Annotated in this window: 63 protein-coding genes (1 of these 63 only partly in view); 25 read left to right on the top strand and 38 right to left on the bottom strand. The window is 62.4% G+C overall.

What is annotated here, in order from left to right; translation table 11 throughout:
- The 7 genes from mdh to sdhC all read right to left on the bottom strand — a co-directional run.
- Positions 1-193, bottom strand: partial view of a malate dehydrogenase gene (gene mdh / locus C5J26_RS27085; protein WP_007757753.1) — the 5' end (the start) only. Its footprint begins 770 nt before the window's first position; only the first 193 of its 963 coding nucleotides appear in the window; it begins with the start codon at positions 191-193; the stop codon falls past the left edge of the window.
- 176 nt (positions 194-369) lie between these two features.
- The gene (gene zapE, locus C5J26_RS27080) at positions 370-1,533 is read right to left on the bottom strand and encodes a cell division protein ZapE (protein WP_105404583.1); all 1,164 of its coding nucleotides are present in this window, start codon (positions 1,531-1,533) and stop codon (positions 370-372) included.
- Between the two features lie 30 nt (positions 1,534-1,563).
- Positions 1,564-2,103 carry a protease inhibitor Inh/omp19 family protein gene (locus C5J26_RS27075; protein ID WP_046637470.1) on the bottom strand — a complete coding sequence of 180 codons (540 nt, stop codon included), beginning with the start codon at positions 2,101-2,103 and terminating at the stop codon, positions 1,564-1,566.
- 187 nt (positions 2,104-2,290) lie between these two features.
- Positions 2,291-3,070, bottom strand: a complete 780-nt coding sequence (locus tag C5J26_RS27070; RefSeq protein ID WP_007757759.1) for a succinate dehydrogenase iron-sulfur subunit — start codon at positions 3,068-3,070, stop codon at positions 2,291-2,293.
- A 17-nt stretch (positions 3,071-3,087) separates the two neighbouring features.
- A complete protein-coding gene (sdhA, locus tag C5J26_RS27065; protein ID WP_105404582.1) occupies positions 3,088-4,929 on the bottom strand; it encodes a succinate dehydrogenase flavoprotein subunit in 1,842 nt (613 codons plus the stop codon).
- Positions 4,930-4,936: 7 nt separating this feature from the next.
- A complete protein-coding gene (gene sdhD, locus C5J26_RS27060; protein WP_105404581.1) occupies positions 4,937-5,317 on the bottom strand; it encodes a succinate dehydrogenase, hydrophobic membrane anchor protein in 381 nt (126 codons plus the stop codon).
- A gap of 11 nt (positions 5,318-5,328) precedes the next feature.
- Positions 5,329-5,721, bottom strand: a complete 393-nt coding sequence (gene sdhC, locus C5J26_RS27055) for a succinate dehydrogenase, cytochrome b556 subunit (RefSeq protein ID WP_105404580.1) — start codon at positions 5,719-5,721, stop codon at positions 5,329-5,331.
- 288 nt (positions 5,722-6,009) lie between these two features.
- Here sdhC and C5J26_RS27050 point away from each other — a divergent pair, with 288 nt between their 5' ends.
- Positions 6,010-6,435: a hypothetical protein gene (locus C5J26_RS27050; RefSeq protein ID WP_105404579.1), complete on the top strand. Its 426-nt coding sequence runs from the start codon at positions 6,010-6,012 to the stop codon at positions 6,433-6,435.
- 54 nt (positions 6,436-6,489) lie between these two features.
- On the opposite strand, the gene C5J26_RS27045 is transcribed toward C5J26_RS27050, so the two are convergent.
- Entirely contained in the window at positions 6,490-6,858 is a 369-nt protein-coding gene (locus C5J26_RS27045) for a helix-turn-helix domain-containing protein (protein ID WP_105404578.1), read from the bottom strand.
- Positions 6,859-6,983: 125 nt separating this feature from the next.
- Between C5J26_RS27045 and C5J26_RS27040 the strand changes: the two genes are divergently transcribed.
- Positions 6,984-7,568, top strand: coding sequence for a glutathione S-transferase N-terminal domain-containing protein (locus C5J26_RS27040; protein WP_105404577.1), 585 nt, complete (start codon positions 6,984-6,986; stop codon positions 7,566-7,568).
- A gap of 44 nt (positions 7,569-7,612) precedes the next feature.
- On the opposite strand, the gene C5J26_RS27035 is transcribed toward C5J26_RS27040, so the two are convergent.
- The 5 genes from C5J26_RS27035 to tsaD are packed head-to-tail and all read right to left on the bottom strand — an operon-like array spanning position 7,613 to position 11,121.
- Positions 7,613-8,257 (bottom strand): methyltransferase, encoded by a 645-nt coding sequence (locus C5J26_RS27035; protein WP_105404576.1) that lies wholly within the window; start codon positions 8,255-8,257, stop codon positions 7,613-7,615.
- Positions 8,258-8,264: 7 nt separating this feature from the next.
- Complete coding sequence (locus C5J26_RS27030) at positions 8,265-8,705, bottom strand: EVE domain-containing protein (RefSeq protein ID WP_105404575.1); 441 nt, start codon at positions 8,703-8,705, stop codon at positions 8,265-8,267.
- Between the two features lie 8 nt (positions 8,706-8,713).
- Positions 8,714-9,004: a YciI-like protein gene (locus tag C5J26_RS27025; protein ID WP_105404574.1), complete on the bottom strand. Its 291-nt coding sequence runs from the start codon at positions 9,002-9,004 to the stop codon at positions 8,714-8,716.
- Between the two features lie 36 nt (positions 9,005-9,040).
- Positions 9,041-10,027, bottom strand: a complete 987-nt coding sequence (locus tag C5J26_RS27020; protein WP_105404573.1) for an NAD(P)H-dependent glycerol-3-phosphate dehydrogenase — start codon at positions 10,025-10,027, stop codon at positions 9,041-9,043.
- A complete protein-coding gene (tsaD, locus tag C5J26_RS27015; RefSeq protein ID WP_105404572.1) occupies positions 10,024-11,121 on the bottom strand; it encodes a tRNA (adenosine(37)-N6)-threonylcarbamoyltransferase complex transferase subunit TsaD in 1,098 nt (365 codons plus the stop codon). The genes C5J26_RS27020 and tsaD overlap by 4 nt, the downstream gene beginning before the upstream one ends.
- A 71-nt stretch (positions 11,122-11,192) precedes the next feature.
- Between tsaD and hemC the strand changes: the two genes are divergently transcribed.
- From hemC to C5J26_RS26985, 6 genes are all read left to right on the top strand, one after another.
- Complete coding sequence (gene hemC / locus C5J26_RS27010; protein ID WP_105404624.1) at positions 11,193-12,122, top strand: hydroxymethylbilane synthase; 930 nt, start codon at positions 11,193-11,195, stop codon at positions 12,120-12,122.
- 4 nt (positions 12,123-12,126) lie between these two features.
- Positions 12,127-12,837: a uroporphyrinogen-III synthase gene (locus tag C5J26_RS27005; protein WP_172746105.1), complete on the top strand. Its 711-nt coding sequence runs from the start codon at positions 12,127-12,129 to the stop codon at positions 12,835-12,837.
- 90 nt (positions 12,838-12,927) lie between these two features.
- The gene (locus C5J26_RS27000) at positions 12,928-14,178 is read left to right on the top strand and encodes a mitofilin family membrane protein (protein WP_105404570.1); all 1,251 of its coding nucleotides are present in this window, start codon (positions 12,928-12,930) and stop codon (positions 14,176-14,178) included.
- 15 nt (positions 14,179-14,193) lie between these two features.
- A complete protein-coding gene (locus C5J26_RS26995; RefSeq protein WP_105404569.1) occupies positions 14,194-15,819 on the top strand; it encodes a heme biosynthesis protein HemY in 1,626 nt (541 codons plus the stop codon).
- A 22-nt stretch (positions 15,820-15,841) separates the two neighbouring features.
- The gene (locus tag C5J26_RS26990; RefSeq protein ID WP_105404568.1) at positions 15,842-16,321 is read left to right on the top strand and encodes a TerB family tellurite resistance protein; all 480 of its coding nucleotides are present in this window, start codon (positions 15,842-15,844) and stop codon (positions 16,319-16,321) included.
- A gap of 13 nt (positions 16,322-16,334) precedes the next feature.
- Positions 16,335-17,117, top strand: a complete 783-nt coding sequence (locus C5J26_RS26985; protein ID WP_371681955.1) for a glutamine amidotransferase — start codon at positions 16,335-16,337, stop codon at positions 17,115-17,117.
- Here the strand turns inward: C5J26_RS26985 and C5J26_RS26980 are convergent.
- A complete protein-coding gene (locus C5J26_RS26980) occupies positions 17,105-18,364 on the bottom strand; it encodes an MFS transporter (protein WP_105404567.1) in 1,260 nt (419 codons plus the stop codon). The genes C5J26_RS26985 and C5J26_RS26980 overlap by 13 nt on opposite strands.
- A gap of 141 nt (positions 18,365-18,505) precedes the next feature.
- Between C5J26_RS26980 and C5J26_RS26975 the strand changes: the two genes are divergently transcribed.
- Together C5J26_RS26975 and C5J26_RS26970 are read left to right on the top strand one after the other, a co-directional pair.
- Positions 18,506-18,796, top strand: a complete 291-nt coding sequence (locus C5J26_RS26975) for a YggT family protein (RefSeq protein ID WP_037081547.1) — start codon at positions 18,506-18,508, stop codon at positions 18,794-18,796.
- Positions 18,793-19,107, top strand: coding sequence for a DUF167 domain-containing protein (locus C5J26_RS26970; RefSeq protein ID WP_105404566.1), 315 nt, complete (start codon positions 18,793-18,795; stop codon positions 19,105-19,107). Before C5J26_RS26975 ends, C5J26_RS26970 begins: the two co-directional genes overlap by 4 nt.
- Positions 19,108-19,111: 4 nt before the next feature.
- Here the strand turns inward: C5J26_RS26970 and ppa are convergent, their stop codons facing one another.
- The 5 genes from ppa to C5J26_RS26945 form a co-directional block, all read right to left on the bottom strand.
- A complete protein-coding gene (gene ppa / locus C5J26_RS26965; protein ID WP_037081533.1) occupies positions 19,112-19,645 on the bottom strand; it encodes an inorganic diphosphatase in 534 nt (177 codons plus the stop codon).
- A gap of 147 nt (positions 19,646-19,792) precedes the next feature.
- Positions 19,793-20,299, bottom strand: a complete 507-nt coding sequence (locus C5J26_RS26960) for a GNAT family N-acetyltransferase (RefSeq protein ID WP_105404565.1) — start codon at positions 20,297-20,299, stop codon at positions 19,793-19,795.
- 203 nt (positions 20,300-20,502) lie between these two features.
- Positions 20,503-22,326 (bottom strand): translational GTPase TypA, encoded by a 1,824-nt coding sequence (gene typA, locus C5J26_RS26955; RefSeq protein ID WP_105404622.1) that lies wholly within the window; start codon positions 22,324-22,326, stop codon positions 20,503-20,505.
- Between the two features lie 62 nt (positions 22,327-22,388).
- Positions 22,389-22,634, bottom strand: coding sequence for a hypothetical protein (locus C5J26_RS26950; protein WP_245441292.1), 246 nt, complete (start codon positions 22,632-22,634; stop codon positions 22,389-22,391).
- Between the two features lie 46 nt (positions 22,635-22,680).
- Positions 22,681-24,771, bottom strand: a complete 2,091-nt coding sequence (locus tag C5J26_RS26945) for a M3 family metallopeptidase (RefSeq protein ID WP_105404621.1) — start codon at positions 24,769-24,771, stop codon at positions 22,681-22,683.
- Positions 24,772-24,960: 189 nt separating this feature from the next.
- On the opposite strand from C5J26_RS26945, the gene C5J26_RS26940 reads away from it, so the two are divergent.
- A complete protein-coding gene (locus C5J26_RS26940; RefSeq protein ID WP_105404564.1) occupies positions 24,961-25,383 on the top strand; it encodes a hypothetical protein in 423 nt (140 codons plus the stop codon).
- A gap of 27 nt (positions 25,384-25,410) precedes the next feature.
- Here the strand turns inward: C5J26_RS26940 and C5J26_RS26935 are convergent, their stop codons facing one another.
- Complete coding sequence (locus C5J26_RS26935) at positions 25,411-26,052, bottom strand: LysE family translocator (protein ID WP_105404563.1); 642 nt, start codon at positions 26,050-26,052, stop codon at positions 25,411-25,413.
- Between the two features lie 114 nt (positions 26,053-26,166).
- On the opposite strand from C5J26_RS26935, the gene C5J26_RS26930 reads away from it, so the two are divergent.
- Together C5J26_RS26930 and C5J26_RS26925 are read left to right on the top strand one after the other, a co-directional pair.
- Positions 26,167-26,670 (top strand): MarR family winged helix-turn-helix transcriptional regulator, encoded by a 504-nt coding sequence (locus tag C5J26_RS26930; protein WP_371681954.1) that lies wholly within the window; start codon positions 26,167-26,169, stop codon positions 26,668-26,670.
- 22 nt (positions 26,671-26,692) lie between these two features.
- The gene (locus C5J26_RS26925) at positions 26,693-27,868 is read left to right on the top strand and encodes a multidrug effflux MFS transporter (protein ID WP_105404562.1); all 1,176 of its coding nucleotides are present in this window, start codon (positions 26,693-26,695) and stop codon (positions 27,866-27,868) included.
- 55 nt (positions 27,869-27,923) lie between these two features.
- On the opposite strand, the gene C5J26_RS26920 is transcribed toward C5J26_RS26925, so the two are convergent.
- The 3 genes from C5J26_RS26920 to C5J26_RS26910 all read right to left on the bottom strand — a co-directional run bounded on the left by C5J26_RS26920 (position 27,924) and on the right by C5J26_RS26910 (position 29,797).
- The gene (locus C5J26_RS26920) at positions 27,924-29,147 is read right to left on the bottom strand and encodes an argininosuccinate synthase (protein ID WP_105404561.1); all 1,224 of its coding nucleotides are present in this window, start codon (positions 29,145-29,147) and stop codon (positions 27,924-27,926) included.
- A gap of 112 nt (positions 29,148-29,259) precedes the next feature.
- Complete coding sequence (locus C5J26_RS33725; protein ID WP_105404560.1) at positions 29,260-29,562, bottom strand: type II toxin-antitoxin system RelE/ParE family toxin; 303 nt, start codon at positions 29,560-29,562, stop codon at positions 29,260-29,262.
- On the bottom strand, positions 29,552-29,797 hold the full coding sequence (locus C5J26_RS26910; protein WP_105404559.1) for a type II toxin-antitoxin system ParD family antitoxin: 246 nt from the start codon (positions 29,795-29,797) through the stop codon (positions 29,552-29,554). The genes C5J26_RS33725 and C5J26_RS26910 overlap by 11 nt, the downstream gene beginning before the upstream one ends.
- 117 nt (positions 29,798-29,914) lie before the next feature.
- On the opposite strand from C5J26_RS26910, the gene C5J26_RS26905 reads away from it, so the two are divergent.
- Positions 29,915-30,775 carry an SDR family NAD(P)-dependent oxidoreductase gene (locus tag C5J26_RS26905; protein ID WP_105404558.1) on the top strand — a complete coding sequence of 287 codons (861 nt, stop codon included), beginning with the start codon at positions 29,915-29,917 and terminating at the stop codon, positions 30,773-30,775.
- Between the two features lie 70 nt (positions 30,776-30,845).
- On the top strand, positions 30,846-31,487 hold the full coding sequence (locus C5J26_RS26900; RefSeq protein ID WP_046665101.1) for a LysE family translocator: 642 nt from the start codon (positions 30,846-30,848) through the stop codon (positions 31,485-31,487).
- Here C5J26_RS26900 and C5J26_RS26895 read toward each other — a convergent pair.
- The 4 genes from C5J26_RS26895 to C5J26_RS26880 all read right to left on the bottom strand — a co-directional run bounded on the left by C5J26_RS26895 (position 31,471) and on the right by C5J26_RS26880 (position 35,224).
- Positions 31,471-32,742, bottom strand: coding sequence for an RNA polymerase sigma factor (locus tag C5J26_RS26895; RefSeq protein ID WP_105404557.1), 1,272 nt, complete (start codon positions 32,740-32,742; stop codon positions 31,471-31,473). The two genes, C5J26_RS26900 and C5J26_RS26895, sit on opposite strands and share 17 nt — an antisense overlap.
- Positions 32,742-33,095, bottom strand: coding sequence for a YciI family protein (locus tag C5J26_RS26890; protein WP_046605228.1), 354 nt, complete (start codon positions 33,093-33,095; stop codon positions 32,742-32,744). Before C5J26_RS26890 ends, C5J26_RS26895 begins: the two co-directional genes overlap by 1 nt.
- A gap of 102 nt (positions 33,096-33,197) precedes the next feature.
- Positions 33,198-34,436, bottom strand: coding sequence for a 23S rRNA (adenine(2503)-C(2))-methyltransferase RlmN (gene rlmN / locus C5J26_RS26885; protein WP_105404556.1), 1,239 nt, complete (start codon positions 34,434-34,436; stop codon positions 33,198-33,200).
- Between the two features lie 221 nt (positions 34,437-34,657).
- A complete protein-coding gene (locus tag C5J26_RS26880) occupies positions 34,658-35,224 on the bottom strand; it encodes an invasion associated locus B family protein (RefSeq protein WP_080955221.1) in 567 nt (188 codons plus the stop codon).
- Between the two features lie 328 nt (positions 35,225-35,552).
- Here C5J26_RS26880 and C5J26_RS26875 point away from each other — a divergent pair, with 328 nt between their 5' ends.
- Complete coding sequence (locus tag C5J26_RS26875) at positions 35,553-36,116, top strand: sigma-70 family RNA polymerase sigma factor (protein WP_105404555.1); 564 nt, start codon at positions 35,553-35,555, stop codon at positions 36,114-36,116.
- Between the two features lie 12 nt (positions 36,117-36,128).
- Here C5J26_RS26875 and C5J26_RS26870 read toward each other — a convergent pair whose 3' ends face one another.
- From C5J26_RS26870 to C5J26_RS26855, 4 genes are all read right to left on the bottom strand, one after another.
- A complete protein-coding gene (locus tag C5J26_RS26870; RefSeq protein WP_046665105.1) occupies positions 36,129-36,527 on the bottom strand; it encodes a YkvA family protein in 399 nt (132 codons plus the stop codon).
- Positions 36,528-36,584: 57 nt separating this feature from the next.
- Positions 36,585-36,887, bottom strand: coding sequence for a 4a-hydroxytetrahydrobiopterin dehydratase (locus C5J26_RS26865; protein WP_046631864.1), 303 nt, complete (start codon positions 36,885-36,887; stop codon positions 36,585-36,587).
- A gap of 37 nt (positions 36,888-36,924) precedes the next feature.
- On the bottom strand, positions 36,925-37,515 hold the full coding sequence (gene thpR / locus C5J26_RS26860) for an RNA 2',3'-cyclic phosphodiesterase (RefSeq protein ID WP_105404554.1): 591 nt from the start codon (positions 37,513-37,515) through the stop codon (positions 36,925-36,927).
- A 66-nt stretch (positions 37,516-37,581) separates the two neighbouring features.
- The gene (locus C5J26_RS26855; RefSeq protein WP_105404553.1) at positions 37,582-38,232 is read right to left on the bottom strand and encodes an arylesterase; all 651 of its coding nucleotides are present in this window, start codon (positions 38,230-38,232) and stop codon (positions 37,582-37,584) included.
- Positions 38,233-38,309: 77 nt separating this feature from the next.
- Here C5J26_RS26855 and C5J26_RS26850 point away from each other — a divergent pair, with 77 nt between their 5' ends.
- The 4 genes from C5J26_RS26850 (at position 38,310) to C5J26_RS26835 (ending at position 43,247) form a co-directional block, all read left to right on the top strand.
- Positions 38,310-39,023 carry an ABC transporter ATP-binding protein gene (locus C5J26_RS26850; RefSeq protein ID WP_105404552.1) on the top strand — a complete coding sequence of 238 codons (714 nt, stop codon included), beginning with the start codon at positions 38,310-38,312 and terminating at the stop codon, positions 39,021-39,023.
- The gene (locus C5J26_RS26845; protein WP_105404551.1) at positions 39,020-41,563 is read left to right on the top strand and encodes an ABC transporter permease; all 2,544 of its coding nucleotides are present in this window, start codon (positions 39,020-39,022) and stop codon (positions 41,561-41,563) included. Before C5J26_RS26850 ends, C5J26_RS26845 begins: the two co-directional genes overlap by 4 nt.
- Before the next feature lie 234 nt (positions 41,564-41,797).
- Positions 41,798-42,580: a Bax inhibitor-1/YccA family protein gene (locus tag C5J26_RS26840; RefSeq protein WP_105404550.1), complete on the top strand. Its 783-nt coding sequence runs from the start codon at positions 41,798-41,800 to the stop codon at positions 42,578-42,580.
- A gap of 109 nt (positions 42,581-42,689) precedes the next feature.
- Complete coding sequence (locus tag C5J26_RS26835) at positions 42,690-43,247, top strand: GNAT family N-acetyltransferase (protein WP_105404549.1); 558 nt, start codon at positions 42,690-42,692, stop codon at positions 43,245-43,247.
- A 9-nt stretch (positions 43,248-43,256) separates the two neighbouring features.
- Here C5J26_RS26835 and C5J26_RS26830 read toward each other — a convergent pair whose 3' ends face one another.
- From C5J26_RS26830 to acnA, 4 genes are all read right to left on the bottom strand, one after another.
- The gene (locus C5J26_RS26830) at positions 43,257-43,646 is read right to left on the bottom strand and encodes a DUF2794 domain-containing protein (protein WP_046631850.1); all 390 of its coding nucleotides are present in this window, start codon (positions 43,644-43,646) and stop codon (positions 43,257-43,259) included.
- Between the two features lie 294 nt (positions 43,647-43,940).
- Positions 43,941-44,690, bottom strand: coding sequence for a thioredoxin family protein (locus C5J26_RS26825; RefSeq protein ID WP_105404548.1), 750 nt, complete (start codon positions 44,688-44,690; stop codon positions 43,941-43,943).
- Between the two features lie 195 nt (positions 44,691-44,885).
- A complete protein-coding gene (locus C5J26_RS26820; RefSeq protein WP_245441288.1) occupies positions 44,886-45,629 on the bottom strand; it encodes a sulfite exporter TauE/SafE family protein in 744 nt (247 codons plus the stop codon).
- A gap of 108 nt (positions 45,630-45,737) precedes the next feature.
- Positions 45,738-48,431, bottom strand: a complete 2,694-nt coding sequence (acnA, locus tag C5J26_RS26815) for an aconitate hydratase AcnA (RefSeq protein ID WP_105404546.1) — start codon at positions 48,429-48,431, stop codon at positions 45,738-45,740.
- Positions 48,432-48,701: 270 nt separating this feature from the next.
- Here acnA and ccmA point away from each other — a divergent pair, with 270 nt between their 5' ends.
- The 5 genes from ccmA (at position 48,702) to C5J26_RS26785 (ending at position 51,878) form a co-directional block, all read left to right on the top strand.
- The gene (gene ccmA, locus C5J26_RS26810; RefSeq protein WP_105404619.1) at positions 48,702-49,346 is read left to right on the top strand and encodes a heme ABC exporter ATP-binding protein CcmA; all 645 of its coding nucleotides are present in this window, start codon (positions 48,702-48,704) and stop codon (positions 49,344-49,346) included.
- A 250-nt stretch (positions 49,347-49,596) separates the two neighbouring features.
- A complete protein-coding gene (gene ccmB / locus C5J26_RS26800) occupies positions 49,597-50,256 on the top strand; it encodes a heme exporter protein CcmB (protein WP_105404544.1) in 660 nt (219 codons plus the stop codon).
- A gap of 89 nt (positions 50,257-50,345) precedes the next feature.
- Entirely contained in the window at positions 50,346-51,104 is a 759-nt protein-coding gene (locus C5J26_RS26795; RefSeq protein ID WP_105404543.1) for a heme ABC transporter permease, read from the top strand.
- Between the two features lie 4 nt (positions 51,105-51,108).
- Positions 51,109-51,279, top strand: coding sequence for a heme exporter protein CcmD (ccmD, locus tag C5J26_RS26790; protein ID WP_105404542.1), 171 nt, complete (start codon positions 51,109-51,111; stop codon positions 51,277-51,279).
- On the top strand, positions 51,276-51,878 hold the full coding sequence (locus tag C5J26_RS26785) for a DsbE family thiol:disulfide interchange protein (protein ID WP_105404541.1): 603 nt from the start codon (positions 51,276-51,278) through the stop codon (positions 51,876-51,878). Before ccmD ends, C5J26_RS26785 begins: the two co-directional genes overlap by 4 nt.
- A gap of 400 nt (positions 51,879-52,278) precedes the next feature.
- Here C5J26_RS26785 and C5J26_RS26780 read toward each other — a convergent pair whose 3' ends face one another.
- The 3 genes from C5J26_RS26780 to ftsY form a co-directional block, all read right to left on the bottom strand.
- Positions 52,279-52,866, bottom strand: coding sequence for a DUF2585 domain-containing protein (locus C5J26_RS26780; RefSeq protein ID WP_105404540.1), 588 nt, complete (start codon positions 52,864-52,866; stop codon positions 52,279-52,281).
- On the bottom strand, positions 52,863-53,546 hold the full coding sequence (locus tag C5J26_RS26775) for a septation protein A (RefSeq protein WP_105404539.1): 684 nt from the start codon (positions 53,544-53,546) through the stop codon (positions 52,863-52,865). Before C5J26_RS26775 ends, C5J26_RS26780 begins: the two co-directional genes overlap by 4 nt.
- A 64-nt stretch (positions 53,547-53,610) precedes the next feature.
- The coding region (gene ftsY / locus C5J26_RS26770) for a signal recognition particle-docking protein FtsY (RefSeq protein ID WP_105404538.1) at positions 53,611-54,597 on the bottom strand (987 nt) is incomplete at its 5' end.

Here is a 54,597-nt window from a genome sequence, read left to right as displayed (position 1 = left end):
CGCTGGCGCCGGAAAGCTTGGCATTGAAGCCCTCTACCGGGCCGGACTGGGCGATATCGAGCCCCTTGCCCTGTGGGATGCCGTCAGCGATGTCGAAGAGGACGATGTCGCCCAGCTCCTTCAGGCTGGCGAGATGCGCCAGCGTTCCACCGATCATGCCAGAACCAATAAGTGCGATCTTCTTGCGCGCCATCGAAAAGCTTCCTTTCGAGATCCGAATCCATGGCAGACTACGGCTCGCCTACCAACGTGCCAGACCGCATACCGCCATCCGCCCGAAATGGCAATCGATTATTTCCGGCCCAACTTTTTCAATCGGTTAGATGTTAAAACTCTTACGTAAACGTAAGAGTTTCTGTCACCAAACCGTTAAAGTCGGCGGCGCTTTTCCTGGTGCAGTGCAAGATAGTCCGGGCTGCGCATCTCAAAAAGACGCGAGACGGTGCGGTCGAACTCGAAGCCTTCTGTGCCTTTTCGCTCCAGGAGGATATGTTCCGGCGCAGTCGCCGCGGAAATATAGAGCCGGACCGCGTGGTCGTAGAGCGCATCGACGAGGTTGATCAGCCGCTTGGTTTCGTTGCGCTTCTCCGGCCCGAGCTGCGGAACGCGCTCGACGAAGATCGCGTCGAAGCGATTGGCGAGCGCCAGATAATCCGACGCCCCGAGCGGCTTGCCGCAGATGTCCTTGAAATCGAAGCGCGCCGCCCGCCCGGCGGCGGAGGGCACGTGGATGCTGCGGCCCTTCATGGGGATCTCGGCAGGCGCCGCCTTCTTGCCTTCGGTCACCTGGTGCCAGGCGGATTCCATCGCGGCGTCGGCGCGCGCATCGAGCGGCGTCACGTAGACCGGCAGGCTTGCTTGTTTCTGCATGCGGTAGTCGTTGGGCGAGTCGAGGGTGACCACGTCCACGTAGCGGTTGAGAAGCGCGATGAACGGCAGGAACAGCCCGCGGTTCAGCCCGTCCCTGTAAAGATCGCCGGGGCCTACGTTGGAGGTCGCGACCAGCACGCAGCCGAGCCCGAACAGCTCCGTGAACAGCCGCGCCAGGATCATCGCATCGGTGATGTCGGTGACCGAGAATTCGTCGAAGCAGAGGAGTTCGGCTTCCGCAAAAAGGGCGGCAGCGACCGGCGGCACGGGATCGGCCTGCTTGGTCTCGCCGCGCTTCAGCTTCTGGCGATGGTCGTGAATGCGGTTGTGCACATCCGCCATGAATTCGTGGAAATGCGCACGACGCTTCTTTGTCGTCGGCGCCTTCTTGAAAAACATGTCCATCAGCATGGTCTTGCCACGCCCGACGCTGCCATGCACGTAGAGTCCGCGGATTTCGCGCGGCCGACCGCCGCCCTTGGCGAAAAGCCAGCCGAGCGCGCTCTTCTTCTTGGCAGGTCCCGTCTCGCGAAGGCAGGTCAGCAGATGGTCGAGCTTGACGGCCACCGCCAGCTGGGCTGCGTCGGCAGTCAGCACACCCGACACAGTCAAAGCCTTCAGCTCTTCGCCGACGCTCGTCGTGTATTCGGGAATGGGTTCCAACCGGACGCCCTCGATACTGCGGGGAACCGCTTAGCGGCTGAGGCTGACCGGCTGGCCGGAGTTCATCGTACCGTCGAAGCGGTTCTCGGCGCTCTTGTAGACGCGTCCGATCACGTCGCCGGCCCGGTTCTTGAACTGAACCATCTTGCCCGACACGTCCCAGGAACCCATCGCCGTCAGTTCGCCGGCACAGCCGCGGGTACCGCCGCGCGAACCGCCGCCGAGATTGGTGAGCGTCAGGAACATGTCGCAGGACGAACCGGAATTGGACACACGCCAGTTGCCGACCATCGCTTCCTTCTTGATGTCGAGCGCAGTCGCAGGCGGTGCGGCATTGGCCGACGCCATGGCAGGATTTGCGCCGGGCGCGCTCGGGAACTGGGAGGAACCGGCAGTGCCGGGAGGCGGCGGCAGCTGCCCGCCCTGAACGGACGGCACGGGCTGCGCCTGAAGCGGCGCCGGCTGAGAGGGTTGGGCGGGCAGATCGCTATAAGGGCTATAGGATGTGCGCTGGCAACCGGCCAGTGCCAAGGCAAGAACAAGTCCCGTCGCCACGTATCTGAACTGCATCATCTAACTCCTGCTTTCAGCTTGACCCGCCACCGATGCCACTGAATTGAGACCGAATTATCGTAAACCACCTTGGTTAATCAAGTCGTATTGGAACAATTCGGCATGGCTGATCAAGAAGAATGCTGCAATGCATCCGGTCCCGCCGACGCGGGGACCGGATGAGGCATCAAATGTCGAGAACGCCTCAGACGCGACGCTCGACCATCATCTTCTTGATTTCGGCGATCGCCTTGGCCGGGTTCAAGCCCTTGGGGCAGGTCTGGGCGCAGTTCATGATCGTGTGGCAGCGATAGAGCCGGAACGGATCCTCAAGATTGTCGAGGCGCTCGCCCTTGGCTTCGTCGCGGCTATCGATCAGCCAGCGATAGGCCTGCAGCAGGGTGGCCGGGCCGAGATAACGGTCGCCGTTCCACCAGTAGCTCGGACAGGAGGTCGAGCAGCAGGCGCACAGGATGCACTCGTAGAGGCCGTCGAGCTTCTGGCGGTCTTCGTGGCTCTGCTTCCATTCCTTGGCCGGCGGCGGCGAAACCGTCTTCAGCCAGGGCTCGATCGAGCGGTGCTGGGCGTAGAAGTTGGTGAGGTCCGGAACCAGGTCCTTGACCACAGGCATATGCGGCAGCGGATAGACCTTCACGGTGCCCTTCACGTCGTCCATGCCCTTGGTGCAGGCGAGCGTGTTGGTGCCGTCGATGTTCATGGCGCAGGAGCCGCAGATGCCCTCGCGACAGGAGCGGCGCAGCGTCAGCGTCGGGTCGATATTGTTCTTGATGTAGAGCAGACCGTCGAGAACCATCGGGCCGCAATCGTCGACATCGATGTAATAGGTGTCGATGCGCGGGTTCTGGCCGTCATCCGGGTTCCAGCGGTAGATGCGGAATTCCCGGACGTTCTTGGCGCCGGCCGGCTTCGGCCAGGTCTTGCCTTCGGTCATCTGAGAGTTCTTGGGAAGAGCGAGTTCAACCATGGTCCAGTTCCCTCAGATCAGTAAACGCGTGCCTTCGGCTCGATCTTGTACGGATCGATGCCTTCGGCGATGAGCTCGGTGTGAACCGGGCGATAGTCGAGCTTGACGTCGCCGTTGTCGCTGACCCAGGCAAGCGTGTGCTTGCGCCAGTTCTCGTCGTCGCGGCCGCCGAACGGGCCGGACGTGTAGTCCTCGCGGGCGTGGGAGCCGCGGCTTTCCTTACGGGCTTCCGCGCCGACCACCGTGGCGATCGCGTTCGCCATCAGGTTTTCGAGTTCCAGCGTCTCGACCAGGTCCGAGTTCCAGATCATCGAACGGTCGGTGACCTTGATGTCCTTCAGCTCGCCCCAGATCGCCGACATGCGCTTGCAGCCCGACTCCAGCGATTCCTGCGTACGGAACACGGCGGCGTCGTCCTGCATGGTGCGCTGCATCTTGTCGCGCAGCACCGCGGTCGGCGTGCCGCCATTGGCGTTCCGCAGGCGGTCGAAACGCTCCATGAGCTTATCGCAGGCGGCGATGTTGAGGGCCGGGATCGGCTCGGCCTTGTTGATCACCTCGCCGGCGCGGATCGCGGCGGCGCGGCCGAAGACCACGAGGTCGATCAGCGAGTTGGAGCCGAGGCGGTTGGCGCCGTGAACCGAGGCGCAGCCCGCTTCGCCGACGGCCATCAGGCCCGGCAGCAGACGTTCCGGATTGTTGCTGTCGGCGTTGAGCACTTCACCCCAGAAATTGGTCGGGATGCCGCCCATGTTGTAATGCACGGTCGGCAGGACCGGGATCGGCTCCCGTGTCACGTCGACACCCGCAAAGATCTTGGCGCTCTCGGAAATGCCCGGCAGACGCTCGTGCAAAACGGCCGGATCGAGATGGTCGAGATGCAGGAAGATGTGGTCCTTGTTCTTGCCGACGCCGCGGCCTTCGCGGATTTCCAGCGTCATGCAGCGCGAGACGACGTCGCGGGAAGCGAGGTCCTTCGCCGACGGCGCATATCGTTCCATGAAGCGTTCGCCCTCGGAATTGACGAGGTAACCGCCTTCGCCGCGCGCGCCTTCGGTGATCAGACAGCCGGAGCCGTAGATGCCGGTCGGGTGGAACTGCACGAATTCCATGTCCTGCAAGGGCAGGCCGGCACGAGCCACCATGCCGCCGCCGTCGCCGGTGCAGGTATGGGCAGACGTTGCCGAGAAATAGGCGCGGCCGTAACCGCCGGTCGCCAGCACCACCATCTTGGCGGCGAAGCGATGGATCGTGCCGTCGTCGAGGTTCCAGGCGACGACGCCGGTGCAGCGCCCGTCGTCAGACATGATCAGGTCGAGCGCGAAATATTCGATGAAGAATTCGGCGTTGTTCTTGAGCGACTGGCCGTAAAGCGTGTGCAGGATGGCGTGGCCGGTGCGGTCTGCCGCGGCGCAGGTGCGCTGCACCGGCGGGCCGGCGCCAAAGTTCTGCATGTGGCCGCCGAACGGGCGCTGGTAGATTTTGCCTTCTTCGTTGCGGGAGAAGGGCACGCCGTAGTGCTCAAGTTCGTAGACGGCCTTCGGCGCTTCCATGACCATGTACTGCATGGCATCGACGTCACCGAGCCAGTCGGAACCCTTGACGGTGTCGTAGAGGTGCCACTGCCAGCTATCCGGCGTCATGTTCTGCAGCGAGGCGGCAATGCCGCCCTGGGCTGCCACGGTGTGCGAGCGGGTCGGGAAGACCTTGGTGATGCAGGCGGTCTTGAAACCCTGTTCGGCCATGCCGAGCGTGGCGCGCAGGCCAGCGCCGCCGGCGCCGACGACGATCACGTCATAGGAATGGTCGACATAGGTATAGGCCTTGCCGTTCTGGGCGATGGGGGTGACGGATGCCATGACGGGGTTATCCTGCAAATGCGATTTTCAGGACGGCGAAAAGACAGAGGCCGCCCACCGCGAGGGAAAAGAAGGCGTTGAGGATCAGAAGAACGATCTTCGTGATTTCGGAATGGATATAGTCCTGGATGATCTCTTCCATGCCAAGACGCATGTGGATGATGCTGGCGATGACCGTCAGCCCGTTGATCGTCGCGACAAAGGGATTGGCGAGCGCGCCGACCACTTCGGCATAAGGCCTGCCGCCGTAGGCGATCAGGAAGACGACATAGAAGAGGAGAAGCGGGACGAGGGCGAGCGACGTGGTCCGAACACGCCAGAAATGCTCCGTGCCGCTCTTGGCCGAGCCGAGGCCGCGAACTTTTCCGAGAGGAGTGCGCATATCCATGATCGATCCCCTCAGCGAGCGATGAGCACGATCGCCCAGACCAGAACGGTCAGCGCGATGGAAGCCACGAGATTGGCCTTGGCGAGCATGGTCGAGAATTCCTTCTCGAACCCGTAGCCGATATCCCACATGATGTGGCGCAGGCCGCCGAGCAGATGGTGAAGAAGGGCCCAGGTATAACCGAACAGAACGATCTGGCCGATGATCGAGCCGAACAGCCAGTTGACCTGGTTGAAATATTCCTCGCCGGACGCGGCCGCGATCAGCCAGGCGGCGACCAACAGCGTGCCGAAGTAGAGCGCTGCACCGGTAATGCGGTGAACGATCGACATCGCCATGGTGGGGATAAATTTGTAGATTTGAAGATGCGGCGACAGGGGCCGGTTATTTGTCACATTCGCCATCAGAACCTCGCGGCGTCGTATGCGGTATCAAGAGCGGGTGCCCGGCAATGCACGCGATGCCGAAGAAATGTGCATTGCATCATTGGCGTGGTTTAATCGTACGAATGTCGGACGACAAGAACAATTCAAACGGATTTCCAATTTAATCGATTGTGGCTTTCTCGGGGCTGGCGCGGTGCAAACCCGGCTGTCACATTAACCAGGATTTCGAAAGATTTCGTTGCCGCCGGGACGGGAGGAGCCGTTTTATGATAACGTTTCGTTAATCATATCCTCCGGAGTTTCGCCATGATCGCGAATCGCATCAAGCCTGTCCTGGTCACTGCCGGCCTTTTGGCGTCGCTCGCATCCGCCACGAACGCCCGCGACGGCCGGAGCGATGCCGACAGCAGCGTCTACCGGCTGGCAGGCAATCGCTGGACGGAACGGGAGGACCGCGCGCCGGAGGTGGAAAGCTTCCGCGTCTTCTATACCGGCACGGCATCCTTCGTCCGCCGGCTCGGCATTTTCAGCGGACCGCTGCAGGCTCCCCCGATCCCCGACTTCGGCATCCATTTCGCGCGCTATTTTTCGGAAGACTACTGGTGGGCGGAGCAAGGCCGCGTGGTGCTCGCGCCCAAGGCCAAGATCATCGATGTCGGCACAGGCCTGCGGGGCTTCGGAAACGCCTGCTCCTACGAAGCCGGCGTCTGCGTCATCCGCGGCGGGAATTGAGGGGCTGAGGCGAGTTCAGCGGCGTCATCGCAGCATGAGCCACCGCAAATCGTTTCACGATGCACGGACGTCATATTGAAGGCGATTGCCTTCGATTTCCAGCTGATGGGCTGCCGCCCAATGGGCAAGCTGATGCGCGGTCTCCGCCAGCGAGTGCCCGAGCGGCGTCAAAGTGTATTCGACCTGCGGCGGGGTGCTGTGGTGAACGGTCCGTTCGACCATACCGTCGCGCTCGAGCGTCTTGAGTGTCCGCGTCAGCATCTGCTGTGAAATACCGCTGACATACCGCTTGATCGCGTTGAAACGTCGTGAACCCGACATCAATGCAACGACGACCTGGATCGTCCATTTGTCACCCACCCGGCTTAAAATCTCGCCGACAGCTTTGCAGTCGGCTCCTGCCGGCTTGGTGGTCACATCCATCTGACCAGCTCCTAAAAATATGCTTTTGACGGGTATTATTTGGTCCCATAAATGGCCGTGGTCAACATTGTAGACCTTCCCCCGCTAAATCATTGCTGAGGCAGGCCTATCGCAAGGAGACCACCATGAACCTTTTCTACTACCCTGCGGCCTGCAGCCTGGCCGATCATATCGCCCTCATCGAGACCGGAATTGCCTACAAGCTCCTCAGCATAAATCGTGAAAAGAAGACCGAGGACGGTCGAGATTTCTTGTCGATCAACCCGAAGGGCTACATCCCGACCCTTGAGCTCGATGACGGAACGATCCTGACGGAAAACCAGGTCATCCTGAACTATATTGCCGAACAGAGCGGCAAGCTTCTGCCAGAAGGCGGCATTGCCCGGTGGCGGACGCTGGAGGCACTCGCCTTCATGTCGTCCGAAATCCATGCGAACTATGTCCCCTTCTTCAAGGACTTCCCGGAACCGGAGAAGGTGCGCGCCCGCGAAAAGCTTGCGAAAGCCTTCACCATCCTTGCCGACCAGATGGGCGACAGGAAATTCCTGATCAGCGACGAGATGACGATTGCCGACTGCTATTTGTTCTGGGTTCTGATGGTTGCGCCCAGGAGCGGCGTCGAACTGCCGGCTCGCCTGCGCAACTGCTTCGCGCATATGAAGATGCGCCCCTCCGTGATCCAGGCGTTCGCCGAGGAGGGATTGGCCTGATCACCCGGCGATAAAGCAAATCGGCAGCACAAGCTCCGCACCAACTACCCAAACCGCCAGACGGTCGTCATCTTCACCTCGCTGTCTTCCAGCGCCCGGGTGACCGGCACCTGATAGACCGCCAGCGACTTGAGCCTGTCCTTCGGAAGGTAGCTGCGGCCGGGATCGCCGACCAGGACCAGCTTTCCCTCGCCCGCAAGCCGCGTCAACCAGGGGATCAAGGCGGCCGCAAAATCGCGGTCGTAGAAGACATCGCCGGCCAGGATGACATTCGCCTCGACAGCCTTGCCGATCTGGTCGTCGGCGGTGGTGCGCATCGCCACCCCGTTCTCAGCGGCATTCAGCGCCATGGCGCTCGCAGCCCAGGGATCGATATCCGCGGCCAGCACGTCGGCGGCGCCGGCGAGCCGGGCGGCAATCGCCACCAGGCCGGAGCCGCTGGCGAAATCCAGCACCTCTTTGCCCGCGACCGTTTCCGGATGATCGAGGATATAACGCGCAAGCCCCTGTCCGCCGGCCCAGGCAAAAGCCCAGAACGGCGGCGGCAGACCGATCTTCTCCAGATCTTCTTCCGTCTTCAGCCACAGGTCATGCGCCTCGCTCGCCAGATGCAGCCGGATTTCCGGCACATGCGGCGGGCTCATGAGAACCGTGTTCTCGAGGATGAAGGTCCGTGGATCGGTCTTCAAGGTCGCTTCAGGCCGGCGATTTCGGCGGATTGTCGAGACCGCCGAGCTTGCAGATCTCGAAATATTCCTCGTCGGTCACCGGCTGCACCGAAAGCCGCATCGACGTCACCAGCGACATCTTCTCGAACTTCGGGTTCGCCTTGATATCCTTCAGCGTCACCGGCGTCGGTATGTCGGTCACCGCGCGGATGTCGACGCAATCCCACTTCGGGTCGCCCTTGGCGCTCGAATCGGGATGCGACAGCGCGCAGACCTCGACGATGCCGACGATCTCCAGTCCGTCATTCGAGTGGTAGAAAAAACCCTTGTCGCCGATCTTCATGGCCCGCATGTTGTTGCGCGCCAGGTAGTTTCGCACGCCGGTCCATTCGGTGCCCTTTTCGCCCGCCGCCTTCTGCTGTTCCCAGGACCAGGCCGACGGTTCGGATTTGTAAAGCCAATATGCCATCTGTCGCCTCACTCCGGCTTGTTGAAGACCCAGTTCCAAGCCTTCACTTCGACCTTCTCGAACAGGCCGGCCAGGTAATAGGGATCGGCTTCGGCGATCAGGCGGGCGGCGGCCATGTCGGCGGCTTCGACGACCACGAGGCTGCCGTTCGGCTTGCCGTCCTCATCGAGGAACGGGCCTGCGAACTTCAGCACACCCTCTGCATTGAGCTTGTTCAGATGCTCCAGATGGGTGGGGCGGGTTTCCATCCGGACGTTCAGATGGCCGGGCTTGTCGGTGCACAGAAACGCAAACAGCATCAGTCTCTCCTTGCATGATCCTTTTGGGGGAATGTCTTATTCGGTGGTGATCGGCCGGGTCATCAGCTGTTCCATGGCCGTCATGATATCGAGCTTGCCGTCGATGATATCGGCCACCGCGTGGGTGACCGGCAGTTCGACCGAGAATTTCTCGCCAAGACGCGCCGCGACGGATGCCGCGAACGCCCCCTCGACCAGCGGTCCGCCGGCCTGAGTGCCCTCGCCTCTGCCGAGCGCGATGCCGAAGCGCAGGTTGCGCGATTGATGACTGGTGCCGGTCAGCACCAGGTCGCCGAGGCCCGACAGGCCCCGCACCGTATCCGCCTTGCCACCCATCGCCTCGACCAGCCGCGACATTTCCGCAAGACCGCGCGAGATCAGTGCTGCACGCGCCGATTCGCCGAGCCCGGCGCCTTCGATGATTCCGCAGGCGATAGCCAGCACGTTCTTCAGCGCGCCGCCGAGCTGAACACCGATCCGGTCGGTGGAAGCATAGAGGCGGAAGGTACGGCTGGAGAGCGCGTTGGCGAGCCGTTCCGCCAATGCCTCATCCCCCGCCGCAATCGCCATCGCCGTCGGCAGGCCGCGGGCGATATCGGCCGCAAAACCCGGCCCGGAAAGCACCGCGACCGGATGATGCGGCAATTCCGCCTCCAGCAGCTCGGTCAGCAACCGGCCTGAAGATCTGTCGATGCCCTTGGCGCAGGTGACGACCACCGCGCCGTCGGCAAGATAAGGACCGTAATGCCGTGCCGCATCCGCCTGCGCCTGCGAGGGCATGGCAAAAAGCACGAGGCTCGCCTCGCCGATCGCATCCGGCTCGGCGGAAAACTCCAGCGCATCCGGCAGGGGCACGCCGGGAAGTGCGGCATCATGCACCCGGTCGTCGCGCAGATCGCTCATCAGCGAAGGATCGCGGCCGATCAGGGTCACCGGATGCCGGCCTTCCAGCGAAATCACGGCGGCAAGCGCGGTCCCGAAGGCGCCGGCGCCGATGACGACGATTTTCTCCGCACCGCTCATGCCTTGGCTCCTCGCTTGCCGGACCCAAGCAGGGTCTTGGCGTCCTTGTCGAGCGGCCAGCGCGAGCGCGGGGCCACGTCGAAACCGTCCGTTGGCAGATCCTCCGCCATCCGCTCGAGCCCCGCCCAGGCGATCATCGCCGCATTGTCGGTGCAGAGGCGCAGCGGCGGCGCGATGAAGCGGAAGCCATTCTCGATGCAGAGCGCCTGTAGCGTCCGGCGAATTTCCTGGTTGGCGGCAACCCCACCGGCGACGACCAGCGCCCGATCGACATCGAGATGCGCGAATTCCTGTTTGAAGCGCGCCAGCCCGCGGCCAATGCGGTCGCGCAGCGTGCGGGAAATCGCCTTCTGGAACGAGGCGCAGATATCGGCGACATCCTGCTCGCTCAAGGGGGCGATCTCGGTCGCCGCCTGGCGCACCGCCGTCTTGAGGCCCGAGAAGGAAAAGTCGAGCCGCGCTTCGCCGACCAGCGGCCGCGGCAGCGAGAACCGGTCCGGATTGCCTTTCAGCGCCGCCTTCTCGACAGCCGGCCCGCCGGGATAGGGCAGGCCGAGCAACTTTGCCGTCTTGTCGAACGCCTCGCCAAGCGCATCGTCGATCGTCGTGCCCCAGCGCTCGTATTCGCCGACGCCGCGCACCAGGACGAGCTGGGTATGGCCGCCGGACACGAGCAGCATCAGGTAGGGAAAGGAAAGCCCGTCGGTCAGCCGCGCCGTCAGCGCATGACCTTCGAGGTGATTGATCGCCATCAGCGGCTTGCCGGCGGCCCGCGCGATCGCCTTGGCGGTCATCAGTCCGACAATCAGCCCGCCGATCAGACCGGGACCGGAGGTTGCGGCGACCGCATCGATCTCGTCGAGCGACACATTGGCGCGCGCCAGCGCCTCCTCGATCAGTCCGTCCAGCGCCTCGACATGTGCACGCGCCGCAATCTCCGGCACGACGCCGCCATAGGCGCTGTGTTCGTCAAGCTGCGACAGCACGACGTCGGAGAGGATTTCGCCCCGACCGTCCTCATGGCGCGCGACGACGGAAGCCGCCGTCTCGTCGCAGCTAGTTTCAATGCCGAGGATGCGAAGAAAGGTCGCCATACGCCTATCGATAATTGCGATGCCGGATAAACCGGTCTACGAAAGCCTCCGGTAACAATGGAATGACGCGGATGCAAACAAAACCTTTCCGGATCGGCACGCGCGGCAGCCCGCTGGCGCTCGCACAGGCTTCCGAAACGCGTGCACGGCTGATGACGGCGCATGGCCTGCCGGAGGACATGTTCGAGATCGTCGTGCTGTCGACCACCGGCGACCGGATCACCGACCGGGCGCTGACCGAGCTCGGCGGCAAGGGCCTGTTCACCCAGGAACTGGAGGAAGGGCTGATCTCCGGCGATCTCGATTTCGCCGTCCATTCCTCGAAAGACATGCCGACCAAGCTGCCCGACGGCCTGCGTCTCGCCGCCTACCTGCCCCGCGAGGATTTTCGCGATGCGTTTATCGGCCGCACCGCCCATACGCTTGCCGCCCTTCCCGATGGCGCCACCGTCGGCTCCTCGTCGCTACGCCGCCAGGCGCTGATCCGCCGCATCCGCCCGGACATCGAGGTCATCACCTTCCGCGGCCTCGTCGAAACGCGGCTGCGCAAGCTGAGCGAAGGCCAGGTGGATGCGACCCTGCTCGCCTATGCCGGCCTCAAGCGCCTCGCCAAGCAGGATGTGGTCACCGAACTGCTCGACCCGCAGGACTTTCCCCCTGCACCGGCGCAGGGCGCGATCTGCGTCGAAAGCCGTGTCAGTGACGCCCGCATCGAAGCGCTTCTCGACCCGATCAACGACCGCCCGACCTATGACGCGGTCTCCTGCGAACGCGCCTTCCTGGCAGCGCTCGACGGCTCCTGCCGCACACCGATCGGCGGTTACGCCATCTGCGAGGGCGACCATCTGAAATTCTCAGGCCTCATCCTGACACCGGATGGCCGCAAGGAACATTCGATCGAGACCGAAGGCAAACGCGTCAACGCGGAAAAACTCGGTCGCCAGGCCGGCGAAGCCGTCCGTGCGGCGGCCGGCGCCGATTTTTTCGAAGGCTGGTCGTAAAGCGATGCGGGTCGTCGTTACCCGCCCCGAAAGCTCTGCCCACCGGACCGCCGAACGGCTGCAGAACCTTGGCCATCAGCCGGTCCTGCTGCCGCTGACCAGGGCGATCCATCATCCGAAGATCGCCGAGGCCGTGCTCGCCAACCCCCATTCCGCGCTGGCCGTCACCAGCGCCGAAGCCTTGCGCGTGCTGTCCGCGTTGGGCAAGCGTCTCATCCCATTTCTCGGCCGAACCCTCTACGCCGTCGGCGAAACAACGGCAAAGGCTGCCGAAGATGCCGGCTTCCGGAATATTCGCCGCGGGCCTGGCACAGGCGCCGGACTCGCAAAGATCATCGCAAGCGATGCACCTTCGTTCGACGCTCCGCTGCTCTATCTTGCCGGCAAGCCGCGTTCGCCAAAATTCGAAGATGGCCTGCACGTGGCGGCGGTGCCGTTCGTCACCGCCGAAATCTATGAAATGACACCCATAGCCTACGATGAAGCTCTTATCCGCGGCACTCTTCTCGATCCGCCGGCGGATGCCGTGCTTCTCTATTCGCGGGAAAATGCCCGGCTTTTCTGTGATTTCGCTGCGCCGCACCTTCAGGAACTCGTGTCCCTGCAGTTCCTCTGCCTCAGCGACAATGTCGCCGAAATCATTCCGCGGGAATTTCATAGAAATATCAAGATCGCCAGCCACCCTGACGAGGATGGGGTATTGGCACTCCTTTAGTCGAGGTGTGGCGCCAAAATCCCGCCCGCCCCTTTCTTTCCTAAGACCCACCCACTAGTTTCCTGTGAGCGCATGCAAAAAGAGGTCGAGATGGTACCGGAACAACCACCCCGCCGATCCAAGACGGACAAGGAGCCGGTCACGATCGACTTGACCGCCGAGCAGTCCGATGTCGTCACCGAACCCGTCCGCAGCAACGACACCGACGAAACGGTGAGTGCCGCGGAGCCCGCCGAAGACGTTTCCGCAACAGCCGAAGAGCCGGCCAAGCCCGAGCCCACGGAAGAACCGGCTACCAACTCCTCGGCCACAGACGAGCCGCGTTATGACGACCCCTGGTCTGCCGCCGCCCAGAGCGAACCGCAGCCCGCGACCGTGGCCCCAGAACCAGAATCGACATCCGCCACGCCTCTACGTCCGAGCCCTGCCACGTCGACGCTGATCGCGGCCGGCATTTTCGGCGGCATCGTCGCGCTGCTGCTGGCCGGCAGCATGCAATATGCCGGTTATCTTCCAGGCACCACGCCCGCTCCCGCCGCCTCGAACACGGCCGGCCTTACCTCTGAACTCGCCGAACTGCGCCAGGAAATCGCAGCACTCAGAAACCGGCCTGCCGCAGCGGCTGCCCCCGATGCCTCGCTCGCCAGCCGGGTTGCTGCGCTTGAAACAGCGCCTCGCACGTCGAGCGGTGCCAGCGAACAGGCGCTTGGCGCCCTGAAGGCCGATCTCGACCGGCTCCGCGCCACCGTCCAGTCGGCGGCGAGCGCTGATTCCGGTCTCGCCCAGCGCCTGGACCAGGCCGAGGCCAAGCTGAACGACCGCGGCCCGGAACAGCAGGTCGCACGCGCTGTCGCAGCCGCCGCCCTCAAGGCCGGCATCGATCGCGGCGGCCCGTTCGAAACCGAACTGCAGACCTTCGTGACCGTCGCCGGTGACGATCCCGCCGTCGCCGACCTGCAAAAGTTCGCGTCCGCCGGCGTGCCCGCGCGCGCCGAGCTGCAGCGCGATTTCCCCCGCATTGCCGATGCCATGCTGGAGGCGACCGTCCAGTCGGACCCGAACGAGGGCATTGCCAGCCGGCTGCTTTCCTCCGCCATGTCGGTGGTCAAGGTTCGCCGGGTCGGCGACGTCCAGGGCGAAACGCCGGATGCGGTCGTCGCCCGGATGGAAAATGCGCTGCGCAACGGCGATCTCCAGGCCTCCGCCCGCGAATGGGACGCGCTGCCGGAACCGGCAAAGGCGGTTTCGCGCGATTTCAAGCAGAAGCTCGATGCCCGCATTCAGGTGGAAAATCTCGTGGGCGGAACGCTGACGCGCGCCGTCGCCGGCACCCAAGGCTGAGGACGGAAGAACCGGATGGTCAGACTTTTCATTTTTCTCGTTGTGGTGCTGGCTCTCGGCTGGGGTTTCTCATGGCTTGCGGATCGCCCCGGCCTGATTTCCATCACCTGGCAGGACCACCTGATCGAAACGAGCCTGATGGTGGCCGCGACCGCCATGGTCGCGCTGATCGGCCTTGCGATGCTCCTCTGGTGGATCGTCGGGGTGATCTGGACCTCGCCCTATTCCGTCCGCCGTTATTTTCGCGCCCGCAAGCGCGACCGCGGTTACCAGGCGCTGTCGACCGGCTTGATCGCCGCCGGTGCCGGCAATGCGCTGCTCGCCCGCAAGATGAGCCTTCGCACCCGCGGGCTGATCAGTGCAGACCAGGAGCCATTGATACATCTCCTCGAAGCCCAGGCAGCCTTGATCGAAGGCAAGCACGACGAAGCGCGCAAAAAGTTCGAGCAGATGGCCGAGGATCCGGAAACCCGCGAACTGGGCCTGCGTGGCCTCTACATGGAAGCCCGCCGGCTCGGCGCCAACGAGGCCGCCCGCCAATATGCGGAAAAAGCCGTCGAGCATGCGCCCTACCTGCCCTGGGCTGCCCAGGCGACGCTCGAATCCCGCAGCCAGGCCGGCCGCTGGGACGATGCGATCCGCCTGCTCGACCAGCAGCGCATGGCCAATATCCTCGAAAAGCCGCAGGCCGAGCGCTGGAAGGCCGTGCTTCTGACGGCCAAGGCGAACGATCGGCTGGAGGGCGATCCGAAGGGCGCCCGCGACGATGCCATGGCGGCCTTGAAGCTCGCCAAGGATCTAGTGCCCGCCGCAGTCATCGCCGCCAAGGCCTGGCTGCGCGAGGACAATGTCCGCAAGGCGGCATCCACCCTCGAAGGTGTCTGGAAGCTCGGGCCGCATCCGGAAATCGCCGGCGCCTATATCCGCGCCCGCAGCGGCGACAGCACCGTGGATCGGCTGAAACGCGCCGAAAAGCTCGAGGCGATGCGCCCGAACAATGTCGAATCGCTGCTGGCCGTGGCCCAGGCCGCGCTCGATGCCCAGCAATTCAAGAAGGCGCGTGCCAAGGCGGAAGCCGCCGCCCGCATGCAGCCGCGGGAGGCCGTCTACCTGTTGCTCGCCGATATCGAGGAAGCCGAAACCGGCGACCAGGGCCGCGTTCGCCACTGGATGGCGCAAGCGTTGCGCGCACCGCGGGACCCCGCCTGGGTCGCCGATGGTTTCGTCTCGGAAAAATGGCTGCCGCTCTCTCCGGTGACCGGCCGGCTCGATGCTTTCGAGTGGAAGGCGCCGTTCGACCAGCTCGAAGGCCCGGTCGAGGAAGGTTCGCTCGCGGCCGATACCGCGATCGCCAGCCTGCCGCCTGTCACGGTCAGCGAGGCGAAGGCCGACACCGCGACAGAAGAGACCCCGAAGCCCATTCTCGTCGAGGTCAAGCCAGCCCCGCAGGAGGCAAAGCCGGCTCAGAAGGAGTTAGCTGTTGCAGCAAAAACACCAGCCCCGGCGAATGTGACGCCGAAGGACGGAAAATCCCCTGAAAATGAGGAGGAGCCCGTTCCCTTTTTCGGCCGCCCGCCGGATGATCCGGGTGTGAAAGATCCCGATGCCGCGCAGCCCGCAACGAGGCTCCGGCTGTTCTAGAATGGCGAGGGCCTGGAGATAGATGTTAGATCGCATTCAGGCCTTCCTCCAAACTCTGACAGGGTCCCACCATACGCAGGAATTCGCCTCCGATGACCCCCGGGTGGCGTTTGTCGCGCTCTGTTTCCAGGTGATGGAGGCGGATGGCAACGTCTCGCCCCGGGAACAGCAGAAGTTTCGCGACCTGCTGCGCGAACGTTACGACTTGAGCGAGGATCGCCTGAAGGCGTTGATCGAGATCGGCCATCAGGCCGGCAGCGAGGCGGTTGACTATTACCGCTTCACTTCCGATCTTAGAAAACATCTCGTCGACGAAGAGGACCGCGTCGAGCTTCTCGGCATCCTCTGGGATATCGTTTATGCCGACGGCCAGCGCAGCGAGATCGAAGATCACGTGATCTGGAGGATCGCCGATCTTCTGGGCGTTTCGGCGCGCGACAGGGTTCTGGAGCGTCAGCAGGCCGCCGCCCGTGCAACCGGAGGAGTTGAGGGAGGAGACTGAGGACGTTGTTGAAATGCTGATGTTTCCCTCCCGTCATACCCGAAAACTTCCCGTGCTCATCGTGCTGCACCAGGAGCGCTCGTCGCCCGGGCGCGTCGGCCAGATGCTTTCCGACAAGGGTTTCCCTCTCGATATCCGCCGCCCCGTGCTCGGCGATCCCCTGCCGGACACCATGGCCGATCACTCCGGCGCGGTGATCTTCGGCGGGCCGATGAGCGCCAACGACCCGGATCCGTTCGTCAGGACGGAGATCGACTGGATCGGCGTTCCACTCAGGGAGAACAAGCCCTATCTCGGCATCTGCCTCGGCGCCCAGATGATGGTGCGCCATCTCGGCGGCACGGTCGCCGCGGAGAAAAACGGCCTAACCGAAATCGGTTGGTATCCGCTACGCGCTACCGAACACGGCCGGCTGCTGATGAAATGGCCGAAAATGGTCTATCACTTCCACCGCGAAGGCTTCGACATCCCGCGCGGCGTGCAGCTGCTTGCCGAAGGCGACGCTTATCCCAACCAGGCGATCCGCTACGGCGACAACGCCTGGGGCCTGCAGTTCCACGCGGAACTGACACGGGCCATGATGCAGCGCTGGGTCGTGCATGGCGCCGAGCGTTTCACCATGCCGAATGCACAGGCGGGCCGCGACCACCTAGAGGGCCGGATGATCTTCGACGCGCCGCTCAAGGAATGGCTCTGGAATTTCCTCGATCTCGTCTTCGACCCGCAGGCCCACGGCACGCAGGCCGACGGCGAACAGATCGGACACGGTCGACAGCCGGCGCTTCAGGCCGGCTGAACCGATCTCTCTTCCCGGTCCGGCGCATCGAGACTGTCGATCCTGCGCAGCTTCGGGAAGCCCATGGCCCAGATGATCGCGACGCCCAGCGTGCCGACACCGCCGATGACCACGGCCGGTACGGCGCCGAAGATCGAGGCCATCGTACCCGCGCGGAACTCCCCGAGCTCGTTGGACGCACCGACGAACACCATGTTGACCGCGTTGACCCGGCCGCGCACCTCGTCCGGCGTCCAGAGCGCGATCAGCGTCTCGCGCACATAGACCGAGATCATGTCGGACGCTCCCATCAGCATCAGCGCCGAGATCGACAGCCAGGGCGTCGCTGAGAGACCGAAGATCAGCGTGCCGAGGCCGAACAGCCCGACGCCGATGAACATCGCCAGACCGGCATGGTGGCGGATCGGATAGAAGGCGAGGTAGATCGCGACGACGATCGCCCCGACGCCCGGTGCTGCCCGCAGCATGCCGAGGCCCCAGGGGCCGAGTTCGAGAATGTCACGCGCAAAGATCGGCATCAGCGCCACCGCGCCGCCAAGCAGGACCGCGAAGAGATCCAGCGAGATCGCTCCGAGCACGATCTTTTCCCGCGAGATGAAGTGGAAGCCGGCCAGGATCTGGCCCCAGCTCACCTTTTCCGCAGCGTTGCGCTGCGGAGGCTTCGGGATCATGAACACCAGGGCGGCGGCGAGGACGAGGAAGACCAGTGCGACCGAATAGGCAGAAACCGCGCTGATGCCGTAGAGCAGGCCGCCGGCAACCGGGCCGAGGATCGCCGCCGTCTGCCAGGACGAGGAATTCCAGGCGACTGCGTTCGGCAGGTCCTGTTCCGGCACCAGGTTGGGACCGAGCGACTGGACCGCCGGCCCCATGAAGGCCCGTTCGATCCCGAACACGATCAGGATGCCGAAAACCGGCCAGGGCGAAAACGAATGGGTGACGGTGAGAGCCAGAAGGGCGCCGGCGCAGAGCGCCCCGACCACCATGCAGATCGCCATGATCGCGCGTCGGTTATAACGGTCAGCGACCGAACCGGTGACGAGGATCAGGAGCAGCGACGGCAGGAACTGGAAAAGGCCGATCAGGCCGAGATAGAGCGGATTGCTCGTCTCGTCGTACATCTGCCAGCCGACCGCGACGCTGATGATCTGGATCGCAAAAGCCGAGAAAAGTCGGGAAAAGAAGAAGCGAGTATAAGATGAGTGCCGGAAGGCGGCGAAACGATCGCCCGAGGCAGAAATGGACATGAGGCAACACTTTCAGCGGAGCCGGAAGCCGGCAGCGTGCCCGCCGCCCGTTAAACATGAATCGGATGAGGCGCGGGCGCGGCACTTGCCCGTTAGTTCGCCAATGTCTACATGTCTGTCAACAAAGAAATGGAGACGTTAATGCTCGCCCTGTTTCAGACCATCGATTTGGCCTTGAACCTCTATACCTGGGTGCTGATCGCCAGCGCCATCTTCTCGTGGCTCTATGCCTTCAACGTCATCAATTCGAGAAACCAGTTCGTCGATGCGATCGGCCGTTTCCTCTTCGCCGTCACCGAGCCGGCGCTGCGTCCCATCCGTCGCATCATGCCGGACCTCGGCGGCATCGATATCTCGCCCGTCATCCTGCTCCTGATCATCTTCTTCATTCGCTCGCTGATGTGGACGTCGATCTATCCGCTGGTTGCGTGAGCGGCGCCTACAGCAAGCATTCCGACCATCTGCGGCTCGCAATCCGGCTTACGCCGAATTCGGGCCGCAATGCCGTCGAGGGCATCGAGACCGCTGCCGATGGCGAGGTGTTCCTGAAGGCACGCGTCACCGCCGTGCCGGAGGACGGCAAGGCCAACAAGGCGCTGATCTTGCTGCTGGCCGATACGTTCCGCCTTCCCAAATCCTCCATTTCGATCCTGTCGGGCGAAACCGCGCGCAAAAAAATCCTCCGGATCGATGGCGACCCGGAGGATTTGGAGGAGAAATTCAAAAAGGTCCTGAAGGCCTGACGGCTTATTTCTGGGCCTTGTAGCGCTCGATGGCTTCGATGATCAGCGTCTTTGCCACGTCGACATTCTGCCAGCCGCCGATCTTCACCCATTTGCCGGGCTCCAGATCCTTGTAGTGCTCGAAGAAATGCTCGATCTGCTTCAGCGTGATCTCGGGCATGTCGGTGTAGTTCTTGATCTTGTCGTAGCGCTGGGTCAGCTTCGGAACCGGCACGGCGATGATCTTCTCGTCCTTGCCGCCGTCGTCTTCCATGATCATCACGCCGATCGGGCGCACGTTGATGACGCAGCCCGGAACCAGCGGGCGGGTGTTGCAGATGAGGACGTCGATCGGGTCGCCGTCTTCCGAAAGCGTATGCGGTACGAAGCCGTAATTGCCCGGATAGGTCATCGGCGTGTAGAGGAAGCGGTCGACGACGAGAGCGCCGGCTTCCTTGTCCATTTCGTACTTGATCGGCTGGCCGCCGACCGGCACTTCAACGATGACGTTGACGTCTTCAGGCGGATTCTTGCCAACGGAAATTGCATCGATACGCATTCTGGTCCCCGATGAGGTTCAACAAAGTTAAGCGTCGATAGCGGGAATCATGCTGCAAGGCAACAAGGCTTTGACGCCAATGTTGAACCGCAATACGCGCCGCAACACTAGAAATCTTTCAAATTCAGGGAGTTGGAGGCGGACCGTTCAGGACCAGACGAAACCGATCTTGCGAAGCTGAGTGCCGCCAAAATCCTCCATGCCTTCGGCAAGGTCCACGCCGCCGTGCCGGCGGAAGAAACGCGCCGCGTGCTCGCTGTCCTCCAGGCACCAGACGACGAGACCTTCGCAGCCGAGCGACTTCAGGAGCCGGCGGCTTTCGCCGAACAGACGGCGGCCAAGGCCGATGCCCTGAAATTCCGGACGCAGATAGATTTCGTAGACCTCGCCGTCATAAGGCAGGGCACGGGCCCGGTTGAGGCCGATCGTGGCGTAACCGGCGACCTGGTCGGCGACATCGAGCACCAGCAGGGTCGCGGGTCCGCGGGTCGCCTTGCGCCACCATGCCTCGCCCCGGCGCTCCAGCATCTGGGTCAGCGGCTTGTGGGGAATGAGGCCTGCATAGGCCTGGGTCCATGCCTGGCGGTGCGCCTCGGAAATGGCGCGAGCGTCTTGCGGGTCGGCCCGCCGGACATCGATCGATAACGTTTTCATAACGTTTACTCTAGGCCCTGATGCTGGCAATCCGCCATTCCACCAATGTGTGTAGAGCGGATTGCCCACAGACTTCTCATGTGGACGACGCGGCAACGTTAACGTGTTTTTAACCTTTGCGACAAGGGCGGCCGGGTCTCAGGCACAGAAAAAAACCCGGCATTTCTGCCGGGTTTTGAAAGGCTCAGAGCATGCTGTCGAAATCAGGCGATTTTCGCCTTGCCGAAGCGCTTGCGGTCGTTGGCGTCGAGATAGGTCTTGCGCAGCCGGATGTTCTTCGGCGTCACTTCCATCAGCTCGTCGTCCTGGATCCAGGACAGCGCACGGTCGAGCGTCATGCGGATCGGCGGGGTCAGCCTGACGGCTTCGTCCTTGCCGGCAGAACGGATGTTGGTCAGCTGCTTGCCCTTGAGGACATTGACCTCAAGGTCGTTGTCTCTGCTGTGAATGCCGATGATCATGCCCATATAGACCTTTTCGCCCGGCTCGATGATCATCGGGCCACGGTCTTCCAGATTGAACATCGCATAGGCAACGGCTTCGCCGGACTGGTTGGACAGGAGCACGCCGTTGGTGCGGCCACCGATCTCGCCCTTGTAGGGCTGATAGTCGTGGAACAGGCGGTTCATGATCGCCGTGCCGCGGGTATCGGTCAGCAGTTCCGACTGATAGCCGATCAGGCCGCGGGTCGGCGCGAAGAATACCAGGCGAACGCGGCTGCCGCCGGACGGACGCAGCTCGGCCATTTCGGCCTTGCGCTCGGACATCTTCTGCACGACGACGCCGGAATGCTCCTCATCGACGTCGATGACGACTTCCTCGATCGGCTCCATCAGCGTGCCGTCCTCGGACTTGTGCATGACGACGCGCGGACGCGACACGGCAAGCTCAAAACCTTCGCGGCGCATGGTTTCGATCAGGACGGCGAGCTGCAATTCGCCACGACCGGAAACGTAGAACGAATCCTTGCCCTCGGCTTCCTCGATCTTCAGCGCGACATTGCCTTCGGCTTCCTTGAACAGGCGGTCGCGGATGACGCGGCTCGTCACCTTGTCGCCTTCGGTGCCGGCAAGCGGGCTGTCGTTGACGAGGAAGGACATGGTAACGGTCGGCGGGTCGATCGGCTGTGCATGCAGCGCCTCGGTGACCGAGGGATCGCAGAACGTGTCGGCGACGGTGCCCTTTGAGAGGCCGGCAATGGCGACGATATCGCCCGCATGCGCTTCGTCGATCGGCGTACGCTCGATGCCGCGGAAGGCGAGGATCTTGGAGATACGGCCGGTTTCGACCGTCTTGCCGTCCTGGGACAGCACCTTGACGGGCTGGTTCGGCTTGATCGAGCCGGAATGGATACGGCCGGTGATGATGCGGCCGAGGAAGGGGTTGGCTTCGAGCAGCGTGCCGATCATGCGGAACGCGCCGTCTTCTTCACCGACGCTCGGCTCGGGAACGTGCTTCAGCACCAGGTCGAGAAGCGGGGCGAGCCCCTCATCCTTCGGGCCTTCCGGATTGACGTTCATCCAGCCATCGCGACCGGAACCGTAGAGGATCGGGAAATCGAGCTGTTCGTCGGTGGCGTCGAGATTGGCGAAGAGGTCGAAGACTTCGTTGATGACTTCCTCGTGGCGGCCGTCCGGACGGTCGATCTTGTTGATCGCGACGATCGGGCGAAGGCCGACCTTCAGCGCCTTGCCGACCACGAACTTGGTCTGCGGCATCGGGCCTTCCGAGGAGTCGACGAGAACGATCGCGCCGTCCACCATTGAGAGAATGCGCTCGACTTCGCCGCCGAAGTCGGCGTGGCCGGGGGTGTCGACGATGTTGACGCGAACGCCCTTCCACTCGATCGAGGTCGCCTTGGCAAGAATGGTGATGCCACGTTCTTTTTCGAGATCGTTGCTGTCCATCATGCGCTCGGTGGTGCGCTGGTTGTCACGGAACGAGCCGGACTGCTTCAGGAGTTCGTCGACAAGAGTGGTCTTCCCATGGTCGACGTGTGCGATGATCGCGATATTTCGCATTTTCATGTTTTGAATCTCTGAGCTCTTGGCGCGGCAACGGGAGGCGGCACCCAATTCGTTTTGCGGCCTCATACCCTGTTTTTCGCATTTGCGAAAGGGGTGAGCGCGATGATGGTTGATAGCTGTTTCGCCACCAGCCCGCTGCGCCTCAAGACGGTGGCCAAGAGGAGCGGCAGGAGGGTGGTCGCCACGATTGCAATGAAGGCCATGGCGACACCGAGCCAGATCGACCCCCGCGCGACTGCCGCCAGATCGATGTTGCGATCTGGCGCTACGGTATTACGGCCGCCGCATGACAGGCCGATGATCGGCAAATCTTCGGCCCTATTCTATCCCGGAAGACTCGGAATCGCAACGCGCTCAGGCGTCGCTGCCGGAAAGCTCCTCGACCATCGCGAGGCCCTTTTTCTTCAGCATCGCCTTCGGGTCCGGCAACTTTCCGCGGAACGCCTTGTAGGTCTCTTCCGGATCTATCGAGCCCCCGACGGAGTAGATGTTGTTCTTGAGCTTGCGCGCCATGACCGGATCGAAGGCGTTGCCGGTTTCCTCGAAGGCGGAGAAGGCGTCCGCATCGAGCACTTCCGACCACATGTAGGAATAGTAGCCCGCCGAATAACCGTCACCCGAAAACACGTGCTGGAAATGCGGCGTCGCGTGGCGCATGACGATCGAGGCCGGCATGCCGATCTCGTCGAGCACTTCCTTCTGCACCGCCATCGGATCTTCGACCGCTCCGCGGGTATGAAACGCCATGTCCACCAGCGCCGAGGAGGTGAATTCCACCGTCGCGAAACCGGCGTTGAAGGTGCGGGCCGCCAGCACCTTGTCGAGCAGCGCCTTCGGCATCGGCTTGCCGGTTTCGTAATGCACGGCATATTTTTCCAGGATTTCCGGCACGGTCAGCCAATGCTCGTAAAGCTGCGACGGCAGTTCGACGAAATCGCGCGACACGCCGGTGCCGGAGACCGACGGATAGGTGACATCCGACAGCATGCCGTGCAGCGCGTGGCCGAATTCGTGGAACAGGGTGCGGGCGTCGTCGATCGACAGCAAGGCCGGCTTGCCTTCGGCGGGCTTGGCAAAATTGCAGACGTTGTAAATGATCGGCAGCTCGCCTGTCGCGCCGTTCTTCAGCGGCAGCTTATGCTGCGACTGGAGGGAATTCATCCAGGCGCCGGAGCGCTTCGAGGACCGGGCGAAATAATCGCCGAGGAACAGCGCCTTCAGAAAACCGTCCCGGTCGCGGACCTCGAACACCCGCACATCCGGATGGTAGGCCGAAACACCCTTCACCTCGACCGCCTTGATGCCGAACAGGCGATCGGCGACATCGAAGCAGGCCTCGATGATCTTTTCGAGCTGCAGATAGGGCTTCAGTTCGGTTTCGGAGAAATCGAAGGTCCGCTGCCGCAGCTTCTCGGCATAATAACGCCAGTCCCACGGCATGACCTCGTGGTTCTTGCCCTCCTCGGCGATCAGGCCGCCAAGGCTCGCCTCTTCCTCCAGCGCCTTGGAGCGCGCCTTGTCCCAGACCTGGCGGAGCAGCGTATTCACCGCATCGGACGTCTTCGCCATTGTGTTGTCGAGCTTGTAGGCCGCGAAATTTTCGTATCCGAGCAGTTTTGCCTTTTCCGCCCGCAGCGCCAGCGTTTCGCGCACGATCCCGAGATTGTCGGTCTCGCCGCCGTTTTGTCCGCGCGCCGCCCAGGCCCTGAAAGCCTGTTCGCGCAGGTCCCGGCGGGTCGAGAAGGTGAGGAACGGTTCGATGATCGAGCGCGACAGCGTCACCATATAGCCGTCCGCCTCGCCGCGTTCGCGGGCCGCGGATGCCATGGCATCGCGCAGGAACGCCGGCAGGCCGTCGAGCTCGGCCTCGTCGGACAATTTCAGCGACCAGCTTTTCTCGTCGCCCAGAACGTTCTGGCCGAACTTGGCGCCGAGCCCGGCAAGTTTCTCGTTGATATCGGCAAGCCGCTCCTGCTCGGCCTTGGCAAGCTTGGCGCCGGCCTTGACGAAACCCTTCCAGTGACGTTCCAGCACCCGCTCTTCCTCGAGCGTCAGGCCCAGTTCCTTGCGATTGTCCCAGAGCGTATCGATGCGGGCAAACAGCGCCGCATTCATGCCGATCTTCGAATAATGGCGGGACATTTTTGGCGCGATCTCGCGCTCGAGTGCCTGGATATTCTCGTTGGTATGGGCACCGGCCTTGCCCCAGAACAGCGCCGAAACGCGCGACAGGGCATCGCCTGCGGTCTCCAGGGCAACGACCGTGTTGGTAAAGGTCGGCTCTTCCGGATTGTTGGCGATCGCATCGATCTCCGCTTCGTGGGCGGCAAGCGCTGCGTCGAAGCCGGGAGCGAAGTCCTCGTCCTTCACCTGATCGAAGCGCGGCAGGCCGTGATGACCGTTCCAGTCCACCAGAGCGGGGTTCACCAGAAGATTAGAAGACATGAATATATATCCTTCATAACGATGCTTCGCCATTCATATAGGAGAAGGCGGCGGGAATGGGTATGCGCCCGTCCATTTTCGTTTTTCAGCAAGAAATCATACACAACAATTAACGGTTATTAACCATTTGACGCAGTGCAGTAATCAAAGGTACTTTTGGCCCAGTATCCGATGAAACAGGATATAGCCATGGAAATCAGTTCCTTGCGCTGGTCTACCAACTTACTGCAAAGAGACCATTCTCGAAACAACAAGGTCGAGAAATCTTCCGAGCATGGAAGTCGGCAGAGCCAGATCACCTTTCAGGTGCCCGACGCGGATGAATCGCCGATTGATTTTTCGGCGATCACCCCGCGCGATCTGCGCGCGCTCGCGCTTGAAAACTATCAGGCCGGCAAGATCGACCAGGACACATACATAACGCTGTCCGAAGAACTTCCAACACACGCCGTCGATGCTCAAGGACAGTTGATGGACCTGTCGCAGGTCACCGACGAAACCGGCTTCAACTTCCACGACTATTACCGCAACCAGCTTGAAATCGCCATGTCGCTCGGCGATACGTCCCGCGCCAACGTCCTTCGCGCAGTCATGGCCTTCATCGAAGTCTGATCGGCAAAGCTTAGCCGCATCCCACCTTCAGGCCCGCCGATAGCCGAACAGGCCCGGTGCCGAGTGCCAGAGCGCCTGCACCGCAAAGCCGATGAACAGCAGTCCGGAAAGCCGGACGATCACCCTCTCGTGTTTCCGATAGAAACGCCGCACCACGCCGGCGCCGATAATCCCGATCAGCACCAGATCGGCGGTCAGGAACCCGATCAGCGACACGGCGAGAAGAAGCGGCAGCGCGCTGAAATCCAGTGCATCGGCAGAACTTGCGAGCAGCGCGGTGAACGTCGCCAGCGCCACCGGATATCCCTTGGGGTTCGTCAGGCCGAAGATCAGCCCGCGCCGCAGCGGTTTTTCGACCGTCACCAGAGCGCCGCCGTCCTCCTTCGGTTTCGCCCGCAATGCGCTCCAGCCGATCCAGCCGAGATAGAGCCCGCAGAAAACCCCGAGTATGTCGAAGAGGGTGGTGCCGACCGTCTTGGCGCCGATGATCGCCACCAGCGCCAGTCCGGACCACAGGATGTCCCCCGCCAGATGGCCGCCCATGAAGAAGGCCCCGGCCTGCCTTCCCTGCCCGGCACCGATGCCGAGCAGCGCCAGGAATGCCGGCCCGGGAATGAGCGTATAGGCAAGCGCCGCGAAAAAGGCGCCGGCAAGCAGCGATGATGACATCATGGTCTCCGTCGGAAGGCTGCGACAATCTCGCCTCCGGTTTTACCGGTGTCAATGCAACCAGCGTCCCCCTTTTCCGTTTGCCTCGCACCCGAAAGATAGTAAGCGTGCCTTATGAAATTCGACGACGAGGCAAAGGATGCCGAAAAGCATATGGATATTCTGGGGTTCCTGATCGTCGACAGTGCCCGACTGCTGCGTGCCGCCTTCGAGCGCCGCATCGCCCAGGCAGGCCTGGGGTTGACACCCGGCGAAGCTCGCGCCCTGATCAACATCGCGGCTCTCGACGGCAGCCGCCAGCTCGACATCGCCGCCCGCATGGGCGTCGAGCCGATGACGCTCTGCGCCTATCTCGACAAGCTGGAGGCACTCGGGTTGGTCGAAAGGCAGCAATGCTCCGCTGACCGGCGCGCCAAGCGGATCAATCTCACCGAGACTTCCAGCGAGATGATCGGTTCGATCCGCAACGAATTGAACGCCATCCTTGGCCAGGCGACCGAAGGCCTCAGCGAGGAAGACAACCGGATCCTGCGCGAGGCGCTGACCCTGTTCAACGCCAACCTGCAAGCCGCCGTCCCCTCCGCCGCACTGCAGACTGCACCTGATGAAAGCCGATAACATGCCGCCTATCCCCGCTCGGATGAGCGAACGCCGAACCACGATCATCGGCGCCCTCCTGACGGCGATCGGGCCGATTTCCATGGCGATCTATACGCCGGCGATGCCGGAACTGGTGCGCGCCTTCGACACCACGGAAGCGGCGATCAAGATGTCGCTGTCGCTCTATTTCGCGGGCTTTGCGCTGGCGCAGCTGGTCGCCGGGCCCGTCTCCGATGCCTTCGGCCGCAAGTCTGCCTCGCTGAGCTTCCTGCTCATCTATCTTGCCGGTTCTCTGCTTGCGGCCTTTGCTCCGACGGTCGAATGGGTGCTCGCCGGCCGCCTGATCCAGGGTATCGGCGCTTCGGTCGGCATCACCGTGTCGCGTGCCATCGTGCGGGACCAGTTCAACGGCGGCGACGCGGCGCGGATCATCAACACCATGGGCATCATCCTGGCGATCGGGCCGTCCCTCGGTCCGACGATCGGCGGCCTTGCACTCGCCGCCTTCGGCTGGCGATCGGTATTCCTGCTGATGGTCGGCTTCGGCGCCCTGCTCGTTTTTCTCTCCACCGTCTGCCTCAAGGAGACGACCGTGCCGGATCGCAGCCGGCTGAAGCCGCTGCGGCTCGTCCAGGCCTATGCGGAAATCGTCGCCTTGCCCCGCTTCCTGTTCACCGCGGTCGTTCTGGCCGGCGCGGTGGGCTCGATGTATGCCCAGGCGGCCGTGCTGCCGTTCATCCTGATCGAGAAGGTCGGGCTGACGCCAACCCAGTTCGGCCTGAGCATGCTGATGCAATCCGGCTTCTTCCTGATGGGTTCGGTCTGCCTCCGGGTCATATCGAGGTGGTTGCCCGCCGAACGCGCTCCCCTGGTCGGGCTGATCTTCAGCGGCTGCGGCGGCCTCGTCATGGCCCTTTCGGTCCACTACCTGCCGCCGTCGTTTCTGTCGGTCATGGTGCCGGTTGCGATGTGCGCCTTCGGGATCGCCTTCGTGTCGCCCTACATGACCGCCGCGGGCCTCATTCCCTTCCCGCATATTGCCGGGTCGGCATCGGCAATGATGGGCTTCATCCAGATGGGCGCCGGCTTCGTGGGCGGCGTCGCCGCCGCCTCGATCGGCTCGCCGCTGCCGGCCTTCGGCATCGTCATTCCCACCATGCACCTGATCGCCGTGCTCGGTTACATCGGTTTCCGGATGGCCAGCCGCCGGGCATGAAAAAACCCGCCTCCCCTTTCGGGCAGGCGGGCTTCGCTGATCGGGTTTTGGGGAATTACTTGCCGAGATTGCGCTTGGCGAGGGTGCGCAGGCGCAGCGCATTGAGCTTGATGAAGCCCGCTGCATCCTTCTGGTCGTAGGCGCCCTGGTCGTCCTCGAAGGTGACCAGCTTGTCGGAATAAAGCGACTTTTCGCTCTCGCGGCCGATGACCATGACATTGCCCTTGTAGAGCTTCAGCGTCACTTCGCCTTCCACGTGCTCCTGGCTCTTGTCGATCAGTGCCTGCAGCATTTCGCGCTCCGGCGAGAACCAGAAGCCGTAATAGATGAGCTCCGCGTAACGCGGCATGATGTCATCCTTGAGATGGGCTGCACCACGGTCGAGCGTGATGCTCTCGATCGCCCGGTGGGCGGCCAGCAGGATCGTACCGCCGGGGGTCTCGTAGACGCCGCGAGACTTCATGCCGACATAGCGGTTCTCGACGAGGTCGAGACGGCCGATGCCGTTGTCGCGGCCGTAATTGTTGAGCGCGGCAAGCAAGGTCGCCGGCGACATGGCGACACCGTTGATGGAAACAGCATCGCCTTGTCTGAAGCCGACCTTGATGACGGTCGCCTTGTCCGGAGCAGCTTCCGGCGAGATCGTGCGCATATGCACGTATTCGGGAGCCTCGATGGCCGGATCTTCCAGAACCTTGCCTTCGGACGACGAATGCAGAAGGTTGGCGTCGACGGAGAACGGCGCCTCGCCCATCTTGTCCTTGGCGACCGGAATCTGGTTTTCCTCGGCGAATTTCAGAAGATCGGTGCGGCTCTTGAAAGCCCAGTCGCGCCAGGGCGCGATGACCTTGATATCCGGGTTCAGCGCATAGGCCGAAAGTTCGAAACGGACCTGGTCGTTGCCCTTGCCGGTGGCGCCGTGGGCGATCGCATCGGCGCCGGTCTTCCTAGCGATCTCGATCAGGTGCTTGGAGATCAGCGGACGGGCGATCGAGGTGCCGAGCAGGTAGACGCCTTCATAGACGGCATTGGCGCGGAACATCGGGAAGACGAAATCGCGCACAAATTCCTCGCGCACGTCCTCGATATAGATCTCCTTGATGCCGAGCATCTCGGCCTTCTTGCGGGCCGGCTCCAGCTCCTCGCCCTGGCCGAGATCGGCGGTGAAGGTCACTACCTCGGCGTTAAGTTCGGTTTGCAGCCATTTCAGGATGATCGAGGTGTCGAGACCGCCGGAATAGGCGAGAACGACCTTCTTTACGTCTTTCGGGAGTGCCATGTCGATTTACGTCCGTCTGCGGGTGGAAGCGGTTGTTGAAACTGCCAAGTCAGGAATTGCGGCACTTTTAGCGAGTTTCCTGAGGCGCGCAAGAAAAACCCGGCAAAGCCGATCAGAGATGGCCGCCGATATTCATTCGCTGGTGAAGGACGCGGATGATGGAAATCCGCGTTCTGCCAAATTTGAAAATGATGAGGTGGGAGCCACACGAAAGGCTGAAATAGCCTGATCGAATATGATCAATCGGCTTGCCACGCTTCAACTCGCCCGCCAGATCGGACATGGCATCTACGAGTTCGCGATAATATTCATCCGCCTGGGAGCGAGACCAAGTTTGAAATGAATAGCGCCATATTTTCTCGAGATCACTTCTGGCTCTGGGCGAAAGTGTGTATCCTTGGAGCTTACGCGCCATATTTGCGGTGCATTTCTTCAAGGAAACTATCTGGATCGAAAGGCTGCGGCTCGCCCGAGGCCTCGCCTTCTTCGATCGCCGCGCGAATGGCCTCGATACCGCCCTCGCTGTCACGCAGAAGCCGTAAGGCGGCCTCCACCACTTCGCTTGGCGAACTGTAGTTGCCGCCGCTCACCTGCCTGTCGATGAACGCAGTCAGTTCCTCATCCACTGTGATCGATGTCATCTTGCCCATGAAGCGGCTCCGGTGTGACGCCCTCTCTTGTGACGCCCTTGTCATGTTGACAGGTTTTGATGAGGGTACCATATCCCGCCCGACCTTTGAACAGCAGCGCCCTAGAGGAGATCTGCCATGACCATCACTCATCCCGCTCTGAAAAAGGACAACGTCGCCGTGATTACCGGGGCGGCATCCGGCATCGGTCTCGCCGCCGCGAAGGAATTTGCCCGGATGGGCCTTTCCGTCGTCCTTGCCGATCTGGAGGGCGACAAGCTCGCGGAAGCCTGCCGCGAGGTCGCGGCTCTTGCCGAAGACGGCGAGGCGGATGTCGCCGCCATCGGCACCGACGTCTCGAAGCCGGACGAGATCGAGGCTCTGGAACGCGCCGTCATCCAGCGTTTCGGCCGGGTGCATGTGCTGATGAACAATGCCGGCATCAGCCCGGGGAGCTCGATATTCGGGCCGCAGGTCAACTGGGACAGCATTTTCGCCGTCAACCTTTTGGGCGTCATCAACGGCACGCGGACGTTCGGCCCAGCCATGATCGCCCATGGCGAACCGTCGCTGATCGTCAACACAGGCTCGAAACAGGGGATCACGACACCGCCGGGCAACCCCGCCTACAATGTCGCCAAGGCCGGTGTGAAGGCGTTCACCGAAGCGCTCCAGCACGAGCTTCGCAACACGCCCGACTGCCAGGTATCGGCGCATCTGCTCATCCCCGGCTTCGTGTTTACCGGCCTGACCAAGGGCGAACGCATCGAAAAGCCTGCCGACGCCTGGACGCCGGAACAGACGGTCGAGTTCATGCTCGCCAGCCTCGCGCGCGGCGACTTCTACATCCTGTGCCCCGACAACGACGTGGACCGGGCAACCGACGAACGTCGCATGGCCTGGGCGATCGGCGACATCATCGAGAACCGCCCGCCGCTGTCGCGCTGGCATCCGGATTTCGCGGATGCATCAAAGGAATTCATCAACGGACGTCGATAGATTGATTTGGCAAGGCTTCGAAAGCCGGGTAAATGGAGCATTCCTTTATCCGGCTATTCGAGCGTGACCCATGGAATTCCTGCCGAGCCTTGCCGCCCTGCTTGCCTTCACCGCCGCCGGCCTGCTTCTGGCCCTGACGCCCGGGCCTGACATGACGCTGTCGATCAGCCGCGCGCTGGGCGAAGGCCGCCGCCCGGCTCTGTTCGTGGTGCTCGGCACCAGCCTCGGCGTCGTCTGCCATACGCTGCTCGTCGCCTTCGGCATCTCGGCGCTCATCACCGCATCGCCGACCGCCTTCTTCATCCTCAAGACCGGCGGCGCCGCCTATCTCCTGTGGCTGGCGATCCAGGCGATCCGCTTCGGCTCGAACTTTTCCGTCGAGCAGGTTGAAAAGACCGCGAGCAGTCCGCTCGCCAACATCTCGACGGGCTTCTGGGTCAATATCCTCAATCCGAAGGTCATCATCTTCTTCATGACCTTCCTGCCGCAGTTCGTGACGGCCGGTGATCCGCATGTCACCGGCAAGCTCATCTTTTTCGGCTTCTATTTCATCGTCATCGGCATGCCGGTAAACCTGATCGTCGTTCTAGCCGCCGACTGGCTTTCGGGCTGGCTGCAGGCCAACCCGAAGGTCCTGCGGGGCATCGACTACACTTTCGCCGGCGTCTTCTCGATCTTCGCGGCGAAGATTTTCTTCACGCAGGCCCGGTAGGAGCGCCCCGGACCAGCGCGTCCAGCCGTCCCGAAAGAAACAGCTTTTCCGCATCGGATTGGGAAAGTTCAATCGCCCGGCGGTAGGCAAGCCTTGCTTGATCTATTTGTCCGTCCCGGGCCAGGAGATCGGCTTGAACGGCATAAAAAGGCTGGTACTCCACCAGAGCCATGGCAATGGGTTTGAGACAGGCCAATGCGGTAGCCGGACCTTCCACATAGGACACGGCAACGATCCGGTTGAGCTCATAGACGGGATTGTCGGCGGTACGGGTAAGTTCTGCATAGAGCGAGGCGATCTGCTGCCAGTCCGTCTTGGGAAAACTCGGCGCTTCGGCATGCACGGCGATGATCGCCGCCTGTATCTGATAGGGCCCGGGTCGCCGGCGGCACAGCGCCTGTTCGATGAGAGCAAGGCCTTCCGAAATCTCGGCCCGGTCCCATAAACGTCGATCCTGAGCCTCAAGTGTCAAAATCTCGCCGCTGGCGCCGATCCGCGCCGCCCGCCGGGCATGATGCAGCAACATCAGCGCCAGCAGTCCCTCGATCTCGGGTTCGTGGGGCTTGAGCCTGGTCAGCAGCCGGCCGAGGCGGATCGCCTCCTCGCAGAGATCGGCGCGGATATGATGGCCGCTTCCAGAGGCATAACCTTCGTTGAAGATGAGATAGACGACCGCGAGCACACTTTCGAGCCTTGCGGCCCAGCCGTCTGGTCCCGGAACCTCATAGGCAATGCCGGCCTTGGCAATCTTGTGGCGGGCACGCACCAGCCGCTGTGCCATGGCCTCGTGCCCGTCCAGATAGGCATTCGCGATCTCTTCGGTCTTCAACCCGCAGACCGAACGCAGGGTCAAAGCCACGCAGGTCTTTTTGTCGAGCGCCGGATGGCAGCAGGCGAAGATCAGCTTCAGCCGCTCGTCGCCGATCGGATCGGGCTCGTCTGCTGCGGCAGATTTGTTCTCCAGCTCGATGAGATGCGCGATCTCCGCCGATTTTGCGTGGAAATTGGCCGAGCGCCGCAGCCGGTCGATGGCCTTGCGTCGAGCCACCTGCATCAACCAGGCATTCGGCGAGGCGGGCAAACCGTTCCGGTTCCAGTGGATCAATGCGGATTCGAGCGCATCCTGCAGGCCATCTTCAGCCAGCTGGAAATCCCGGAGCGATCCGACGAGGCTGGAAAGAAGGCGGCCGCCGTCTTGCCGGGCGATCCTGTCGATCGCCTCGGCAATCGGAGCCCTCGCCGCAGGGCCGTTCATCAGCGGTCGAAAACCATGATCGGCCGCACTTCCACCGCACCGTGAGCCGCACCGGGGATCATCGCGGCATAGCGGATCGCATCGTCGAGCGAAGAGCAATCAAGGATGTAGAAGCCGGCAAGCTGCTCCTTGGTTTCAGCGAAAGGACCATCCATCGTTTCGGTCCTGCCGTCCCGCACGCGCACGGTCGTGGCGGTCGTCGCGGGCTGCAGCGCATCGCCGGAAACATAGACGCCGTCGCGTTTGTAGGTCTCGTTGGCGAGCTTGTAGCCCTCCATCATTCGGCCGAAATTCGGAGAATCGGGAGGCGTCATCGTTGCCGGGCTCGTGTAGATCAGCGCCATATATTTCATGTCCGTATCCTCGGTTCAGCCACCGCTCAATTGCGATGGTGACCGATAACGAACGGGATGCAAGCCGATCGACATGCGCGCCGTGAAATATTTCCGGCAGCCTCAGTCGTCCTCGCCGTGGCCGGCGATCATCATCGCCTCGAAGGCGAGGCGGTCGGTCTTGCGCATCCGCTCCGATTCCGATTTCAGCTGGCCGCAGGCGGCGAGGATGTCGCGGCCGCGCGGGGTGCGGATCGGCGAGGCGTAACCGGCCTGGTTGATGAAATCGGCAAACTTTTCGATCTGCGCCCATTCCGAACACTGGTAGTTCGTGCCCGGCCAGGGGTTGAACGGGATCAGGTTGATCTTCGCCGGAACGCCCTTCAAGAGCTGGATCAGCGCCTTGGCGTCTTCCAGGCTGTCGTTGACGTCCTTCAGCATCACATATTCGAAGGTGATGCGGCGGGCGTTCGAAAGGCCCGGATAGTTGCGGCAGGCCTCGATCAGCTCCTTCAGCGGATATTTCTTGTTGATCGGCACCAGCATGTCGCGCAGTTCGTCGCGCACCGCATGCAGCGAAATCGCCAGCATCACACCGATCTCGTCGCCGGTCCGGTAGATTTCCGGCACCACACCCGAGGTCGACAATGTGACGCGGCGCTTCGACAGCGACAGCCCGTCGCCGTCGGTCGCGATCAGCAACGCGGTCTTGACGCTCTCGAAATTGTAGAGCGGCTCGCCCATGCCCATCATCACCACGTTGGTGACCTTACGGTCGCCGGTCGGCACATAGGCGCCGGGCGGCGTGTCGGTGCCCGGAAAGTCACCCAACCGGTCACGGGCCAGCAGCAACTGCGACAGGATTTCCTCGGCGGTCAGGTTGCGCACCAGCTTCTGGGTGCCGGTGTGACAGAAGGAACAGGTCAGCGTGCAGCCGACCTGGCTCGAGATGCAGAGCGTGCCGCGGCCTTCTTCCGGAATGTAGACGGTCTCGACTTCCACCGGACGGCCGGCGCCGCGCGGCGGAAAGCGCAGCAGCCATTTGCGGGTGCCGTCATTGGAAACCTGTTCCTCGACGATCTCCGGACGCGCGATGGTGAAATGTGCCTTCAGCATCTCGCGCATGTCCTTGGCGACATTGGTCATCGCGTCGAAATCGGACACGCCGCGGATATAGAGCCAGTGCCAGAGCTGGCTGACGCGCATGCGTACCTGCTTTTCCGAGACGCCTTTTTCCTTCAGCGCCTGCGCCATGTCCTCGCGCGTCAGCCCGATCAGCGACGGCTTGGTGCCGAAGAGATCCGGATTGGCGACGAGCGGCTTCTTGATGGCGACCGGCGCCAGAGCCTCTGAGACTGACATTCTTTTATCCCGTTCGAACACATGCAGCTTTCCCACATTCGATCAGCGGGAAAGTCGGGGCATGTTGAATGCGTGAAACCTGTATCGGCCCATCGGGCACATGTGCCGGACCTTCGTTGAGGCGGGCTTTATCATCAAATAGCCGCCGCGTCACTATTCTTCAAGAAACGCAAAAGGCCGGTCACGGGACCGGCCTTCGAGCTCTTGCTGCCTGCGGACGCTTACTTGCAGGTTTCGATCTGCTTCAGCGCTGCCGCGATGCCCTGCAGCGAATAGGCATAGGAGGTCTTGGTGCCACGGCCGGAAACTGCGCTGACGCTCATGTTTTGGCCTGTCTTCATCGCCGCGACGAGCGCCGGCTCCTCGGCGGCGTTCTCGACCCAGGCCGCCTTGTCCTTGGTGAACATCGTGAAGTTCTTCTTGTCGATCGTCACGGTCACCTTGGAATTCGGCTGCAGCACGTATCCCACCATCGCCTGCGGCTCGTAGGAAATGTTCTGTCCGGGGCGCTGCGAGACGATGAAGAAGATATCGCCGTGATCGACGCTGGCCGGTTCCTTGGTGGTCGGCACTGAAAGCACGTAGCAGACATTGCTGGCGCCCGACTTGTAGGAATAGGCGCCCCATGCCTTGAACTGCTGGATGCGGGTTGGACCTGCGGCCGCTGCTGCCGGTGCCTGGGCCTGCTGCGGCTTGGCCGGGCCGGTGGCCTTCGGCGCCTGAGCCGATGCCAGGCCGGCGCTTGCAGCCAAAATTGCCAATGCGGTTGCGATTGTTCTTACAGACATGGTCTCCTGCCGGTTTTGTTCGTTCAACGGCCCGAGCGGGCAAGCCTTGCCAGGCATGATCCTGATTCGGCGCATTTTGACTTGATCCTGGTTACCAAACCGTCAACCAGACCATTAGAATTTGCTGAATCTCCTGCCCCGGCCCTTGGATGGTAGGAATAGCACTCACCGCCATGCCTCCAAAGACCCAACCAGCAGAATTTCCATGCGTTTCGTCAATCAGTGACACAAGGATTGGGGCAAGAGTTTGTCCTTTTCCTAACTCTCACAATGACATTAGAATGGTCGAATATGATGCGAATCTCATCGGAAACTTTGCGCAGCGTAAATGAATGTAGACGAAAGAGACCACTTCGCCGGCTTGGTAAGGGCAGTGGCCGATGAGCGCGATCAGGCAGCCTTTACCGTGCTGTTCGATTATTATGCGCCGCGTTTGAAATCCTGGCTGGTGAAACGGTCGATGCGACCCGACGACGCGGAGGAACTCGTCCAGGAAGTGATGGCCGTTCTCTGGCACCGCGCCGGCCTCTACGATCCGGCCCGATCTTCCTTGTCCACCTGGCTTTTCCGTATCGCCCGCAACCGCCGCATCGACGCGGAACGCCGGACGAGGCACAGGCCGCTGGACGTCTACGAACCCCTGTTCTTCGTCACCGAGGCGCCGGGCGCCGATACGATCTTCGAAGGTGAGGAACGCGATGCCCAGGTGCGCGCAGCCCTTGCCGATATCCCCGGCGAACAGATGGAACTGGTGCGGGCGGCCTTCTTCCTAGGCCAGTCCCATTCGGAAATCGCCTCGTCCACGGGTCTTCCGCTCGGCACGGTGAAGTCGCGAATCCGGCTCGCTTTCGAGCGCTTGCGACGAGTTCTCGACGATCCTTCGGAGGGATAGCGTCCCTTGAGACTATTTGCCGCGGACGCCGTCGGCGATGTCCGGATTGTCCGCGAGCGCCAGATCGGCGGCCTCGTAATGGCGGTCGGCAATGTGCCCTTGGATCATCCGGAAAGCTGCCGCGAGCACCGCGACATCGTCGGTGAAGCCGACAAGAACGAACATGTCCGGCAGGAAATCGATCGGCATCACGAAATAGGCAAGCGCCGCAAGCAGCACGCCCCGCACACGGGTCGGCGTGCGGCGGTCGATGGCGCAATAATAGGCGGCGATCAGATCGCGGCTGAACGGCACCTGCCGCACGGCCCGCTTCAGGGTCGGCCAGAACTTGGTCCGGACCTGCCGCTCGCGGCGGCCTTGCGTATCCTCGTCACCCGGCAGCAGAATTTCGCCGATCTTCACGTCGTCCATGGTCGCTCCGTTCGCTCAACGTGTGCCCATCCAATATTGGGCTCTCGACCATGAAGTTCAATTGCGGCGCGAGGATGCCTTGTCCATCGCCCGGGCAAGCTTGAAGTCGATGTCGGTCAGCCCCTTGGTCGCGTGGGTGGTCAGCAGCACGTCGACCCGCGAATAGACGTTCGACCATTCCGGGTGGTGGTTGAGTTTTTCGGCGGACAGCGCGCATTCGGCCATGAAACCGAAGGCCTCGATAAAGGTCTTGAACTTGAAGCTCTTGAAGATCGCATCGCCTTCCGGCTTCAGGTCCCAGCCGTCAAGCGTCGCGAACTCCCGCTCGACGCCCGCCGTATCCAGCTTTTCGTAGTTCATCGTCCAACGCTCCTTCGGAAAAAGGGGCTGCTTCGGGTCAAAGGAGGCTTTTAGCCGGCTCCATGTCGCCAGCATAGGCAGTGCCGTAGCTCGTCTCCTGCAGCGGGAAGATTTCCTCCGTCAGATAAGGCCCGCCGCCGACCGATTCCTTCGACGACAGCAGCACGAAACGCGGCACCGTGAAGGGCGCCGTATAGAAGTTGCCGCGGCCGGAAAGGTAGTGGACCACATCGTCCAGCCGGCAATTCTTGAGCCGCGCCAGCGTCACATGCGGGGTGAACTTGCGGGGATCCGGCGGCAGGCCGATGCGCTGGCAGATCCGTTCGATCTCCGCCTGCAGCGCATATATTTCCGGGGAGGGCGAAACGCCGGCCCAGATGGAATGCGGCTTTTTCGACCCGAAGGAGCCGATCCCGGTCAGCGTCGCCTGGAATTCCGGCCGGTCGATACGGTCCAGCCGGTCGACGATCTCGTCGGCGGTGCGGCCGTCGACATCGCCGATGAAGCGCAGCGTGATGTGATAGTTCTCCACGTCGATCCACCGGGCACCGGGGATCCCGCCGCGAAGGAGAGACAGGCTCATCGCTACATTGCGCGGAACTTCGAGGGCGGTGAAAAGTCTCGGCATAGGGACCTCCTCGAATCTTTTGCAGATGCTAACAGCGAATCATGCAACGGAGTTCCGCGCAAGGTGTTATTTTCCCTTATCCTTAATAGCCCCCAGGAAGCTTTTGACAGGTTCAATGGTCTTTTCGACCATCACGGCCACCCCTTTGGCGTTCGGATGCATGCCGTCCGAGAGCTGCAGGCTGGAAATGGTCGTGACCCCATCCAGGAAGAACGGATAGAGCGGCACGGCGTATTTGTCGGCCAGCCGCTTGTAGATCGGGTTGAACTTCTCGGCGTAATTGCCGCCCATGTTCGGTGGCGCCAGGATGCCGATCAGGAAGACCGGGATCTTCCGTTCTTTTAGCCGCGCCAGGATCGCATCGAGATTTTTTTCCGACTGGTCCGGCGAGATGCCGCGCAACGCGTCGTTGGCGCCGAGCTCAAGGATCACGCCGTCGGTGCCGTCGGGCACCGACCAGTCGATGCGCGAAAGTCCGCCGGCCGTCGTATCCCCGGAAACGCCGGCATTGGCGACCACGACATTCTGCCCCGCGGCTTTCAACGCCGCCTCGAGCTGTGCCGTATAGGATTCGGAAGGCGCAAGCTGGTAGCCCGCCATCAGGCTGTCGCCGAAACCGACGATCTGGATCGTCCTATCCTGCGCGGCGGCCGGCAATGCGGCCAGCCCCAGCACGGACATGACGATGAAGTGAAGCAGGCTTGCTTTAAAACTCACGATCCGTCTCCTAGATTGAGCGCGACCGCAATGCGGTACTCGGGTTACGCTTCACGCCTAATATAGGACGGTTCGATTTGACTAAAACCATCATCACACTGAAGAAAGCCGATCTGACCCTGGGCAGCGCGGCAGCCTCGGTGCATGTGCTGAAGCAGATCGACCTCGAAATCCGGGCCGGCGAAGCCGTCGGCATAGTCGGGCCTTCGGGCTCCGGCAAGTCGACGCTGCTGATGGTCCTGGCCGGCCTCGAACGGCTGGACAGCGGCGAGATCGTCATCAACGGCGCTCCCCTTCACGCCCTTTCCGAAGACAGGCTCGCCGATTTCCGCGGCCGCAATATCGGAATCGTCTTTCAGTCCTTCCACCTGATCGCCAACATGACGGCGCTCGAAAACGTCGCCGTTCCGCTCGAACTCGCCAATGTCAGGGATGCTTTCGAGATCGCCCGGCGGGAACTGACCGCCGTCGGCCTCGGCGAGCGGCTGAGCCACTATCCCGGCCAGCTTTCCGGCGGCGAGCAGCAGCGCGTGGCGATTGCCCGGGCTCTTGCCCCCTCGCCGTCCGTGCTGATCGCCGACGAACCGACCGGCAATCTCGACACCGAGACCGGCCGGCAGATCGCGGACCTGCTCTTTTCGAAACAGGCGGAGCGCGGCATGACCATGCTGCTCGTCACCCATGACAATGCGCTTGCCGCCCGCTGCTCGCGCCAGATCCGCGTCCGTTCCGGCGAGATCGTCGGCGACAGCGCCACCGCCCACGTGTCCGTCCAGGCGGTCTCCGCATGAGGCCGGCCTTTCCGCGCCTCTCGATTTCCTTCCGCCTGGCGCTGCGCGAAATGCGGGGCGGCCTTGCCGGCTTCTACATCTTCCTCGCCTGTATCGCGCTCGGCACCGGGGCGATCGCGGCCGTCAATTCGGTATCGCGGGCGATCACCGGCGCCATCGCCTCCCAGGGCCAGGAAATTCTTGCCGGCGACATCCGTTTCGAACTGAACAACCGCGAAGCCACCGACCAGGAACGCGCGTTCCTCACCAGCCTCGGCAAGGTCTCCCTGTCCACCAGCCTGCGCTCCATGGCCCGCAAGCCTGACGGTTCCGAGCAGGCGCTGGTCGAGGTCAAGGCGGTGGACGACGCCTATCCGCTCTACGGCAGTTTCGGCGCCGAACCTTCCGCGCCGCTGCCCGACCTGCTTGGCAAGCAGGGAGAGACGTTTGGCGCACTGGCAGCCCCGCTTCTGCTGGAACGCCTCGGCCTCAAGGACGGCGACCAGCTTCTGCTCGGCAATGCCCGGCTGACATTGCGCGGCACGATCACCGCCGAGCCCGACGCGCTTTCCGACGGTTTCGGCTTTGCGCCGCGCCTGATCGTCAACCGTGAGGCACTCGCGGCCTCCGGCCTGATCACCACCGGCAGCCTCGTCGAACATGCCTATAAGGTGCGGCTCGACGACCCGGCGGTCCGCTCGACGCTCGCCGCCCGCGCCAATCGCGAATTCCCGAGCGCCGGCTGGTCGGTCCGCACCAGCGACCGTGCCGCCCCTTCGCTCACCGAAAATGTCGATCGCTTCTCGCAATTCCTGACGCTCGTTGGTCTGACGGCACTGATCGTCGGCGGCGTCGGCGTCGCCAATGCGGTGCGCGCCTTCCTCGATGCCAAGCGCACCACGATCGCCACCTTCAAATGCCTGGGCGCGCCGGCCTCGGTCGTGACGATGATCTATCTCATCCAGATCATGCTGCTTGCAGTCATTGGCATCCTGATCGGTCTCGTCATCGGCGCCGTCTCGCCCTTCGTGGCGCTGCAATTCCTCGAAGGCGTGCTACCGGTTCCGAAAGAAGTCACCTTCTACCCCTCGGCGTTGGCGCTTGCCGCGCTGTTCGGCATCCTGATCACCTTCGCCTTCGCGGTTCTGCCGCTCGGCCATGCCCGCGAAGTTCCGGCGACCGCGCTTTTCCGGGAACAAAGCTTCGACAATACCCGCCTTCCCTCCTGGCCCTATCTTCTTGCGGCCGGCCTGGCGCTTGCGGCCCTGGCGGCACTTGCGATCGTCTCTGCGGAAGAGCGCTTCATCGCCTCCGTTTTCCTCGCCGCCGTCGCCGGCGCGTTCGTGCTTTTGCGCCTCGTGGCAGCCCTGATCGCCGCACTTGCCAAACGAAGCCCGCGGGTCAATTCGCCGGCGCTGCGGCTGGCGATCGGCAATATCCACCGGCCGGGCGCGCTGACGCCGTCGGTCGTGCTGTCGCTCGGCCTCGGCCTTGCGCTCCTCGTGACGCTCGCCCTGATCGACGGCAACATGCGTCGCCAGCTCACCGGCAGCATCGCCCAGCAGGCGCCGAATTTCTTCTTCGTCGACATCCAGGGACCGGAGCGCGAGGGTTTCGTCAACATCCTGAAACAACAGGCGCCGGAGGGTGCGATCACCCAGGTGCCGATGCTGCGCGGAAGAATTCTCGCCTTCAACGGCCAGGACGTGACCCAGATGAACGTCCCGCCCGCCGGCCGCTGGGTGTTGCGCGGCGACCGCGGCATCACCTACGAGGAGAAGCTTCCTTCCAACTCCGCGCTGACGGCGGGACAATGGTGGGCCGCCGACTATACCGGCGAACCGCTGGTCTCCTTCTCGGCAGAAGAGGCCGGCGAACTCGGCCTGAAGATCGGCGACACCGTCACCGTCAACGTGCTCGGCCGCAATATCACCGCCCGCATCGCCAATTTCCGCAAGGTTCAGTGGGAATCTCTCTCGATCAACTTCGTAATGGTCTTTTCGCCCAATACCTTCCGCGGCGCACCGCATGCCTGGCTCGCGACGCTCAGCGATCCCAAGGCCACCGCCCAGCAGGAAGCTTCGATCCTGCGTGCGGTCACCAACGCCTATCCGACCATCACCAGCGTCCGAGTCAAGGACGCGATCGATATCGTTGACCAACTCGTCGGCCAGCTCGCGGCCGCGATCCGGGCCGCGGCGGCCGTTGCGCTGATCGCCTCCGTGCTGGTGCTTGCCGGTGCGCTTGCGGCCGGCAACCGCGCACGCACCCATGACGCCGTCATCCTGAAGACGCTCGGCGGCACGCGCAGCATGCTGATGCGCGCCTTCAGCTACGAATACATGATCCTCGGAACGGCGACGGCGCTCTTCGCGCTTCTCGCCGGCGGCCTCTCCGCATGGTTCGTGGTGAGCCGGATCATGCGGCTCCAGTCGGTCTTCCTGCCCGACATTGCAGTGCTGACGCTCGCCGTTTCTCTGGTTTTGACCGTCGGAATAGGCCTCGCCGGCACATGGCGCATATTAGGGCAGAAGGCCGCGCCGGTGCTGCGCGAGCTCTAATTCGACCACAGGTAGTATTTCTCGTTAACTCTCTGATCAAATTCCCGTCAGAGCGTCCCATAGGTTGCTAAAGAGCCCCGATAGCTTGCGTTTTTCGCTTGTCACACCTCTTGTATGTGAAACGATCTCGCATCATATTTATGCGCAGGCTTGCTGGAGCTCCGCAGCGGCGCCTGGGTCCGTAAAAAAGGGGGCCCGACACCGTGAATAATTCCGGAGCTTAAAGAGGAAACAATGGCTGACTTTAACAACTACCAGACCCGGGCGGCGCAGGGTCGCGCCCGGTCCGGCGCGATGATCGATGAAGGCCTGCGCGCCTACATGCTCAAGGTCTACAACCTGATGGCTGTCGGCTTGGCTATCACCGGTATCGCCGCCTATGGTATCTCGGCCCTCGCAACGACGACGGATGCAGCTGCAGCTGTCGCCCGGCTTCCGAACGGCATCCTGCTGACCAGCCTCGGCGCTGCGATCTACGGTTCGCCGCTTCGCTGGGTCGTCATGCTCGCGCCGCTCGCGGTGGTGTTCTTCCTGAGCTTCCGCGTTCATAAGATGAGCGTCGGCGCGGCACAGGCCACTTTCTGGGGCTACGCGGCCCTGATGGGTCTTTCGCTGTCGTCGATCTTCCTGATCTACACGTCGCAAAGCATCGTGCAGACGTTCTTCATCACGGCTGCCTCCTTCGGCGCCCTGTCGCTTTACGGCTACACGACGAAGAGAAGCCTGTCGGGCATGGGCTCGTTCCTGATCATGGGCCTGTTCGGCCTGATCATCGCCTCGATCGTCAACATTTTCCTGGCGTCTTCCGCACTCGGCTTCGCGATCTCCGCGATCGGCGTGCTGATCTTCGCAGGCCTCACCGCCTACGATACGCAGAAGATCAAGGAAATGTACTTTGACGGCGACGACGTCGCGGTTGCTGGCCGCAAGGCCATCATGGGCGCTCTGACCCTCTACCTCGACTTCATCAACCTCTTCACGTTCCTCCTCCAGTTCCTGGGCAACCGGAACAACTGATCTCGAGGAATTCGAATAGGAAAAGGCGGCCTCCGGGCCGCCTTTTTTATTGCCCGGCCTCGCGCCTCGGCATAGGCTTGGCAGTCCCTTTCAACGGCCTGAAATCTCAATGACATTCCATCTCCGCGACGCCTCCCCCGCCGATCTTCCCGCCATCACCGAGATCTATCGCGACAGCGTGCTGAACGGCACCGCAAGCTATGAGATCCTGGCCCCCGATCAGGCGGAGATGACGGCCCGCTTCGAGGCGATCCGGACCAAGGGTTACCCCTATATCGCAGCGGAACAGGAAGATGGCACCCTGCTCGGTTATGCCTACGCCTCGGCCTTCCGGACCCGTCCCGCCTATCGCTGGCTGGTCGAGGACTCGATCTACCTGGCGCCGGAAGCGCGCGGCAAGGGCGTGGGCAAGGCGCTACTCAAGGAACTGCTGGTGCGCTGCGAGGCGCTCGGTTTCCGCCAGATGGTCGCCGTGATCGGCGGTGCAAGCCCCGCCTCCGTGGCGCTCCATCGCGGCCTCGGCTTCGAACTGACGGGCACCCTGAAGGGCACCGGCTTCAAGCACGGAAAGTGGCAGGATACGGTGCTGATGCAGGTCTCGCTCGGCGAAGGCAATGAAACCGATCCGGATCCCGGCGTCTATCCCGGCTCGCTGTTTACCGAATAGAGCGCCGCCTCAGTCGATGAGTTTCAGCACCTTGTCGAACACCTTGAGCACCTGCGGCAGCTCATGGCCGCGCTTCATGATCATGCCATGGGTGTTCATCACGGAGTAGGCGCCCTGCTTGCCGGCGAGCTTCGGGTTTTTCTCTATCCGGAAGAGCGGGCTTTCGCCGGAGCGTTTGAAGACGGAGAACACGGCCCGGTCCTTGAGGTGGTCGATCGCGTAGTCCTTCCACTCCCCCTCGCCGACCATTCGGCCGTAAATCCTCAAGATTGCATCGAGTTCGCGCCGGTGGAAGGTGACCGGCGCGGGATCGCGGTTCTGCCGATATTCACTGAGATCGACGACGACGGCTGCGTCCCGGGGTCTCTGGCTCCCCGGCAAATCCGGCTGATCTGTCATCAAGACTCCCAAATCGTCAAATGTCAGAGATGTGACAGTGTGCCCGAGAGGCCGTAAAAATCAACCCCGGCAATTCGCCCGGAACGAACCGTCACGATTTTATTCTTGCCCCATTTCGAACAAAAGAGTGCCCGATTTCGAAGCGAGATTGGCATCGTTGGTTGGCGCCGTTTTCAGCGCCATATGGCCCGGTCTGGTGCATTGACCCTTACCCCCAGCCCCCCAATGTTATTGGATCGGGCCGCCAACAACAGTTTCACGCACAATACGGCAGGCCAGAGACCGCACGCGCGGTCAGTATTTTTTGCGGCCTGCCATCAGCACGGTGGCGCCGAGAATTGCCGCTGGCTCGCCGCCTTGGCCGGAAGTCTGCAGCAAGATCGCGCAACCATCCTTCTTCGACTTCCCCATCAGCTTGCCGGGCAGGGTCAGCTTCATGCTCTGGCCGTTCCAGGTGCCGACCGACTGCACGTCGTAGACGGCGTGCCAATATTCCATCGTCTTGCCGCTGTTTTCACCCTTGGTGACATCCACCAGCTGGCGTTTCGTGAAATAGGCGACGACGACGTCCGCCTGGCCCTTGCCGTCGCCGATCTCGATCTCGATTTCGTCGCCACGCATCGCCGCGGTGACCGGGACGTCGAGCCCCTTGCCCGTTTGGCCGAGTGCCTTCACCTTGTCGTTGATGATCGTGAGGTCGGTGCCCTTGACGTGATCGCGGCCATTGATGACAGCCTGCGGGGTATAGACGCCGCTCCGCCCCAGCGTCTTGGCATAACCATATTGCCGCTCGGTATTTTCCCTGGAGCTCAGCGTGTCGGTCCAGCCGAGATAGTTCCAGTAATCGACGTGGTAGGAAAGTACGACCATGTCTCCCTGCGCCACCAACTCACCCAGAGCCGCATCGGCCGGCGGGCAGGAGGAGCAGCCTTGGGAGGTAAAAAGTTCGATCACGCCCTTCGGCGCCCTGACCTCTCCTGCAAATGCAGTGCCCGCATAAAACAGGCCCGCAACAAGGAGTACGGAGCGAAAACGAAAGGGCATGGGTGGCGGACCTTTTTATCAGGGTAACTGTTATCCACGATTGCTCGCGGCGATCAAGGGCCTAACGCACGGGATGGCGGAAAGTAACCACCGGGCGCCCTCAAGAGAAAGTCACGAAGGGGTGAAGACCGGATATTTGATCGGTTTCCGAATGCGTTTCGTCGGGTGCCAAACTTGGCGAAAAACGCGCCGAGGTCAAATCAGTTTGAGCAGGCCTTGAGTAAAATAAACGGCACCCACGCCGGTGACGATCCAGCGCGTCCAGGCGCGGAAATTCTGGTCGGTCATCTTCTGCAATATGTCGTTGCCGGCCCGCGCCCCGAGGATCGCGATCGGCGCCGCGACCAGCACCGCAATCCACTCGGTGGTCGGCAGTTCCGAGGCCGCATTCCAGTAGAATACCACTTTCGTGGCATGCGAGGCGACCTGTACGGCCGCCTTGGTGGCGATCACCTTGCGCCGGTCCATCGTCGTGTGGATGAAGAAGATATCGATCGTCGGCCCCGATACGCCGACGCCGACCGTCAACGCGCCGGCGATCAGTCCGCAGGCCAGTGCATGCAGCGGCTTCGAGGCGTCGAGCCGCAGCTTCGATACCGGCATCCAGACCAGGATCGGCATCAGCCCGATAGCGATCGACACCACGATCAGGTCCGGTTGATAGTCGACGACCAGCAGGATGATGCTCGAGATGACCAGACCCAGGCCCAGGATACCAAGAATGCGGTAGTCGATATAGGCGCGCGAGAACCAGGCACGCGACCCGTTCGAGACCATCTGGATGACGCCGTGGATGGCGATCGCGGTACTGACGGGAAAGAGGAAAAGCAGCACCCAGAGCAAGATCAGCCCGCCCGCCATGCCGAAAATTCCCGAAAGCAGCGATGTCAGGAAAACGGTGACGGCCATTCCGATGAGGATGACGACGGTCAAGGGCACGGGACCTTGGGGAGGACGATGTCGCGCTGAGGACAGGCGTACGGACATCGGCTATCGGGAGGAAATCCGCCGGAGGTTTCGCTCCGGCGGATGATTGGCTGTTTCGCTTTAAGCGGCGAGGTCGCGCAGAACGGTCTGCAGGATGCCGCCATTGTTCATGTAGATGACCTCGTCGAGCGTATCGATGCGGCAGAGGATGTTGATTTCCTTCACCGTGCCGTCGCCGTAGGTGATCTTGGCGGTCTTCCATTCGCGCGGCTTGATGTCGCCTTCGAGACCGAGAATCTCGACGGTCTCGTCGCCCTTGAGGTCGAGGCTGGCCCAGGTCGTGCCCTCTTCGAAGACGAAGGGAACGACGCCCATGCCGACCAGGTTCGAGCGGTGGATACGCTCGAAGGACTGGGCGATGACCGCCTTGACGCCGAGCAGGTTGGTGCCCTTCGCGGCCCAGTCGCGCGACGAACCGTTGCCGTATTCGACGCCGGCGAAGATGACCAGCGGTACGCCCTCTTCCCTGTACTTCATGGCCGCGTCGTAGATCGACATCTCTTCCTTGGACGGATAGTGGAAGGTGTAGCCGCCTTCCTTGCCGTTCGGGCCGAGCATGTAGTTGCGGATGCGGATGTTGGCGAACGTGCCGCGCATCATCACTTCATGATTGCCGCGGCGCGTGCCGTACTGGTTGAAGTCGGCAACGCCGACGCCATGACCCGTCAGGTATGCACCGGCCGGCGAAGCGGCCTTGATCGAACCGGCCGGCGAGATGTGGTCGGTGGTGATCTTGTCGCCGAAGAGACCGAGGACGCGGGCGCCCTTGATGTTCTTGAGGCCCGAGCCTGTCTTGCCCATGCCGACGAAATAGGGCGGGTTCTGCACATAGGTCGAATCGTCGTCCCAGGCATAGGTCTGGCCCGGGGGAATCTTGACCGCCTGCCAGTTCTCGTCGCCCTTGAACACGTCCGCATATTTGGTTTCGTAGAGTTCGCGGGTGACGTATTTCAGGATGAATTCCTGGACTTCCTTCGAGGTCGGCCAGATGTCCTTGAGGAAGACCGGGTTGCCGTTCTGGTCTTCGCCGAGCGGCTCGGAGGTCAGGTCCTTCTGGACCGAACCGGCGAGCGCATAGGCAACGACGAGCGGTGGCGAAGCGAGGTAGTTCGCCTGGACGTCCGGAGAGATCCGGCCTTCGAAGTTACGGTTGCCCGAGAGCACGCCGGCGGCGATCAGGCCCTTGTCGTTGATCGTCTTCGAGATCGGCGCCGGCAGCGGGCCGGAATTGCCGATGCAGGTCGTGCAGCCGAAGCCGACCAGGTTGAAGCCGAGCTTGTCGAGATCGACCTGCAGGCCGGACTTGGCAAGGTATTCGCCGACGACCTGGGATCCCGGTGCAAGCGAAGTCTTGACCCACGGCTTGGACTTCAGGCCCTTGGCAACAGCATTGCGGGCAAGAAGGCCGGCAGCGATCAGCACCGACGGATTGGAGGTGTTGGTGCAGGAGGTGATCGCGGCAATTGCCACGTCGCCATGGCCGAGATCGAAATCCGTGCCTTCGACAGGGTAACGATTGTCGAGCTGGCCGGGCTTCTTGTATTCGGTGTCGAGCGAACCGGCGAAGCCGGAGGCGATCTTGTCGAGCGAAATGCGACCTTCCGGACGCTTCGGGCCGGCCATCGACGGCACGACGTCGTTAAGGTCGAGTTCCAGCGTATCGGTGAAGACGAGGTCGGAACCGTCGCCTTCGCGCCACATGCCCTGGACCTTGGAATAGGCCTCGACCAGTGCGATCCGCTCGAGCGTGCGACCGGACATGGTCAGGTAGTTGATGGTTTCGCCGTCTACGGGGAAGAAGCCGCAGGTCGCGCCGTATTCCGGGCCCATGTTGCCGATCGTCGCACGGTCGGCGAGCGGCATGTTGTCCATGCCCGGTCCGAAGAATTCGACGAACTTGGAGACGACGCCCTTCTTGCGCAGCATCTGCACGACGGTCAGCACCAGGTCGGTCGCGGTGACGCCCTCCTTGAGCTTGCCGGTGAGCTTGAAGCCGATGACTTCAGGCAAAAGCATCGAGACCGGCTGGCCAAGCATGGAAGCTTCCGCTTCGATGCCGCCCACACCCCAGCCGAGAACGCCGAGGCCGTTGATCATCGTGGTGTGCGAGTCCGTGCCGACGCAGGTATCCGGATAGGCGATCGTTTCGCCATCCTCTTCCTTGGTCCAGACGGTCTGGCCGAGATATTCGAGATTGACCTGGTGACAGATACCGGTGCCCGGGGGAACCACGCGAAAATTCTTGAACGCCTGCTGGCCCCACTTCAGGAAGCGGTAGCGCTCGCCGTTGCGCTCGTATTCGAGCTCGACGTTCTTGGCAAAGGCGGTCGGCGTACCGAATTCGTCGACGATGACCGAGTGGTCGATGACGAGATCGACGGGAACCAGCGGGTTGATCTTTTCCGGATCGCCGCCGAGCGACACCATCGCGTCACGCATCGCGGCAAGATCGACGACGGCGGGAACGCCGGTGAAGTCCTGCATCAGCACGCGGGCCGGACGGTAAGCGATTTCCGCTTCCGTGAGGCCCTTGTTGTTCAGCCATTCGGCAACAGTGAGGATCTGTTCCTTGGTGACGGACTGGCCGTCTTCAAAGCGGAGCAGGTTTTCGAGCAGCACCTTCATGGAGAAGGGCAGCTTCGAAACGCCGGCAAGGCCGTTTTGCTCAGCCTTCGGAAGGCTGTAGTAAACGTAATCCTTACCGCCTACGGTAAGGATGGAGCGACAATTGAAACTGTCGAGAGACTTAGCCACGGAATAAACCCCGCTGATTAAAGAGCCAACACGCGCGTGCGGACGCCTATGCACTTCATGCACATCAGGATGCGGGTACGACCATTTCCGCTGTCCGCACGAGAAGATTTTTTGGGATCTTCAGGTCCGGCGGAAGATTGAAATCACGCCGGCCGCTGGCGTGGTTGCAGTGCTTATAGATAATTTCTAAGAAGGGTTCCAGACGCTTGGCGCCCATTCCGAATAAATTTTCGGATCGCGATGATTAAAATCTTAATGAAGGTCTCCAGCATGCGGCTTTTGGCCGAAAACCTGAGCGCAAGACGCGGCGAAGACCTGATTTTCACGGATATCTCCTTTACCCTCGGAGCCGGTGAAAGCCTCGTCCTGGCCGGCCGCAACGGATCGGGGAAATCGACGCTGCTGCGCGTCGTGGCCGGATTGCTGCATCCGGAAACCGGCCGCGTCGCCTGGACATCCGAAAGTTCCGAATCAGGAATGCGCGCCGCCGAGGCCTGCCATTATCTCGGCCACCGCAACGCGATGAAGGCGGAACTCACCGTCGCTGAGAACCTCGCCTTCTGGAAGAGCCTTTTTGGCGACGTGGATGGCGGTAAGGGCATCTCTCCGGCCGAGGCCGCCGAAACCGTCGGCCTTGGCGGCATCCTCCACCTGCCCTTCGGTTACCTCTCCGCCGGCCAGCAGCGCCGCATGGCGTTTGCAAAACTGCTGGTCGCTTATAGGCCGGTCTGGATCCTCGACGAGCCGACGGCCGCGCTGGATGTGAATGCAGAGGGGGCATTTACCGGATTGATCAACGCGCATCTGGCGGCCGGTGGCATTGTGCTGGCGGCGACTCACCAGCCGCTGGGGCTGGAGAACGCAAAGGAACTGAAGATGACGGGGTTTGCAGGCGTGGCGGAGGGGAGATGGTGAACGCCCTGTCCCGCGTTACCCCCCTCTGCCCTGCCGGGCATCTCCCCCACAAGGGGGGAGATTGGATGGGGCCAATGCCCTGCCTCAGATCCAGGCATCAATCCGCCGTCACCAACCTGAAATCTGCTCTCTCCGCTCTCCGAACGATCAACGCTTGGCGGAGGCCCGGCGTCTTGCCGATCTCCCCCCTTGTGGGGGAGATGCCCGGCAGGGCAGAGGGGGGTGCGCCCCGGACACGGAGCGTCCGATCATGACCGCCCTCCTCCTCCGCGACCTGAAACTTTCGGTCCGCGCCGGCGGCGGCGCTCTGATCGGGGTTCTCTTCTTCATGACCGTCGTCGCCGTCATCCCCTTCGGCGTCGGCCCCGACCTCAATCTCCTCTCCCGCATCGGCCCGGCGATCGTCTGGATCGGGGCGCTGCTGTCGGCCCTGCTCGGGCTCGACCGCCTGTTTCAGACCGAGCGCGAGGACGGGTCGCTCGACTTGCTGCTGATGCAGGAACACCCGCTGGTGCTGACCGTGCTGGTCAAATGCCTCGCCCACTGGCTCGGCAACGGCCTGCCGCTGGTGGTCGCCTCGCCGCTGCTCGGCCTGTTCATGAACATGGACGAGGTGGCGATCGGCGCCACCATGCTGACGCTCTTGGTCGGCACGCCGGCGCTGACTTTCATCGGCGCGGTCGGCGCGGCGGTCGCGGTGGCCCTGCCGCGCGGCGGGCTGCTGGTGTCGATCCTCGTCCTGCCGCTTGCGATCCCCGTGCTGATCTTCGGCGTCAGCGCTTCCTATGCGGCGGTCGAGGATCCTGCCCCGTTTATGCCGCCTTTCCTGATATTGGTGGCGATCACGATGTTTTTTGCCGTCCTCGGTCCGCTCGGCGCGGCACTGGCGTTGCGCAATGCCGGCGATTGACTAGAATCGGATTGAACGGGATCGGATCGACGACCGGCGAATTGACCAGGATCAAGCTGATTTTTCCGCGCGCATATTAGAAAGTGCCCATGACCGACAGCCTTGCCATCAGCAAATTTTCCGAGCTGGCCAACCCGACGCGGTTTCTGGCGCTGGCGGCCCGCATCCTGCCGTGGATGGTGGCGGCGACGATGATCCTCTTTGCCATCGGGCTCTATCTGAGCTTCACGACGGAAGGCGATTACCAGCAGGGCGCGACGGTGCGTATCATGTACGTGCATGTGCCAGCCGCCTGGCTGTCGATGATGTGCTACACGGTGATGGCCGTTTCGGCGATCGGCACGCTGGTCTGGCGCCACCCGCTCGCCGACGTCAGCCACAAGGCGGCAGCCCCGCTCGGCGCCGCCTTCACGCTGATCGCGCTCGCCACCGGCTCGCTCTGGGGCCGGCCGATGTGGGGCACATGGTGGGTGTGGGATGCGCGGCTGACCTCGGTCTTCGTGCTGTTCCTGATGTATCTCGGCCTGATCGCGCTCAACCGCGCAATGGACGATCCGTCGCGCGCGGCCCGCGTCTCCGCCGTGCTGATCCTTGTCGGATTCGTCAACATCCCGATCATCAAGTTCTCGGTCGACTGGTGGAACACGCTGCACCAGCCAGCCAGCGTCATCCGCATGGGCGGCCCGACCATCGACCAGGAATTCCTCTGGCCGCTGCTGATCATGGCGATCGCCTCCACCATGCTGTTCTTCACCCTGCACACAGCGGCGATGCGCAACGAGATCTGGCGCCGCCGCGTCGCCGCCCAGCGGCGGATGGCCGCGCGTATGGCCGGACGGGAGGCGTGAGACCATGAGCCATACCTTCTATATCGCCATGTCCTATGCCGTCTCGGCTGCCGTCATCCTCTGTCTGATCGCCTGGACCTGGCTCGACGGCCGCGCCCGCAGACAGGAACTGGCCGAGCTCGAAGCCTCCGGCATCCGCCGCCGCTCCGCCCAGGCAAAGGATGACGCGGCATGAGCATCGAGACCGAAAATCAGCCCGCCGCGCGCAAAAGCTTGGCGCGTTATGCACTGCCGCTGATCCCGCTGGCGATTTTTCTCGGCTTTGCAGCCGTCGCCGGCAAGATGCTCTACGACCAGGACGTCAACGGCCGCGACGTCTCGGCCATCCCCTCGGCCCTGATCGGCAAAAAGGCACCGTCGCTGGCGCTGCCGCCGCTGGAAGGCTCGAACACCGCAGCACTGACGACCGCGGCTATCGCCGGCAAGCTGACGCTGGTCAACGTCTTCGCCTCCTGGTGCGTGCCCTGCCGGCAGGAACACCCGATCCTGAAGGAACTGGCGAACGACAGCCGGCTCACCATCGTCGGGATCAATTACAAGGACCGCAACGACAACGCGCTGCGTTTCCTCGGCGAACTCGGCAACCCTTATAAGGCGATCGGTGTCGACCCGAACGGCAAGGCCGCGATCGACTGGGGCGTCTACGGCATTCCGGAAAGTTATCTGGTCGCCCCTGATGGCACGATCCTCTACAAGAAGGTCGGCCCCTTCGACGAGCGCAGCCTGACCCAGGACCTCATGCCGGCGATCGAAAAGGCGTCCGCGGGACGTTAGCGATCCCGCAGCCGTGTGGGCCGATTACGAATTTGGAAGAAGCACCTTTGGCCGCGCGGGACCTCTTGTCCGGCGCGGTTTTGGTTTGGGAATGGGGCAGGCGGTATCGGTTATGTGGGAGGTAGGTATTTGTGCCTGCCCCGACTGTTTTGATGGACTTTCGAGGATTGTCAGGCCTCGCCAACTACCTTTGCAGCCATCACCGGAACCGGGGTCCGAGAACCCTTGGATGAGGAGGCCGGTTCGCGAACCCGGTTTCCCATCCGATGACGGGGCGATTATCGAATGGGTGCGAGAGGCGGGGATGAATGGGAAAGCGAATATGGCTAAAGCGTTGATGAGGTTGGGCGGTTTTTTTCTTGGGATGAGGAAATCGTCCCCGGTCAAAACCCGTCCCGCGCTACAGCCCACCCTGCCACACCCGCACCGCATCGACCGGCCAGACGAGCATCAGCACGTTGAGCGTCAGGTTGTCGCGGATGATGTAGCCGGTCGCCAGCTCGAAGAAGATGGCGATGGCGACCGTCAGCCAGACCGGCAGACGCGAGGCGGCGAAGAAGCCGAGCGCCATGAACACGGTGTCCATCGCCGAATTGAGAATGCTGTCGCCGGCATAACCGAGCGCCATGGTCGCCGTGCGGTAGCGATCGATGATCAGCGGGGAATTTTCGGCAATCTCCCAGGCAGCCTCGATCAGGATCGCCAGCGAAAGCCGGGCCGCCAGCGGCGCGCGGCGCAGGATCAGCCAGCCGAGACCATAGAACAGGAAGCCGTGGATGATATGCGACGGCGTGTACCAGTCGGAAAGGTGCTGAGAATTGCCGCTGGTATTCACCCCGCCTTCCCAAAACTTCACATAACCGCATTCGCAGATCGGAATGCGGCCGATCGCGTAGAGGATCGCGATCTGGAGCAGAAAGAGGATGAGCGCGGCGAGAAACCAGCGCTTCGAGGACGAACTCGATGGGGAGAATTCCGCCGCCGTCACTTTTCGGCCTCGGCGTTTCCTGCCGGCTCCTGGATCGTGTGGCGCATGATCAGCGGCATCTGCGTCATGGTGAAGATCAGCGTGATCGGCATCGTACCCCAGACCTTGAAGGCTACCCAGAAGTTATCCGCCGCCTTGGCGTCGGGCAGGTAATAGGCGTTCGCGCCGCGCCAGACGATTTCGTTGAGGACCGCGAGGAACAGGAAAAACACGCCCCAGCGGATGGTCAGTTTGCGCCAGCCGGCCTCATCGAGCTGGAAGGCCGCATTGAACACATAGCCGAGAAGCGATTTGCCGAACAGCAGGCCGCCGAGCAGCACCACGCCGAACAGCGTGTTGATGATGGTCGGCTTCATCTTGAAGAACAGCTCGTCCTGCAGCCAGATGCCGAGCCCGCCGAACACGAGGACAACGATGCCAGAAATGAAGGGCATCATAGGCAGATGCCCGAGAACGACCTTCGAGACGACCAGCGAAATGACCGTCGCGACCATGAACAGGCCGCTGGCGATGAACAGCGGACCACCGAGCACCGAAAGCCACGGGAAGGTCGCGGCAAGCCATTCCCCGCGCAGATTGGCGAAGAAGAAGACGAGCAGCGGCCCCAGCTCGAGCGAGAGCTTCAGCATCGGATGGTGCCTGTCGGCGGCGGTGGGCGTCGTATCGCTTTCGAATTTCATATATTGGTCAAACCTGCTTCGTCCTGCCTTGGCCCTGCGCGAGTGCCAAGGCAGATTTGTGGCATCAATGGGCAATCCCGGCAATGGCGCGGGCAAAATCCTGCGCCTCGAAGGGTTCGAGATCGTCGACACCCTCGCCGACACCGATGAAATAGACCGGCAGCTTGTGCTTGGCGGCGATCGCCACCAGGATACCGCCGCGCGCCGTACCGTCGAGCTTCGTCATGATAAGCCCGCTGACCCCCGCAACGTTCCGGAAAATCTCGACCTGGTTCATGGCGTTCTGGCCGGTCGTGGCATCCAGCGTCTGCAGCACGGTGTGCGGGGCGTCGGGATCGAGCTTGCCGAGCACGCGGACGATCTTTTCGAGTTCGGCCATCAGCTCGGTGCGGTTCTGCAGCCGGCCTGCGGTATCGATGATCAGCACGTCCGATTTGTTGGCGCGCGCCTGCTCGTAGGCGTCATAGGCAAGGCCGGCCGCATCGGCGCCGAGCTTGGTGCCGATGAAGGTCGAACCGGTGCGGTCCGCCCAGATCTTCAGCTGCTCGATCGCGGCGGCGCGGAACGTGTCGCCGGCAGCGAGCATGACCTTGAGGCCGGAGCCGGAGAGTTTTGCCGCGAGCTTGCCGATCGTCGTGGTCTTGCCGGTGCCGTTGACGCCGACGACGAGGATGACATGCGGCTTGTGATTGAGATCGAGCGCCAGCGGTTTGGCAACCGGGCCTAAAACCCTGGTGATCTCCTCGGCCATGATCCGCGACACGTCCTCGCCGGTCACGTCCTTGCCGTAGCGCTCGGAGGACAGCGCCCCGGTGACGCGCATGGCGGTCTCGACCCCGAGATCGGCCTGGATCAGCAGGTCTTCGAGCTGTTCCAGCGTTTCCTCGTCCAGCTTGCGCTTGGTAAAGAGCGCGCTGATCTGGCCCGAGAGCTGCGACGACGTGCGCGCAAGGCCGGCGCGCAGGCGCTGGAACCAGGTGAGTTTCGCAGCCGGTGCGACGGGTTCGGGCGTGGGTTCCGGGCGGGCGGTGGAGAAGCCCTTGGGGAGGGT

Origin of the sequence: Neorhizobium sp. T7_12, assembly GCF_002968535.1 — a bacterium.
Lineage (GTDB): Bacteria > Pseudomonadota > Alphaproteobacteria > Rhizobiales > Rhizobiaceae > Neorhizobium > Neorhizobium tomejilense.
Note: the sequence above shows the minus strand (reverse complement) of the source record. Positions and strands in the feature narration are given on the sequence as shown.

Coding starts and splice junctions, on each gene's coding strand:
- C5J26_RS27040 (WP_105404577.1), top strand. CDS start 6,984: ATGAACCTTTTCTACTACCCTGCGGCCTGCAGCCTGGCCGATCATATC.
- C5J26_RS26775 (WP_105404539.1), bottom strand. CDS start 53,546: ATGAAATTCGAAAGCGATACGACGCCCACCGCCGCCGACAGGCACCAT.
- C5J26_RS26995 (WP_105404569.1), top strand. CDS start 14,194: ATGGTCAGACTTTTCATTTTTCTCGTTGTGGTGCTGGCTCTCGGCTGG.
- C5J26_RS26980 (WP_105404567.1), bottom strand. CDS start 18,364: ATGTCCATTTCTGCCTCGGGCGATCGTTTCGCCGCCTTCCGGCACTCA.
- sdhD (WP_105404581.1), bottom strand. CDS start 5,317: ATGGATATGCGCACTCCTCTCGGAAAAGTTCGCGGCCTCGGCTCGGCC.
- C5J26_RS26985 (WP_371681955.1), top strand. CDS start 16,335: ATGCTGATGTTTCCCTCCCGTCATACCCGAAAACTTCCCGTGCTCATC.
- C5J26_RS26925 (WP_105404562.1), top strand. CDS start 26,693: ATGAGCGAACGCCGAACCACGATCATCGGCGCCCTCCTGACGGCGATC.
- sdhA (WP_105404582.1), bottom strand. CDS start 4,929: ATGGCATCCGTCACCCCCATCGCCCAGAACGGCAAGGCCTATACCTAT.
- C5J26_RS26935 (WP_105404563.1), bottom strand. CDS start 26,052: ATGTCATCATCGCTGCTTGCCGGCGCCTTTTTCGCGGCGCTTGCCTAT.
- C5J26_RS26840 (WP_105404550.1), top strand. CDS start 41,798: ATGGCTGACTTTAACAACTACCAGACCCGGGCGGCGCAGGGTCGCGCC.
- C5J26_RS26835 (WP_105404549.1), top strand. CDS start 42,690: ATGACATTCCATCTCCGCGACGCCTCCCCCGCCGATCTTCCCGCCATC.
- C5J26_RS33725 (WP_105404560.1), bottom strand. CDS start 29,562: ATGGCGCGTAAGCTCCAAGGATACACACTTTCGCCCAGAGCCAGAAGT.
- C5J26_RS27025 (WP_105404574.1), bottom strand. CDS start 9,004: ATGCTGTTTGCGTTTCTGTGCACCGACAAGCCCGGCCATCTGAACGTC.
- C5J26_RS27005 (WP_172746105.1), top strand. CDS start 12,127: ATGCGGGTCGTCGTTACCCGCCCCGAAAGCTCTGCCCACCGGACCGCC.
- C5J26_RS26880 (WP_080955221.1), bottom strand. CDS start 35,224: ATGTCTGTAAGAACAATCGCAACCGCATTGGCAATTTTGGCTGCAAGC.
- C5J26_RS26785 (WP_105404541.1), top strand. CDS start 51,276: ATGAGCATCGAGACCGAAAATCAGCCCGCCGCGCGCAAAAGCTTGGCG.
- C5J26_RS26945 (WP_105404621.1), bottom strand. CDS start 24,771: ATGTCTTCTAATCTTCTGGTGAACCCCGCTCTGGTGGACTGGAACGGT.
- C5J26_RS27045 (WP_105404578.1), bottom strand. CDS start 6,858: ATGGATGTGACCACCAAGCCGGCAGGAGCCGACTGCAAAGCTGTCGGC.
- ppa (WP_037081533.1), bottom strand. CDS start 19,645: ATGCGTATCGATGCAATTTCCGTTGGCAAGAATCCGCCTGAAGACGTC.
- C5J26_RS26895 (WP_105404557.1), bottom strand. CDS start 32,742: ATGAACGGCCCTGCGGCGAGGGCTCCGATTGCCGAGGCGATCGACAGG.
- C5J26_RS26930 (WP_371681954.1), top strand. CDS start 26,167: ATGAAATTCGACGACGAGGCAAAGGATGCCGAAAAGCATATGGATATT.
- C5J26_RS27050 (WP_105404579.1), top strand. CDS start 6,010: ATGATCGCGAATCGCATCAAGCCTGTCCTGGTCACTGCCGGCCTTTTG.
- C5J26_RS26890 (WP_046605228.1), bottom strand. CDS start 33,095: ATGAAATATATGGCGCTGATCTACACGAGCCCGGCAACGATGACGCCT.
- C5J26_RS26870 (WP_046665105.1), bottom strand. CDS start 36,527: ATGGACGACGTGAAGATCGGCGAAATTCTGCTGCCGGGTGACGAGGAT.
- C5J26_RS26990 (WP_105404568.1), top strand. CDS start 15,842: ATGTTAGATCGCATTCAGGCCTTCCTCCAAACTCTGACAGGGTCCCAC.
- C5J26_RS27070 (WP_007757759.1), bottom strand. CDS start 3,070: ATGGTTGAACTCGCTCTTCCCAAGAACTCTCAGATGACCGAAGGCAAG.
- thpR (WP_105404554.1), bottom strand. CDS start 37,515: ATGCCGAGACTTTTCACCGCCCTCGAAGTTCCGCGCAATGTAGCGATG.
- C5J26_RS26830 (WP_046631850.1), bottom strand. CDS start 43,646: ATGACAGATCAGCCGGATTTGCCGGGGAGCCAGAGACCCCGGGACGCA.
- hemC (WP_105404624.1), top strand. CDS start 11,193: ATGCAAACAAAACCTTTCCGGATCGGCACGCGCGGCAGCCCGCTGGCG.
- C5J26_RS26940 (WP_105404564.1), top strand. CDS start 24,961: ATGGAAATCAGTTCCTTGCGCTGGTCTACCAACTTACTGCAAAGAGAC.
- C5J26_RS26920 (WP_105404561.1), bottom strand. CDS start 29,147: ATGGCACTCCCGAAAGACGTAAAGAAGGTCGTTCTCGCCTATTCCGGC.
- C5J26_RS27030 (WP_105404575.1), bottom strand. CDS start 8,705: ATGGCATATTGGCTTTACAAATCCGAACCGTCGGCCTGGTCCTGGGAA.
- C5J26_RS27020 (WP_105404573.1), bottom strand. CDS start 10,027: ATGAGCGGTGCGGAGAAAATCGTCGTCATCGGCGCCGGCGCCTTCGGG.
- C5J26_RS27000 (WP_105404570.1), top strand. CDS start 12,928: ATGGTACCGGAACAACCACCCCGCCGATCCAAGACGGACAAGGAGCCG.
- typA (WP_105404622.1), bottom strand. CDS start 22,326: ATGAAAATGCGAAATATCGCGATCATCGCACACGTCGACCATGGGAAG.
- C5J26_RS26960 (WP_105404565.1), bottom strand. CDS start 20,299: ATGAAAACGTTATCGATCGATGTCCGGCGGGCCGACCCGCAAGACGCT.
- C5J26_RS26975 (WP_037081547.1), top strand. CDS start 18,506: ATGCTCGCCCTGTTTCAGACCATCGATTTGGCCTTGAACCTCTATACC.
- C5J26_RS26875 (WP_105404555.1), top strand. CDS start 35,553: ATGAATGTAGACGAAAGAGACCACTTCGCCGGCTTGGTAAGGGCAGTG.
- C5J26_RS26910 (WP_105404559.1), bottom strand. CDS start 29,797: ATGGGCAAGATGACATCGATCACAGTGGATGAGGAACTGACTGCGTTC.
- C5J26_RS27075 (WP_046637470.1), bottom strand. CDS start 2,103: ATGCAGTTCAGATACGTGGCGACGGGACTTGTTCTTGCCTTGGCACTG.
- rlmN (WP_105404556.1), bottom strand. CDS start 34,436: ATGTCAGTCTCAGAGGCTCTGGCGCCGGTCGCCATCAAGAAGCCGCTC.
- C5J26_RS26845 (WP_105404551.1), top strand. CDS start 39,020: ATGAGGCCGGCCTTTCCGCGCCTCTCGATTTCCTTCCGCCTGGCGCTG.
- C5J26_RS26905 (WP_105404558.1), top strand. CDS start 29,915: ATGACCATCACTCATCCCGCTCTGAAAAAGGACAACGTCGCCGTGATT.
- C5J26_RS26900 (WP_046665101.1), top strand. CDS start 30,846: ATGGAATTCCTGCCGAGCCTTGCCGCCCTGCTTGCCTTCACCGCCGCC.
- C5J26_RS26795 (WP_105404543.1), top strand. CDS start 50,346: ATGACCGACAGCCTTGCCATCAGCAAATTTTCCGAGCTGGCCAACCCG.
- tsaD (WP_105404572.1), bottom strand. CDS start 11,121: ATGGCGACCTTTCTTCGCATCCTCGGCATTGAAACTAGCTGCGACGAG.
- ccmD (WP_105404542.1), top strand. CDS start 51,109: ATGAGCCATACCTTCTATATCGCCATGTCCTATGCCGTCTCGGCTGCC.
- C5J26_RS26825 (WP_105404548.1), bottom strand. CDS start 44,690: ATGCCCTTTCGTTTTCGCTCCGTACTCCTTGTTGCGGGCCTGTTTTAT.
- C5J26_RS26865 (WP_046631864.1), bottom strand. CDS start 36,887: ATGAACTACGAAAAGCTGGATACGGCGGGCGTCGAGCGGGAGTTCGCG.
- ccmB (WP_105404544.1), top strand. CDS start 49,597: ATGACCGCCCTCCTCCTCCGCGACCTGAAACTTTCGGTCCGCGCCGGC.
- sdhC (WP_105404580.1), bottom strand. CDS start 5,721: ATGGCGAATGTGACAAATAACCGGCCCCTGTCGCCGCATCTTCAAATC.
- ccmA (WP_105404619.1), top strand. CDS start 48,702: ATGCGGCTTTTGGCCGAAAACCTGAGCGCAAGACGCGGCGAAGACCTG.